The 55831-nt window shown below is 62.3% G+C and carries 55 protein-coding genes and 1 pseudogene (2 of these 56 only partly in view); 30 read left to right on the top strand and 26 right to left on the bottom strand.

Annotation, left to right across the window (positions count from 1 at the left end):
* From PYR71_RS06785 to PYR71_RS06760, 6 genes are all read left to right on the top strand, one after another.
* A protein-coding gene (locus tag PYR71_RS06785; RefSeq protein ID WP_275618732.1) for a GcvT family protein crosses the window boundary here: on the top strand, window positions 1-290 show its final stretch. The gene continues 2272 nt to the left of window position 1, outside the view; the window shows 290 of its 2562 coding nt (coding positions 2273-2562); the start codon falls outside the window, past its left edge; its stop codon occupies window positions 288-290.
* A gap of 537 nt (window positions 291-827) precedes the next feature.
* Entirely contained in the window at window positions 828-1280 is a 453-nt protein-coding gene (locus tag PYR71_RS06780; RefSeq protein WP_275618731.1) for a (2Fe-2S)-binding protein, read from the top strand.
* A gap of 14 nt (window positions 1281-1294) precedes the next feature.
* A complete protein-coding gene (locus tag PYR71_RS06775) occupies window positions 1295-3451 on the top strand; it encodes a xanthine dehydrogenase family protein molybdopterin-binding subunit (protein ID WP_275618730.1) in 2157 nt (718 codons plus the stop codon).
* 6 nt (window positions 3452-3457) lie between these two features.
* Window positions 3458-3832, top strand: coding sequence for a c-type cytochrome (locus PYR71_RS06770; RefSeq protein WP_275618729.1), 375 nt, complete (start codon window positions 3458-3460; stop codon window positions 3830-3832).
* 105 nt (window positions 3833-3937) lie between these two features.
* Window positions 3938-4909 (top strand): XdhC family protein, encoded by a 972-nt coding sequence (locus tag PYR71_RS06765; protein ID WP_275618728.1) that lies wholly within the window; start codon window positions 3938-3940, stop codon window positions 4907-4909.
* Entirely contained in the window at window positions 4906-5559 is a 654-nt protein-coding gene (locus tag PYR71_RS06760; RefSeq protein ID WP_275618727.1) for a nucleotidyltransferase family protein, read from the top strand. The genes PYR71_RS06765 and PYR71_RS06760 overlap by 4 nt, the downstream gene beginning before the upstream one ends.
* Before the next feature lie 59 nt (window positions 5560-5618).
* Here PYR71_RS06760 and PYR71_RS06755 read toward each other — a convergent pair whose 3' ends face one another.
* Both PYR71_RS06755 and PYR71_RS06750 read right to left on the bottom strand, forming a co-directional pair.
* Complete coding sequence (locus tag PYR71_RS06755; protein ID WP_077995004.1) at window positions 5619-6521, bottom strand: LysR family transcriptional regulator; 903 nt, start codon at window positions 6519-6521, stop codon at window positions 5619-5621.
* Window positions 6522-6732: 211 nt separating this feature from the next.
* Window positions 6733-7464, bottom strand: a complete 732-nt coding sequence (locus PYR71_RS06750; RefSeq protein ID WP_275618726.1) for a phosphatase PAP2 family protein — start codon at window positions 7462-7464, stop codon at window positions 6733-6735.
* 190 nt (window positions 7465-7654) lie between these two features.
* Between PYR71_RS06750 and PYR71_RS06745 the strand changes: the two genes are divergently transcribed.
* Window positions 7655-8197, top strand: a complete 543-nt coding sequence (locus PYR71_RS06745; protein ID WP_275618725.1) for a hypothetical protein — start codon at window positions 7655-7657, stop codon at window positions 8195-8197.
* A 10-nt stretch (window positions 8198-8207) separates the two neighbouring features.
* Here the strand turns inward: PYR71_RS06745 and PYR71_RS06740 are convergent, their stop codons facing one another.
* From PYR71_RS06740 to PYR71_RS06720, 5 genes are all read right to left on the bottom strand, one after another.
* Complete coding sequence (locus PYR71_RS06740) at window positions 8208-9698, bottom strand: HAL/PAL/TAL family ammonia-lyase (RefSeq protein WP_275618724.1); 1491 nt, start codon at window positions 9696-9698, stop codon at window positions 8208-8210.
* Window positions 9695-10471, bottom strand: a complete 777-nt coding sequence (locus tag PYR71_RS06735) for an ABC transporter ATP-binding protein (RefSeq protein WP_011427938.1) — start codon at window positions 10469-10471, stop codon at window positions 9695-9697. Before PYR71_RS06735 ends, PYR71_RS06740 begins: the two co-directional genes overlap by 4 nt.
* A 25-nt stretch (window positions 10472-10496) precedes the next feature.
* A complete protein-coding gene (locus PYR71_RS06730) occupies window positions 10497-11201 on the bottom strand; it encodes an ABC transporter permease (RefSeq protein ID WP_275618723.1) in 705 nt (234 codons plus the stop codon).
* Window positions 11202-11211: 10 nt separating this feature from the next.
* Window positions 11212-11937 (bottom strand): ABC transporter permease, encoded by a 726-nt coding sequence (locus PYR71_RS06725; protein WP_183918967.1) that lies wholly within the window; start codon window positions 11935-11937, stop codon window positions 11212-11214.
* Window positions 11938-12042: 105 nt separating this feature from the next.
* Complete coding sequence (locus PYR71_RS06720) at window positions 12043-12885, bottom strand: transporter substrate-binding domain-containing protein (protein ID WP_275618722.1); 843 nt, start codon at window positions 12883-12885, stop codon at window positions 12043-12045.
* A 190-nt stretch (window positions 12886-13075) separates the two neighbouring features.
* On the opposite strand from PYR71_RS06720, the gene hutC (PYR71_RS06715) reads away from it, so the two are divergent.
* The gene (hutC, locus tag PYR71_RS06715) at window positions 13076-13831 is read left to right on the top strand and encodes a histidine utilization transcriptional repressor HutC (protein WP_275618721.1); all 756 of its coding nucleotides are present in this window, start codon (window positions 13076-13078) and stop codon (window positions 13829-13831) included.
* Window positions 13832-13858: 27 nt separating this feature from the next.
* On the opposite strand, the gene hutC (PYR71_RS06710) is transcribed toward hutC (PYR71_RS06715), so the two are convergent.
* Both hutC (PYR71_RS06710) and PYR71_RS06705 read right to left on the bottom strand, forming a co-directional pair.
* Window positions 13859-14581 (bottom strand): histidine utilization transcriptional repressor HutC, encoded by a 723-nt coding sequence (gene hutC / locus PYR71_RS06710; RefSeq protein ID WP_275618720.1) that lies wholly within the window; start codon window positions 14579-14581, stop codon window positions 13859-13861.
* A gap of 61 nt (window positions 14582-14642) precedes the next feature.
* Window positions 14643-15989 (bottom strand): formimidoylglutamate deiminase, encoded by a 1347-nt coding sequence (locus PYR71_RS06705; protein ID WP_275618719.1) that lies wholly within the window; start codon window positions 15987-15989, stop codon window positions 14643-14645.
* Between the two features lie 122 nt (window positions 15990-16111).
* Between PYR71_RS06705 and hutI the strand changes: the two genes are divergently transcribed.
* The 6 genes from hutI (at window position 16112) to PYR71_RS06675 (ending at window position 22977) form a co-directional block, all read left to right on the top strand.
* Window positions 16112-17374 carry an imidazolonepropionase gene (hutI, locus tag PYR71_RS06700; protein ID WP_275618718.1) on the top strand — a complete coding sequence of 421 codons (1263 nt, stop codon included), beginning with the start codon at window positions 16112-16114 and terminating at the stop codon, window positions 17372-17374.
* Window positions 17371-18906, top strand: coding sequence for a histidine ammonia-lyase (hutH, locus tag PYR71_RS06695; RefSeq protein WP_275618717.1), 1536 nt, complete (start codon window positions 17371-17373; stop codon window positions 18904-18906). The genes hutI and hutH overlap by 4 nt, the downstream gene beginning before the upstream one ends.
* Before the next feature lie 183 nt (window positions 18907-19089).
* Complete coding sequence (gene hutG / locus PYR71_RS06690) at window positions 19090-19893, top strand: N-formylglutamate deformylase (RefSeq protein ID WP_275618716.1); 804 nt, start codon at window positions 19090-19092, stop codon at window positions 19891-19893.
* Window positions 19894-19917: 24 nt separating this feature from the next.
* Window positions 19918-21591, top strand: coding sequence for a urocanate hydratase (hutU, locus tag PYR71_RS06685; RefSeq protein WP_275618715.1), 1674 nt, complete (start codon window positions 19918-19920; stop codon window positions 21589-21591).
* A 5-nt stretch (window positions 21592-21596) separates the two neighbouring features.
* A complete protein-coding gene (locus PYR71_RS06680) occupies window positions 21597-22172 on the top strand; it encodes a HutD/Ves family protein (protein ID WP_275618714.1) in 576 nt (191 codons plus the stop codon).
* A gap of 175 nt (window positions 22173-22347) precedes the next feature.
* Window positions 22348-22977, top strand: a complete 630-nt coding sequence (locus PYR71_RS06675; protein ID WP_275618713.1) for a J domain-containing protein — start codon at window positions 22348-22350, stop codon at window positions 22975-22977.
* Between the two features lie 12 nt (window positions 22978-22989).
* On the opposite strand, the gene PYR71_RS06670 is transcribed toward PYR71_RS06675, so the two are convergent.
* Entirely contained in the window at window positions 22990-23691 is a 702-nt protein-coding gene (locus PYR71_RS06670) for a DUF899 family protein (protein WP_275618712.1), read from the bottom strand.
* A gap of 476 nt (window positions 23692-24167) precedes the next feature.
* The gene (locus PYR71_RS06665) at window positions 24168-24350 is read right to left on the bottom strand and encodes a hypothetical protein (RefSeq protein WP_183918980.1); all 183 of its coding nucleotides are present in this window, start codon (window positions 24348-24350) and stop codon (window positions 24168-24170) included.
* 68 nt (window positions 24351-24418) lie between these two features.
* Between PYR71_RS06665 and PYR71_RS06660 the strand changes: the two genes are divergently transcribed.
* Window positions 24419-25057: an alpha/beta hydrolase family protein gene (locus tag PYR71_RS06660; RefSeq protein WP_275618711.1), complete on the top strand. Its 639-nt coding sequence runs from the start codon at window positions 24419-24421 to the stop codon at window positions 25055-25057.
* On the opposite strand, the gene PYR71_RS06655 is transcribed toward PYR71_RS06660, so the two are convergent.
* The 3 genes from PYR71_RS06655 to pcaQ form a co-directional block, all read right to left on the bottom strand.
* Entirely contained in the window at window positions 25054-25752 is a 699-nt protein-coding gene (locus PYR71_RS06655) for an RES family NAD+ phosphorylase (RefSeq protein WP_275618710.1), read from the bottom strand. The two genes, PYR71_RS06660 and PYR71_RS06655, sit on opposite strands and share 4 nt — an antisense overlap.
* The gene (locus tag PYR71_RS06650; RefSeq protein WP_275618709.1) at window positions 25749-26261 is read right to left on the bottom strand and encodes an MbcA/ParS/Xre antitoxin family protein; all 513 of its coding nucleotides are present in this window, start codon (window positions 26259-26261) and stop codon (window positions 25749-25751) included. Before PYR71_RS06650 ends, PYR71_RS06655 begins: the two co-directional genes overlap by 4 nt.
* A 71-nt stretch (window positions 26262-26332) precedes the next feature.
* Window positions 26333-27250, bottom strand: a complete 918-nt coding sequence (gene pcaQ / locus PYR71_RS06645) for a pca operon transcription factor PcaQ (RefSeq protein ID WP_275618708.1) — start codon at window positions 27248-27250, stop codon at window positions 26333-26335.
* A gap of 525 nt (window positions 27251-27775) precedes the next feature.
* Here pcaQ and pcaD point away from each other — a divergent pair.
* From pcaD to PYR71_RS06605, 8 genes are all read left to right on the top strand, one after another.
* Complete coding sequence (gene pcaD / locus PYR71_RS06640; RefSeq protein WP_275618707.1) at window positions 27776-28585, top strand: 3-oxoadipate enol-lactonase; 810 nt, start codon at window positions 27776-27778, stop codon at window positions 28583-28585.
* Complete coding sequence (pcaC, locus tag PYR71_RS06635) at window positions 28582-28980, top strand: 4-carboxymuconolactone decarboxylase (protein ID WP_275618706.1); 399 nt, start codon at window positions 28582-28584, stop codon at window positions 28978-28980. Before pcaD ends, pcaC begins: the two co-directional genes overlap by 4 nt.
* Before the next feature lie 9 nt (window positions 28981-28989).
* Entirely contained in the window at window positions 28990-29739 is a 750-nt protein-coding gene (gene pcaH / locus PYR71_RS06630) for a protocatechuate 3,4-dioxygenase subunit beta (RefSeq protein ID WP_016736534.1), read from the top strand.
* Between the two features lie 2 nt (window positions 29740-29741).
* Window positions 29742-30353: a protocatechuate 3,4-dioxygenase subunit alpha gene (pcaG, locus tag PYR71_RS06625; protein WP_275619057.1), complete on the top strand. Its 612-nt coding sequence runs from the start codon at window positions 29742-29744 to the stop codon at window positions 30351-30353.
* Between the two features lie 193 nt (window positions 30354-30546).
* A complete protein-coding gene (locus PYR71_RS06620; protein WP_275618705.1) occupies window positions 30547-31593 on the top strand; it encodes a 3-carboxy-cis,cis-muconate cycloisomerase in 1047 nt (348 codons plus the stop codon).
* 323 nt (window positions 31594-31916) lie between these two features.
* Window positions 31917-32747, top strand: coding sequence for an MBL fold metallo-hydrolase (locus PYR71_RS06615; RefSeq protein WP_275618704.1), 831 nt, complete (start codon window positions 31917-31919; stop codon window positions 32745-32747).
* 115 nt (window positions 32748-32862) lie between these two features.
* The gene (locus tag PYR71_RS06610; protein WP_183918990.1) at window positions 32863-33237 is read left to right on the top strand and encodes a GFA family protein; all 375 of its coding nucleotides are present in this window, start codon (window positions 32863-32865) and stop codon (window positions 33235-33237) included.
* The gene (locus tag PYR71_RS06605) at window positions 33234-34109 is read left to right on the top strand and encodes an alpha/beta fold hydrolase (RefSeq protein ID WP_275618703.1); all 876 of its coding nucleotides are present in this window, start codon (window positions 33234-33236) and stop codon (window positions 34107-34109) included. The genes PYR71_RS06610 and PYR71_RS06605 overlap by 4 nt, the downstream gene beginning before the upstream one ends.
* A 9-nt stretch (window positions 34110-34118) precedes the next feature.
* Here PYR71_RS06605 and PYR71_RS06600 read toward each other — a convergent pair whose 3' ends face one another.
* Both PYR71_RS06600 and PYR71_RS06595 read right to left on the bottom strand, forming a co-directional pair.
* A complete protein-coding gene (locus PYR71_RS06600; RefSeq protein ID WP_275618702.1) occupies window positions 34119-34871 on the bottom strand; it encodes a polysaccharide deacetylase family protein in 753 nt (250 codons plus the stop codon).
* Window positions 34871-35959 (bottom strand): glycosyltransferase family 4 protein, encoded by a 1089-nt coding sequence (locus PYR71_RS06595; RefSeq protein ID WP_275618701.1) that lies wholly within the window; start codon window positions 35957-35959, stop codon window positions 34871-34873. Before PYR71_RS06595 ends, PYR71_RS06600 begins: the two co-directional genes overlap by 1 nt.
* Before the next feature lie 271 nt (window positions 35960-36230).
* On the opposite strand from PYR71_RS06595, the gene PYR71_RS06590 reads away from it, so the two are divergent.
* Together PYR71_RS06590 and PYR71_RS06585 are read left to right on the top strand one after the other, a co-directional pair.
* Window positions 36231-37943 (top strand): adenylate/guanylate cyclase domain-containing protein, encoded by a 1713-nt coding sequence (locus PYR71_RS06590; protein ID WP_275618700.1) that lies wholly within the window; start codon window positions 36231-36233, stop codon window positions 37941-37943.
* Window positions 37943-38827: an FkbM family methyltransferase gene (locus PYR71_RS06585; RefSeq protein WP_275618699.1), complete on the top strand. Its 885-nt coding sequence runs from the start codon at window positions 37943-37945 to the stop codon at window positions 38825-38827. Before PYR71_RS06590 ends, PYR71_RS06585 begins: the two co-directional genes overlap by 1 nt.
* A 341-nt stretch (window positions 38828-39168) precedes the next feature.
* On the opposite strand, the gene PYR71_RS06580 is transcribed toward PYR71_RS06585, so the two are convergent.
* The 8 genes and pseudogenes from PYR71_RS06580 to PYR71_RS06545 form a co-directional block, all read right to left on the bottom strand.
* Complete coding sequence (locus PYR71_RS06580; protein WP_275619056.1) at window positions 39169-40068, bottom strand: RDD family protein; 900 nt, start codon at window positions 40066-40068, stop codon at window positions 39169-39171.
* Window positions 40065-41141, bottom strand: coding sequence for a stage II sporulation protein M (locus PYR71_RS06575; protein ID WP_275619055.1), 1077 nt, complete (start codon window positions 41139-41141; stop codon window positions 40065-40067). The genes PYR71_RS06580 and PYR71_RS06575 overlap by 4 nt, the downstream gene beginning before the upstream one ends.
* Window positions 41141-42460, bottom strand: coding sequence for a DUF58 domain-containing protein (locus tag PYR71_RS06570; protein ID WP_275618698.1), 1320 nt, complete (start codon window positions 42458-42460; stop codon window positions 41141-41143). The genes PYR71_RS06575 and PYR71_RS06570 overlap by 1 nt, the downstream gene beginning before the upstream one ends.
* Window positions 42460-43416 (bottom strand): AAA family ATPase, encoded by a 957-nt coding sequence (locus PYR71_RS06565; RefSeq protein WP_275618697.1) that lies wholly within the window; start codon window positions 43414-43416, stop codon window positions 42460-42462. The genes PYR71_RS06570 and PYR71_RS06565 overlap by 1 nt, the downstream gene beginning before the upstream one ends.
* Complete coding sequence (locus PYR71_RS06560; RefSeq protein ID WP_275618696.1) at window positions 43403-44677, bottom strand: hypothetical protein; 1275 nt, start codon at window positions 44675-44677, stop codon at window positions 43403-43405. Before PYR71_RS06560 ends, PYR71_RS06565 begins: the two co-directional genes overlap by 14 nt.
* On the bottom strand, window positions 44670-45437 hold the full coding sequence (locus PYR71_RS06555) for a hypothetical protein (protein WP_275618695.1): 768 nt from the start codon (window positions 45435-45437) through the stop codon (window positions 44670-44672). Before PYR71_RS06555 ends, PYR71_RS06560 begins: the two co-directional genes overlap by 8 nt.
* A gap of 3 nt (window positions 45438-45440) precedes the next feature.
* Window positions 45441-45878: a DUF805 domain-containing protein gene (locus tag PYR71_RS06550; protein WP_275618694.1), complete on the bottom strand. Its 438-nt coding sequence runs from the start codon at window positions 45876-45878 to the stop codon at window positions 45441-45443.
* A 284-nt stretch (window positions 45879-46162) separates the two neighbouring features.
* A pseudogene (locus PYR71_RS06545) lies at window positions 46163-47067 on the bottom strand (NAD(P)/FAD-dependent oxidoreductase).
* 130 nt (window positions 47068-47197) lie between these two features.
* Between PYR71_RS06545 and PYR71_RS06540 the strand changes: the two are divergent.
* On the top strand, window positions 47198-47653 hold the full coding sequence (locus tag PYR71_RS06540) for an Rrf2 family transcriptional regulator (protein WP_275618693.1): 456 nt from the start codon (window positions 47198-47200) through the stop codon (window positions 47651-47653).
* Between the two features lie 111 nt (window positions 47654-47764).
* Here PYR71_RS06540 and PYR71_RS06535 read toward each other — a convergent pair whose 3' ends face one another.
* A complete protein-coding gene (locus tag PYR71_RS06535; protein ID WP_183918998.1) occupies window positions 47765-48244 on the bottom strand; it encodes a class I SAM-dependent methyltransferase in 480 nt (159 codons plus the stop codon).
* Between the two features lie 123 nt (window positions 48245-48367).
* On the opposite strand from PYR71_RS06535, the gene PYR71_RS06530 reads away from it, so the two are divergent.
* On the top strand, window positions 48368-49543 hold the full coding sequence (locus tag PYR71_RS06530) for a DUF3095 domain-containing protein (protein WP_275618692.1): 1176 nt from the start codon (window positions 48368-48370) through the stop codon (window positions 49541-49543).
* Here PYR71_RS06530 and PYR71_RS06525 read toward each other — a convergent pair.
* Window positions 49533-50870, bottom strand: coding sequence for a nucleotide sugar dehydrogenase (locus PYR71_RS06525; protein ID WP_275618691.1), 1338 nt, complete (start codon window positions 50868-50870; stop codon window positions 49533-49535). The genes PYR71_RS06530 and PYR71_RS06525 overlap by 11 nt on opposite strands.
* Before the next feature lie 629 nt (window positions 50871-51499).
* Between PYR71_RS06525 and PYR71_RS06520 the strand changes: the two genes are divergently transcribed.
* From PYR71_RS06520 to PYR71_RS06510, 3 genes are all read left to right on the top strand, one after another.
* On the top strand, window positions 51500-52843 hold the full coding sequence (locus tag PYR71_RS06520; protein ID WP_275618690.1) for an adenylate/guanylate cyclase domain-containing protein: 1344 nt from the start codon (window positions 51500-51502) through the stop codon (window positions 52841-52843).
* Window positions 52844-52998: 155 nt separating this feature from the next.
* Window positions 52999-54894, top strand: a complete 1896-nt coding sequence (locus tag PYR71_RS06515) for an ABC transporter ATP-binding protein (RefSeq protein ID WP_275618689.1) — start codon at window positions 52999-53001, stop codon at window positions 54892-54894.
* Window positions 54888-55831: the 5' end (the start) of an ABC transporter substrate-binding protein gene (locus PYR71_RS06510; protein ID WP_275618688.1), read on the top strand. Its footprint extends 964 nt past the window's final position; only the first 944 of its 1908 coding nucleotides appear in the window; its start codon is at window positions 54888-54890; its stop codon lies off the right edge, out of view. The genes PYR71_RS06515 and PYR71_RS06510 overlap by 7 nt, the downstream gene beginning before the upstream one ends.

Here is a 55831-nt window from a genome sequence, read left to right as displayed (position 1 = left end):
ATACCGACAAGTCGGGCGTCAAGCGTTATCCCGTCGGCAACCTGCCGGTCGTCGATCCCGCCACCGGCGAGGTCCTGATCGACGAGCTCGGCCGCCGCTCCTACACGACCTCGATCGCCTACGGCCCGACGGTCGGCAAGAACATTGCACTGGCCTACCTGCCCTGGTCTTATTGCCAGGTCGGACGCAAGCTGAATGTCGAGTACTTTGCCGAGACCTATCCGGTGGAGGTTGTCGGCGTTGGCTACAAGCCGATCTACGACCCGGAAAACCTGAAGCCGCGCACCTAAGCGCTCAAGCACTCAAGCACGTGTGGCGCCGTAGCATGGCGGCGCCACAAACTCAGTTGCCCGAACGCCAGAGCAGGGAATTCGGGATTGTTGTCGTCGGCGCACCTTCGGTCGATCTTTTCTGCGGCAATCGGGCGGAGGCCCGACGCGCCGGATTGAGACCGGCCACACTCCGCGTCGATCGGAAGGCCTCACGTTAAACTGCGGCTCGATTGAGCTCGCTGGTGGCCGGCTCAACTACCTATTTTCGGGTTGCGGCCGATGCTCCGCCCACGAAGCGAAACGGGACTTCCGGCGCGCCACTGCGTCGGGCCGAAGAACCGAGATGTGCCGTGAGCGTCGAATATTGTTGCCTTCAATTGCATTCCGCTGCGTCTCGCACATCGCCCTGCAAGGTGACCGTTCACTCATCGCATGCCTCCAGCTTTCCCAGCTATTGTTCAGCACAGCTATACACCCAGTGCACGGACAACACGTTTATCTTTGCCGATGATCCAGCCATCTTTCGCCAGCAAGAGGTGAAGCCGGAGCACGCGTATGACATTTTCGATCCAAATCAACGGACGCACCCACTCGGTCGATGTGGACGGCGACACCCCACTATTGTGGGTTTTGCGTGATGTGCTCGGCATGACCGGCACCAAGTTTGGGTGCGGCCAAGCACTTTGTGGCGCGTGCACTGTTCACGTCGACGGTGCTCCGACACGTTCATGTATCACTTCGATAGACATGGTGGGAGACAGCCAGGTCACGACGATCGAAGCTTTGGATACGCTTGCCCACGGCAAGGCACTTCAGGAGGCCTGGATTGGGCTTGAGGTTCCACAATGCGGTTACTGTCAGTCAGGGCAGCTGATGTCCGCCGCCGCGCTGCTGGCCGAGAACCCGAGACCGACCGACGAGGACATCAATAACGCCATGTCGGGAAATGTCTGCCGCTGCGGGACCTATAAGCGCATTCGCGCCGCCATTAAACAGGCAAGCGCGTGAGGGGAGAGAAGATCATGTCTAACAGCACTCTCGGCTCTCGATTGGATCGGCGCCAATTCCTCAAGGCCAGTGTTGCAATGAGTGGCGGTCTCGTGGTCAATCTCACTCTCGGTCCTGCTGTTGCCTTGGGTGGGGGCGATTTTGTTCCCAACGCGTTCATTCGTATCAACCGCGAAGGAACGGTCACACTTGTCATGCCGCAAGTGGAAATGGGCCAGGGTATCTACACCGCACAGGCAATGTTGCTCGCCGAAGAACTTGAAGTCGCGCTTGAAGCTGTAAAGCTTGAGCCTGCGCCCGTTAACGAGGCTCTCTACGGCCATCCAATGCTCCGGCGTCAAATGACGGGCGGCTCCACGTCAATACGCGCGTTCTGGACGCCCTTGCGCATGGCCGGAGCTACCGCCCGAGCCTTGCTCATCCAGGCAGCTGCCAAGGAGTGGAATACTGATCCCGCAAACTGCCATGCACAAGATGGCTACGTTATCGACAAGAGCGTAGCGCGAAGACTGGCCTACGGGCACCTCGTCGATATTGCCGCGTCACTTCCTGCGCCTTCATCGGACACCGTAAAACTCAAGGCTCCCCGCGAATTCAGGCTCCTGGGAACCGCTGCAAAGCGGCTGGATACACCTGGCAAGGTCAACGGATCTCTCAAGTACGGGATCGACGCTTTTCCCAATGGCACGAAGATCGCGGCGATTTCCATCTCGCCCGTTCTCGGTGGGGAGCCGAAGTCCCTCGACGAACAGGCTGCGCTCCAGGTCAAGGGCGTGCGACAGGTGGTGCTCACTGACAGCGCGGTCGCGATCTTGGCCGATCATACGGGAGCGGCCAGAAAGGGGCTGGAAGCGGCGGCGATCGAGTGGGACGACGGTCCGAATGCTCAGGTGTCCAGCGCTGACATTATACGAGACCTGGATCAGGAATCCCTCAAACCCGGGGCCGTAGCGCGTAGCGAAGGGGACGTGGCGAAGGGACTGGACAACGCGGTGACGCGGATCGAGGCCGTCTATCAACTGCCCTTTCTTTCCCATGCGGCGATGGAACCGATGAACTGTACCGTACACGTCCGTGAGGACGCTTGCGAAATATGGGTCGGAACTCAGAATCTTTCCGCGGCCAAACAGGCGGCCGCCACGGTTACCGGACTGGCGCCCGAAAAGATCATCATCAACAATCACATTGTCGGCGGCGGGTTCGGCCGTCGCCTCGAAGTCGACGGCATCATCCATGCTGTCAAGGTGGCAATGCAGGTTAAAGGCCCGGTGAAGGTCATCTGGAGTCGCGAGGAAGATATCCAGCACGGCTATTACCGGCCGTACTACTATGATCGAATGTCAGGGGGGATCGATGCCCACGGAAACCCAGTCGCTTGGAAGCATCGCGTTTCCGGATCTTCGATCTTCGCTCGAATTGCGCCAGGCGCAATGCAGAACGGCGTTGATCCCGATGGGGTGGAAGGGGCGGCCCATCCTCCCTACAAGCTCCCTGCGATATTAGTCGAATTCAAGCAGGTTGAACCCCAGGGCGTTCTCACGAGCTGGTGGCGCGGTGTCGGCCCCTCGCACAACGTGTTTGTGGTGGAGAGCTTCATTGACGAGCTTGCCGCCGCCGCCAAGGCCGATCCGGTTGGGTACCGCAAAAAGCTGCTTACCGAAAACCCGCGTGCGCTAACAGTGCTGGAGTTGGCCGCGGAGAAGGCTGAGTGGGGCAAACCAGTGCCGAGCCGGCGGGGCCGTGGGGTTGCCGTGCAATTCGCATTCGGCACTTACCTTGCAATGATTGCCGACGCCACTGTGGGAGTGGACGGCACCGTCCGGGTTTCACGCATCGTCACAGCTGTGGACTGCGGTTTGACCGTGAATCCGGATACGATCGCGGCGCAGATGGAAGGCGGCGCCCTCTATGGTCTGACGGCGGCTCTCTACGGTGCTATCACGCTGAAGGACGGTCGTGTTGAACAGAGCAATTTCGACAACTACCCGCCGCTGCGCATCGAAGAAGCGCCCCACGTCGAAACTCACATCGTTCCAAGCGTCGAGCCCCCGGGCGGAATAGGCGAAGCAGCGACCTCGGCAGTGTTCCCGGCGGTCACCAATGCTATCTTCGCGGCTGTCGGCAAGCGGGTGCGGACACTTCCGGTCAATACCGATGAGTTGAAGGCCTAGATTGTCATGCATGTTCTGAGCATCCTCATTTCAGTGTCGATCATTAATCTCGCCTGCCCTGCTACAGTGCTCGCGGAAGGAGATGCCGCTCGTGGCAAGCAGCTCTTCAGCCGGTGCGCAGCTTGCCATTCGATCGAAGGGCAATACAAATCCGGACCCGCCTTGAATGGCGTCTTCGGCAGAAAAGCCGGCGCTGTGGAAGGCTATCGCTATTCGACAGCCCTCTTGAATTCGGCCGTCGTCTGGAGTGATGAAACGCTCGATGCCTTCTTGTCGGGACCTTCCAAAATGCTGCGGGGCACACGCATGACGACGAGTGTTTTGAGCGAGGCCGATCGTGCGGACATCTTAGCGTATCTCAAGACACTTCCCGCTCGGTGAGGTTTAAACTTCGCTACCGCAAACAAGCTCCCAGCTCGATCTGCTTTCAAGGAAGGATGCAACGTGCACATGGCCGCTACAAGTTGGGCATATCCCGAGTGGCCCATGTTTGGACTTAAGGAAGACGCGTTGCAGTTTGCGCTCTCGAACTTGACCGGCGGGAGAAAAATTGCGCTCGCTACCATCATCCATTCCGATGGAGGAGGGCCACGCCCTGCGGGCACCCAGATGGCTTTTACGGATCACCGGATGACGGGGTTTCTATCCGGCGGATGTATAGAGGCGGATGTCGCCCTTCATGCCAGGGCAGCGCTTCTTAATGGACAGCCGCGGAGGTTGATTTATGGGCGAGGTAGCCCTTTCAGCGACATCCAACTTCAGTGCGGAGCCTCTATCACCATTGCGGTAGAGCGCGTTCTCCCCTCGGATCCCGTCGTTCATACCCTCCTTGACGCGATAGCGAGGCGAGAGGAAGTGATCTGGATTTCCGATGGCAGGTCCAGGACAACTACTCCATGTCAGAGTCCGTCGTTTCAGTTGGTAGGCGTCGAACAAAGGCAGTTGGAGTCGCGGCAAGCAGGTCGGATCGACGCTGAGCGCTATTGGGTGCGATACCGCCCGCAAACAAGACTTATCGTCATAGGATCGGATCCGACCGCCCTCGCAATCGCGCAACTTGCAAAAGAAGCCGAATTCGAGGTCGTTTTCGTGCGGCCGCTAGGACCGAAATCACCACCCCCTATCGCGCCCCATCTCTATCGCACGACGAACCCACAGAAAGTGTTCGAAGAGTTCCGGCTTGATCATCGGACAGCTGTCATTTTTGCCAATCACGACTTCGAGGCCAGCAGAGAAGACGTGGCCAGAGCGCTCAGGTCGAAAGCCGGTTACGTTGGCATGGTGGGGGCCGAGAGGCAGCGCCCTGCGAAAGACAGGTGGTTAAGGGAGTTCGGGCTGAGCGAGGCAGAAATTGCCAAGTTCAGATCGCCCGTTGGGCTGCCCGTCGGCAGATCAAGTCCCTTCGCCATTGCCGTTTCGGTCATTGCGGAAGTTCTCCGCGCGATGAACGACAGTTGAAGGCTGGCCTGCCTTTGGTGGAGGGGTCACAGGGTTCTCAAAACATCGAGGTGTCGATCATTCTGCTCTGCGCCGGCAGATCAACGCGCATGGGTGACAATCATCGGCACAAGCTCTTATCGGAATTCAATGGTGTATCGCTCGTTCGCAGGTCCGCGAGCGTCGCACGCGCGAGCCAAGCCTCGACCGTCTTTGCGGTCACCGGTCACCGCCGTCTCGAGATAGAAGCCGAGCTCGAAGGCGTCGATGTAACCGTGGTATTCAACCCGTATTTCGGATCCGGCATCGCAAGCTCGATCATAGCGGGTTGGCAGGCCGCCCATGCGGGCGGGGCCGACGGATTCCTGATCATGCTCGCGGACATGCCGTTCATCTCGGGCTTGGACCTCGATCGATTGATCGCTGTCTTCAAAGACGCTGGAGGACGTGCGATCGTGCAGGGTGCCGGGCAAGGAAGACCAGGCAATCCGGTGATCCTGCCAAGATCGCTGCACCAGGGGATCTTAGAACTGCAGGGAGACCGCGGCGCCCGCGGGATCATCGGGCATTCCAAACTTGCTCGCATCCAAGTTGATATCGGGCAAGGTGCGCATATTGACGTTGACACTCCCGAGGCCATCGTTGCCGCAGGCGGCATGCTCAACGCCTGACCTCACGACTTCGGCAAACAGCTGCGTCGTTCGAGGTTTTTCGCTGGAGTTCAGGTGAGCTACAAGCGTCTCAGTTCGGAACACGTGTCAATGAATGCACGGAGCTTAGGCTGGTTTTGCTTTGTCTTGGTAAAGTATAGAAACAGCCCGTCACTTCCCGGCGAATAGTCGAGCAAGACCGGTTCAAGCTGCCCGTTCGCGAGCTCTCGTGATGCGTGGAAGGTCGATGAATAGATCAGGCTCAAGCCTTGCGACGCAATTTTCCGCATGAGCTCCCCGTCGTTCACTGTAATGGGTCCGTTCGGCTCTATGCTGACATTTTGTCCATTTTCGATGAACTCCCACCGGTAGACGTCGCCCTTCTCCGGCCGACGAAATCGGACACATTGGTGTTTGATAAGGTCACTGGGTACCGAAGGACGACCATTTTCTCTGAAATAGTCAGGTGACCCGAACACCGCCCATTTAAACGACGGTGAAAGCCTCACCGCTATCATCTCCTTGGCGATATATGATCCGATCAAGATGCCGGCATCATACCCACTGGCAACTATGTCGCCGTGCAAATTGCTTACCGTGATATCGACCTTTACGTTCGGCCACGCTTTGCGAAAAGCGGGCAGGATCGGCTCTATCACATGGGGTAATGCGAGGCGCTCGACGATGAGCTTCAGGGTACCGGACGGTTCGTTGGAAGACTGAACCGCATCCCCCAAACTTGTCTCGATCAGTTGCGCCGCAGGGGCTATTTTTGCGAGCAAAGCTTCCCCCGCCTCCGTCAACGCAATGCGGCGGGTGGTGCGGTAGAAGAGGGGGACTCCGAGACGCCGCTCGAGCTTCTGCAGCGCTTGGCTGATAGCGCCGGGCGTCACTTCAAGCTCGAGCGCAGCTTTCCGAACACTCTGACGCTTTGCGACAGCCAGAAACTCGGACACACCATCGAATGTCTTTTCGCGACCCATGCCGTCCCTTTTGTTGGCGTTTGTTCACGGGCACCCTCAAGGAACAACCAGATTCTCTATTAGTGCTATTAGCCATTAGGATGCAAATCTAAACAATCGCCATTGTGGCTGCATATTTCTCGCAGCACCAGGCATCATTAAAAGGTAAAGGCTCCCCTTTTTGGTTCGTACAATTAATCGGCCGTGGGGCCCACCATTCTGGTAACATGCGCTAGTGGCTGACGCCATTTGAAGTGCCGTCGTCAGGGGCACGGCTCGGGACAAATCTCTTCGAGATCAGCCAGCAGCCAAGCGCCCACAGCGCACCCGCGCACCACCCGGCGAAGACGTCCGTGGGGTAGTGGACGCCGAGATAGATCCGGCTCAAGCCGATGATGACGGCGAGGAAAACGCCTGCGGCCAGGACGAAGATCCGCGTCGAGCGGTAACGCTGCGTGCGGGCCAAAAGTGCGCCGAGCGTCAGGTAGGTGACCGCCGAAACCATCGCATGACCTGAGGGAAAACTGAGGTCGCTCACCTCGACGAGATGCGGCACGACATCCGGACGCGGCCTGGCGATCAGGATTTTCAGCGTCGTGCTCGCCAGCCATCCTGTTAGCACCGAGGAAAAGATGAAGAGCGCGATCGGCCAACGGCGGTCGAGAAGGAGATAGATGGTGATGAGCCCCGTCAACAGCGAGAGAACGGTGACGCCGCCGAGACTGGTGATGTCGTCGACGGCATGCGTCAGCCAGGCGGGACCGATCGGCACGGCGAGATCGTTCGCCCGCCGCAGCGCCAGCAGGATCGTCTCGTCGAAACGAAAGGTTTCGCCTTCGAGCACCTCGCTCGTCAGCCGCTGCAGCACGAACAGCCCGCCGGCGATCGATGCCATGGTAATCAATGTCAGCGGCTCATATGCGCCGAGTCTCGCCCAAAATCCGCGTCGTTGAACCTCGCTCATCCCTGAGTTCGAACTCCCTTCTGATCATGCCGTTCCCCGCCAGATCGGCAAGGTGAGCCGCAAATTCAAGACCTTGCGACATTTGAGGCGTGTTTATAAAGGCATGCGCCGTCCATCCCCGAGGCTCGGTAGCAAAAGCTCAACCTTCTTTTGCTATCGCTGGAGCGATTGACCTGGAGAGGTTTCGGCGATGAAAATTCTGACCGCGATGGTTCTGATGGCAGCCGTCCTGCCCCCAGTCTCAGCCTTCGGCGAGACCGAATGGATGGGCGGCGCGAGACAATGGTCGGTCGGTTTTGCCAGCGAACATCCTGCCTACTGCCGGCTGGTGTGGGACAGCGAACTGGGCAAGACGATGGAATTCCGTCAGAGCGCCACCGAAACCTTCTGGCTGGTCTCGAAGAATACATGGGACATTCCGGCCGGCACCACGACCGAGGTGACGCTGACCGATCGGGCGGCAACCAAAGTGGTCGCCGCCGAATTCTTCGACAAGACCACGCTTCGCCTCTGGCCGATGGGCAGCAAGGGAAGCGCGGGACTGAAGAAGATCATCAAGAATTCCTTTGCCGGAACGCCTGACGTTCAATTGACCTTTGCCGGCGACGAAGGCGACTGGACGCTGCCGCTTTCGCGGGTGGACCAGCTCTATCCGACCTTCGCTCAGTGCCTCAAACGGCTCGAGGCCAGCGGGCCGGCCAAGCAGGAATCGGCAACGAGTAAACCCTTCTGACAGCCCTCGCCTAGATAGCCGCGGGCGCGGTCTCGCGGATCAGGCTGCGCACGGCCTCGATATCACCGTTCAGCGGCCGCTCGTCGTCATAATGGGAGATGCGCTGCCGCACTGCCCGGTAGAGGATATCCGTGCCCGCTGCCCGCGGCGCCGTCGCCGCGAGGAAATCATGCGCCTGGGCCGCGGCCATCAGCTCGATCGCCAGGATATATTCGGCATTGTCGATGACGGCGTGCAGCTTGCCGGCGGCGGCTGTCGGATGGGCGAGGAAATCCTCCTGCAGACCGGAGGTCAGGCCACCGTCCAGGGCTGCCGGCGCGGCGAGCCGGCGGTTTTCGTTGCTGAGCGCGGCGGCGGTATATTGGGCAATCATGAAGCCGGAGTGACTGCCGGCATCGCTTGCCAGGAACGGCGGCAAGCCGCTCACCAGCGGATTGACCAGCCGGTCCATGCGACGTTCGCTGATCGCGCCGATCTGCGCCACCGCAATAGCGAGGCTGTCGGCGGCCTGCCCGAGCGCCGGGGCGACCGCATGCGCCTCGGAGGAGACGACAGGCTGTTCCGGCGTGCCTGACACAGCCGGGTTGTCCGTGACCGAGGCAAGTTCCTGATCGGTGATGCGGGCGGAATTGTCGAAGACATCGCGGGCGGCGCCATGGGCATGCGGCACCGAGCGAAGGCTGAGCGCATCCTGCGTGCGCCGGCCGAAGGCGGCGGCGACGAGGCCGCTGCCGGCAAGGCGTGCGCGGAGCGCGGCGCCGACCTTTTCAATTCCCGTCGACGGGCGCAACGCCAGCACCGCCTCGTCGAAGGCGGCGATCTGGCAGCCTGCCGCTTCCAGCGTCAGCGCCGCGATGGCATCGGCCCAGTCGAGCAGCCGTTCGGCGCGCGAAAGTGCCGTGGCGGTGAGCCCGGTGGCGCAGGCCGTCCCGTTGACGAGGCTCAAGCCCTCCTTGGCGCCGAGCAGCAACGGCTGCAGGCCGATCGCCGCCAGCGCCTCGCGGCCGATCATGCGCCGACCGGCCACAGTGGCGCTGCCTTCGCCGATCAGAATGAGCGCGGTGTGGGCATTGTGGGTGAGATAACCGGCCGAGCCTTTCGACGGCACATCGGGAATGCAATCATGCTCCAGCAAGGCTGTGAGATGCGCAACGATCTCGCGGCGCACGCCGGAATGACCATGGGCAAAATTGGCGATTTGGGCGGCGATGATGGCGCGCACTTCGCGCCCGGCCAGCAGCGGCCCGACGCCGCAGGCATGGCTGAGCACGATGCTGCGCGACAACAGGCTCTGCGAGGCCCGGTCGACGACGGTATCGGCGAGCGCGCCGACGCCGGTATTGACGCCATAGGCGCGCAGGCCGGTCTCGACGATGCGCTCGACGATACGGCTTGCCTGTTCGATGCGCGCCCAGGCGGCCGCCGACAGTGCAAGTGCTTCGCCCGCCCCGACGCGCGCGACGTCGCGCCAGGTCAGCATTTGATCGATGACGACCGTCATTGCCCTGTTCCGAAATGGCCGATGAACTGGCGGAAGGCCGGCGAGGCGCCGCTGCCGAACATCTCGTCCGGCTTGCCGCTGCTTTCGACCAATCCTTCGCGCATGAAGACGACGCGGTTGGAGACATTACGGGCAAAGCTCATCTCGTGGGTGACGACGAGCATGGTCATGCCCTCCTCGGCGAGCGCGCGCATGACGCGCAGCACCTCGCCGACGAGTTCCGGATCGAGCGCCGAGGTCGGCTCGTCGAAGAGCATCACCTTCGGTTTCATCGCCAGAGCGCGGGCGATTGCGGCGCGCTGCTGCTGGCCGCCGGAGAGATGGGCGGGATAGGCATGGCGTTTGTCTGCGATCCCAACTTTTTCGAGCAGCGCCTCGGCCTCGGCGATGCAGTCGGCCCGCGGCCGCTTCAGCACGTGGATCGGCCCTTCGATGACGTTCTGCAGGATCGTCATGTGGGACCAGAGATTGAAGGATTGGAACACCATGCCGAGTTCGGAGCGGATATGGTCGACCTGCTTCTGGCTGGCCGGCCTTGTCTTGCCGTTCTTGTGAACCATCTCGATATGCTCGCCGTCGACCCAGATCTCGCCGTCGCTTGCGGTTTCGAGCAGGTTGATGCAGCGCAGAAAGGTCGATTTGCCGGAGCCGGAGGCGCCGAGCAGCGAAATCACGTCCCCATCCTCGGCATCGAGGGAAATGCCGCGCAGCACTTCGTGCGTGCCGAAGCTCTTGCGGATATTGCGGACCGAAAGTCGGGTTACGCCTGGCATGGTTGCTCCAATCAGGTCAAATCGCTTACGCCTTCAGCGGCTGCGGGGCCGCGCGGCGGTGTCGGGACAGCGAATATTCCAGCAGGGCCATGCCCTGCAGGATGATGAAGTTGAGGACGAGATAGATGATCGCCGCGCAGAGGAAGACTTCCATCGTGCGGTAGGTCTGCGAGATCAGGCGCTGGGCGACGCCGGTAACCTCCCAGACGGTGACGAGGCTGGCGAGCGCCGTCGATTTCATCATCAGCACGATCTCGGTGGAATAGGCCGGCAGCGCATGGCGGAAGGCGATCGGTGCCAGGATGCGCCGCACCATCAGGAAGCCGGACATGCCGATCGAGCGCGCCGCCTCGATCTCCTTCGGCGAAACGGCGCGGATGCCGCCGCGAAAAATTTCCGCCGTGTAGCCGGCGGTGCAGAGCGCCAGCGACAGCACGGCGCAGACCATCGGCTCGCGCAGGAACGGCCAGAGGAAGGAATAGCGGATGACGCCGAACTGGCCGAGGCCGTAAAAGACGAGGAACATCTGGATCAAGAGCGGCGAGCCACGGAAGACGAAGATATAGCCCTTGGCGAAACCCGATAGATAGCGGTTGCCGCTGACCCGCATCGTGACGATGACGAGCGCCAGCGGGCCCCCGAAGAAGATCGACAGTGAAAACAGGATCAGCGTCGTCGGCACGGCTTTCAGCAGCGTCACCATGGTCGAGGCGAGAAAGGTGAAATCCATCATCGCCTCCTTACGCCTGGCCCATGGCGGAGGCCGGCATGCTGCGATTGGCGCGGCGCTCCGCGCCGTTGAAGATACGGTCAGAAAGGCTGGTCAGGATCAGGTAGAGACAGCCGCCGACGATGAAAAACAGGAAATATTGCCGGGTCGAACCCGCCGCGACCTGGCTGGTGCGCATCAGCTCGGCAAGACCGGTGACCGACACCAGCGCCGAATCCTTGAGGCTGAGCTGCCAGACATTGCCGAGGCCGGGAATGGCGAAGCGAAGCACCTGCGGGATGATGATGCGGCGGAAGCGCATGCCGCGGTGCATACCGATCGCCGAAGCGGCTTCGAGCTCACCCTTGGCGATCGCCAGATAAGCGCCGCGGAACACCTCCGCCTGATAGGAGCCGGAGATGATGCCGACGGCAAGCGCCCCGGCGGCGAAGGAGGGCAGGCCGAGGAAACCCTCGTAGCCCATAGCCTTGCCGATCGAGGTGACGGCCGAAGAGCCGCCGAAATAGATGAGATAGATGATCAGCAGTTCCGGCACGCCGCGAAAGACGGTGGTATAGACATTGCCGAAGGCGACGAGAAGAGGATTGCCGGAAAGCTTCGCACCCGCCACGATGGCGCCGAGCACCGCGCCGATTGCAAGCGCCGTCGCGGTGACGGCCAGCGTCATCAAGGCAGCGAGAATGAGCAGCGCGCCCCATCCCGTCGAGCCGAAGCCAAGCAGTTCCAAGCTTGCCATAGCGTCCGTTCCCCGTCCGTGGCAGTGTTTTGTCGATCGAGAATAACACGCGGTCTCCGGCGATAAAGCCGGAGACCGGCGCCTGCGGCCAAACAGCCGAAGCGCTTACTGCTGCGGGCTGACGTCGACCTTGAACCACTTCATCGAAAGGTCCTTGACGGTGCCATCGGCAAGCGCCGACTTGATCGCCACGTTGAACTTGTCGCGCAGGTCGGTATCGGCCTTGCGGATGCCGAGACCCTCGCCCTCGCCCCAGATCGGTCCGATGATCTCAGGGCCGGTGAAGTCGAGCGCGCCGTTGGCGGCCTGGAAGGCATTGGCGAAATAGACGGCGTCATCGAAGCCGAGGTCGATGCGGCCGTTCTGCAGGTCGAGGTCGCGGTCGGCGCCGGTCTTGTACTCGCGGATCTCGGCAATGTCGCCGAAATTGTCATAGACGAATTTGGCATAGACGGTCGCCGCCTGAATGCCGATCGTCTTGCCTTTGAAGGCCTCCTTCAGCGCGTCGATCTCCTTCACGCCGGTCTGGCCGGGGGTCATCTTGATCGTGGCGCCGGTGCCGGCGGCTTTCGCCAGCGGGCTATCCTTGGCGGTGGCGAAGGCGGCAGGCGTCGCGGCATAGGGAACGGTAAAATCGATGACCTGCTTGCGCTCGTCGGTGATCGACAGCGCATCCATGATGACGTCGAACTTGCCGGCGTTGAGAGCCGGGATCATGCCGTCCCAATCGGAGGCAACAAGCGTGCATTCGATCTTGGCGCGTTCGCAAAGCACCTTGGCGAGTTCCGGCTCGAAGCCGCCGAGCGTGCCGTCGGCATTGGTGAGGTTCCACGGCGCATAGGCGCCTTCAAGCGTGATGGTCGCCTTCGTCCAGTCCTTGGCAAAGGCGGGTGCTGCGAAGGCGGAAAGAGCGGCGACGCCGCAAAGCAGGATTGTGCTGAATTTCATTGATGAATTCTCCTCTGAAGTTGAAACAGACCTTGCGCACCGCCGATCTCCGCCGGCTTGCCCTTTCCGTCCTATTTCTGCAAGGAGGACTGATTGGGAGGTTGTATATGGTACCATATGAGAAATTTTGTGATATGCAAGAGGAAAGTCGATTATGTGGCAAATTGCATCCGTGCATAAGGAATAGGCAATGAAGCGTTCCGGCGAGATGAAGCGCGACCTGGTTGGGAATGACAGCACGCCGCTTTATGCAGGCGTCAAGCAGGTCATTCTCGATCGGATCCACAGTGGCGAATGGCCGCCAAAGTACCGCGTGCCGTCGGAAAACGAGCTGGTCGTCGAACTCGGTGTCAGCAAGATGACCGCCAATCGGGCGCTGCGCGAACTCGCCAATGAAGGCGAGCTCGTCCGCATCCAAGGCGTCGGTTCTTTCGTCGCCGAGCGCAAGGGCTATTCGGCGCTGTTCGAGGTGCGCAACATTGCCGAGGAGATTGCCAAACGCGGCCATATCCATGAGGCCTCCGTCGTCATTCTGGCCCAGGAAACCGCCTCTCCCGAGATCGCCGACGCCTTGGAGCTGGCAATCGGCGCTCCCGTTTTCCACTCGCTGATCGTCCACAGCGAAAACGGCGTTCCGGTGCAGATCGAGGACCGGTTCGTCCATCCGGAGGCCGCTCCCGAATATCTCGAGCAGGATTTCACGACGCTGACGCCGAACGCCTATCTGACGGCGGCCGCCCCGCTCAGCGGCTCCGAGCACGTCGTCGAGGCGGCAATGCCGCAGGCCTGGGAATGCAAGCTCCTGACCATCCTGAAGAGCGAGCCCTGCCTGACGATCCGCCGGCGCACCTGGTCGGCAAAACAGGTGGTCTCGACCGCCCGCCTCGTCTATCCCGGCTATCGCTACCGGCTCGAGGCGCGCAGCGGCAAGATGTTCGAAGAGTAAAAACACCTGCCACCTTGTATATGGAACCTATTGTGACGCCGGCGTGAACCGTGCCACCAGCGCGTGGCGATCGCCCGGATAGGTGAAGCGGACATGGGTCACCGGACCGGCGCCGCTCCAGGTGCGGCGCTCGACCACCAGGCAGGCGGCGTTGCGGGCGATGTCGAGGGCCGCCGCCACCTCGGCATTGGCGGAGACGGCGTGGATCCTGTGCTCGGCGGCGCTCCACGGCACCTGGTTGAGTAGCCAGGGCCCCGGCGCCATCGTGAGGAAATCGGCATCGGCCGCCTCCGGGACGGTCGCAAGACTGATCAGCCGCTCTTCCAGGCAGAAAGGACGTGCGCCGGCATTGTGGATGCAGACGACCTCGACGACCGAGGAAGCGACCGGCAGTTCCAACCGGCGGCTGTCTTCCGCCTTGGCCTTGCGGCTCGTCTTCTTCGACACTGCGTAGGAATAGGGCAGGTTCAGCGACTGCACCTCGGCCTTGATGTCGTGGATTTCGAGAACCGCCGATTGCGCCTGCGGCTGGGTGACGAAGCTGCCGGATTTCTTGCGGCGCTCGATCAAGCCGGCCTTGGCGAGCTGGGTCAGCACCTTGTTCACCGTCATGCGCGAGACATCATACTGGGTGGCTAGATCGATCTCGAAGGGAATGCGATGCCCCGGCGGCCATTCGCCCGAGACGATACGGCCCTCGATGTCGCCCAGGATGCGCTGATGCAAGGTAGGATCCCTGCTTTGATTCATCGCCACGTTCCGATTTGGTTTCCCGATCTAGATCGAATGTTCCACCGTGAAAAGTGCTTTTTCAGGCAGCCAGCAACTCACCCATCGCAGCAAGGAAGCGACGGTCGATGGCGTCACGCTTGAAATGGCGACCGCCTTCCACCTGCTTGCGGCCACGCGCCCAGACACAATCGACGGAGACGCCTCCGGCAAACAGCCAGTGATCGAGGATCTGGTCGCCGGAAAGATAAGGAACGGCCGTGACATCGAGCGAAACGAGATCGGCATGATGGCCTTCGGCGAGAACGGCCGGGGCTTTGAGCGCCTCCCCGCCGCCGGCGAGCGCCTGGCTGAACAGCGCAAGCGCCGTCGAACCGCCGGGCGCTGCAACGACGTTGCGGGCGCGCAGCGCCAGACGTTGCGAATATTCGAGCTGGCGCAGTTCCTCCGACAGCGAGATCCGCACGTTGGAATCCGAACCAATGCCGTACCGCCCACCCTCTTCCACGAAAAGCGGCGCGGCAAAAGCGCCGTCGCCGAGATTGGCTTCGGTGATCGGGCAGAGACCGGCGATCGCACCGGTTTTTGCCATCCGCCGCGTCTCATCCTCGGTCATATGCGTCGCATGGATCAGGCACCAGCGCTTATCCACAGGCATATGATCCAGCAGCCATTGCACGGGCCGCGCTCCCGACCAGGCGATGCAGTCCTCGACCTCCTTCACCTGCTCGGCGACATGGATATGGATCGGGCCGTCGCCTGCCATCGGCACAAGCTTCATCAATTCCTCCGGTGTTGCGGCGCGCAGGCTGTGCGGCGCGAGCCCGAGCTCGGCGCCGTCGAGCCGGCCGGTCACGCCGCGGCATCCCTCCATCAGCCTTTCGAAGCTTTCGAGCGAATTGATGAAGCGCCGCTGGCCGTCGATCGGCGCCGCGCCACCGAAACCGGAATGGGCATAGAAGACCGGTAGCAGGGTCAGACCGATTCCGGTCTGCTGGCTCGCCGCACCAATGCGTTCGGCAAGCTCGGCGATATTGGCATAGGCCGCGCCATCCCTGTCGTGGTGGAGATAGTGGAATTCGCCGACACGGGAAAAGCCTGCCTCCAGCATCTCCGCATAAAGCTTGGCCGCAACCGCCTCGACATGCTCCGGCGTCATCGCCAGCGCGAACTTGTACATGACCGTGCGCCAGCTCCAGAAGCTGTCGCTGGCCGGACCGCGCACTTCGGCAAGACCGGCCATCGCCCTTTGGAAGGCATGGCTGTGCAGATTGCCCATGGCCGGAACGATCAGAGCATGGCGCTCATCGCCGGGCGCGGCGGCAACGCCGGCCTCGACTCGCGCAATGCGCCCGGCATCGAGCGTCAGCCGCACGTCCTTCTGCCAGCCTTGCGGCGTCAGGGCCGTGCCTGCGTGAATTGTGGTCATGACCTTTTCTCCCCTTCTGCCGCGCCGCCGATCTTTCTTTTCCAGAAGAGCGCGCAAAATTTCTCTTGTCACCTGCTTATTATGTATATACATGTTTCAGCATAAGGAAAGGCGCAAAGCTGATGACCGGGAACAATTTTTCTGAAGGAACCCCATCCGCTGAGACCAGGCCGGTGCTGTGGCGCAACGCGCGGCTGGCGACGCTCCCCGCCGATCGTCCGGGGCTCGGCATCGTCGAGAAGGGCGCCGTGCTCACCGAAAACGGCCTCATCGCCTTTGCTGGCGCCGAAAGCGAGCTGGCGGCATCAGCCATCGAACATTCCGAAATCGTTGATCTCGAAGGCCGTTGGGTAACGCCCGGCCTCGTCGACTGCCACACCCATATTGTTCACGGCGGCAATCGCGCCCGCGAGTTCGAGATGCGGCTTGAAGGCGCGACCTATGAGGAAATCGCACGAGCGGGCGGCGGCATCGTCTCCTCCGTTCAGGCGACCAATGCGCTGTCGGTCGAGGAACTCGTCGCCGAGGCGCTGCCGAGGCTCGATACGCTGCTTGCCGAAGGCGTGACCACGGTCGAGATCAAATCCGGCTATGGCCTCAACCGGAGCGGCGAAGTGAAGATGCTGCAGAGCGCCCGTCTGCTCGGCCATATCAGGCCGGTCCGTGTCGCCACCAGCTATCTCGGCGCCCATGCAACGCCGGTGGAATATAAGGGCCGCAACGGCGACTATCTCGACGATGTCGTGCTGCCCGGCCTCGACGACATGTATAATCTCGGCCTTGCCGATGCGGTCGACGGCTTTTGCGAGGGCATCGCCTTTTCAACGGCAGAGATCGCTCGGGTCTTCGACAAGGCCAAGGCGCTGGGCCTGCCGGTCAAGCTGCATGCCGAGCAGCTTTCCAATCTCGGCGGCGCCAAACTTGCTGCCAGCTATGGGGCGCTATCGGCCGATCATTTGGAATATCTCGACGCCGAAGGCGTTGCCGCGATGGCTGCCTCTGGCACTGTTGCCGTTCTCCTGCCCGGCGCCTTCTACGCCATCCATGAGAAGCAGAAGCCGCCTGTGGAGGCACTGCGCCAGGCCGGCGTGCCGATCGCCATCGCTACCGACTGCAATCCCGGCACCTCGCCGCTCACCTCGATGCTGCTCACCATGAACATGTCGGCGACGCTGTTCGGCCTCACTGTCGAGGAATGCATCGCCGGCGCCACCCGCGAAGGCGCGCGCGCGCTCGGGCTGCTCAGCGAGACAGGAACGATTGAAGCCGGCAAATCGGCCGATCTTGCCGTATGGAATGTCGAAAGCCTCGCCGAGCTCGTCTACCGCATCGGCTTCAACCCGCTTCATACACGCGTCTTCAAAGGCGAAAGGAACGGTCGATGACTATCACGCTCCACCCGGGCTCCGTCTCTCTCAGGGATCTGGAAACCATCTATTGGACCGGGGAGCCGGCAAGGCTTGCCCCCTCTTTCGACGCCGGCATCGCCAAGGCTGCCGCCCGCATCGCCGAGATCGCCGCCGGCAACGCGCCGGTCTATGGCATCAATACCGGCTTTGGAAAACTCGCCTCGATCAAGATCGACAGCGCCGACGTCGCCACGCTGCAGCGCAATCTCATCCTGTCGCATTGCTGCGGTATCGGCGCGCCGCTGCCGGAGAACATCGTCCGGCTGACCATGGCGCTGAAGCTGGTCTCGCTCGGCCGCGGCGCCTCCGGCGTGCGGCTGGAGCTGGTACGGCTGATCGAAGGCATGCTTGAAAAGGGCGTCATCCCGCTGATCCCGGAAAAGGGCTCGGTCGGCGCCTCCGGCGATCTTGCGCCGCTCGCCCATATGGCGGCCGTGATGATAGGCGAGGCCGAAGCCTTCTTCGCCGGCGAACGTCTTTCGGGCGCCACAGCGCTCGAAAGGGCCGGGCTGAAACCTGTCGTGCTCGCCGCCAAGGAAGGCCTGGCGCTGATCAACGGCACGCAGACGTCGACGGCGCTCGCGCTCGCCGGCCTTTTCCGCGCGCATCGCGCCGCACGGTCGGCGCTCATCACCGGCGCCATGTCGACCGATGCGGCGATGGGCTCCTCCGCGCCTTTCCATTCCGATATCCACACATTGCGCGGCCACAGGGGACAGATCGACACCGCGGCCGCGCTTCGCGCCCTACTCGAAAGCTCCGTCATCCGCCAGAGCCATATCGAGGGCGATGAGCGCGTTCAGGATCCCTATTGCATCCGTTGCCAACCGCAGGTCGACGGCGCCTGCCTCGATCTCTTGCGTTCGGTTGCCCGCACCCTCGAAATCGAAGCCAACGCCGTCACGGATAATCCGCTGGTTCTGTCGGACAATTCCGTCGTCTCGGGCGGCAATTTCCACGCCGAACCCGTCGCCTTCGCCGCCGATCAGATCGCCCTTGCCGTCTGCGAGATCGGCGCCATCTCGCAGCGCCGCATCGCATTGCTGGTCGATCCCACGCTTTCCTACGGTCTGCCGGCCTTCCTCGCCAAGAAGCCGGGCCTGAATTCCGGCCTGATGATCGCCGAAGTGACCTCGGCAGCGCTGATGTCCGAGAACAAGCAGATGTCGCACCCGGCCTCGGTCGATTCGACCCCGACCTCGGCCAACCAGGAAGACCATGTCTCGATGGCCTGCCACGGCGCCCGGCGCCTTCTGCAGATGACCGAAAACCTGTTCGGCATCATCGGCATCGAGGCGCTGACCGCCGCGCAAGGCGTTGAACAGCGCGCACCGCTGTCGACGAGTCCGGAACTTTTGAAGGCGATCGCCGCTATCCGCAGCCAAGTGCCGAGCCTCGAGAGCGACCGTTACATGGCGGGCGACCTCGCCGCCGCCGCTGAACTGGTGGCAACAGGGGCGCTGAACGCCTCGGTTTCATCCGGCATCTTGCCGGTTCTGGAGGGCTGAAATGATAGTGAAGAAGAAAGTCCCCTCCGCAACCCCTCCCCACAAGGGAGAGGGGCTTAACCTGCGGCCCTCGCCGTATTCACTCTTGAGCGTAGCATATGCAGCCGGCTTGTTGTTTTGCGAGCCGGTGCCACAGCTTAGCCCCTCCCCCTTGTGGGGAGGGGTTGGGGAGGGGTTTTTGCCATGACCACACCATACGAAATTCATCGGGGCACCTCCGCCGTCATCCTCGCTTTCCCCCATACCGGCACCGAGGTCCCGCCCGCGATCTACGATCGTCTCAACGACAATGGCCGGATCCTCGCCGATACCGACTGGCACGTCCACCGGCTCTATGACGGGCTGCTCGATGACGCCACGACCGTGCGCGCCACCTTCCACCGCTATGTGATCGACGCCAACCGCGATCCCGCCGGCGTCAGCCTCTACCCCGGCCAGAACACCACCGGCCTCGTTCCGGAAACGGATTTCGACGGCAAGCCGATCTGGAAGGATGGGCAGGCGCCTGACGAAGCCGATATCGCGGCGCGGCTGAGTGATTTTCATGCGCCCTATCATGCCGCCCTTGCCGCCGAGATCGAGCGTGTCAGATCAATCCATGGTGTGGCGATCCTCTATGATTGCCACTCGATCCGCTCGCATATTCCCTTCCTCTTCGAAGGCAAGCTGCCGGATTTCAATATCGGCACCGATATGAGCCGGACATGCGACGGCGCCATAGAGCAGGCAACGCTCACCGTTGTCGAAGCCGCAGAAGGCTATGACAGCGTGCTCAACGGCCGCTTCAAGGGCGGCTGGACGACCCGCCATTATGGCCGGCCCGAAACCGGCGTGCATGCGATTCAGATGGAGCTCGCGCAGTCGACTCATCTTGAGACCGAGGCACCACCCTTTGCCTACGACACCGCGAAGGCGGACAGGCTTCGCGTCCATCTCAGAGACATTCTGGTGCGCATCGAGCAGATCGCACCGGGCCTGAAACGATAACGATCACTCGACAGGGGAACCGCCATGAGCAATCCACGCCACAATATCCGTGAAATCCGCGCGCCCCGCGGCAACGAGCTCAATGCCAAGAGCTGGATGACCGAAGCGCCACTGCGCATGCTGATGAACAATCTCGATCCCGATGTCGCGGAAAATCCGAACGAGCTCGTCGTCTATGGCGGCATCGGCCGCGCCGCCCGCACCTGGGAGGATTTCGACCGCATCGTCGCGACGCTGAAGACGTTGACGGAAGAAGAAACGCTGCTCGTGCAGTCCGGCAAGCCGGTCGGCGTGTTCCGCACCCACAAGGATGCGCCGCGCGTGCTGATCGCCAACTCCAACCTCGTGCCGCACTGGGCGACCTGGGATCATTTCAACGAGCTGGACAAAAAGGGCCTTGCCATGTACGGCCAGATGACGGCCGGTTCGTGGATCTATATCGGCACGCAGGGCATCGTGCAGGGCACCTACGAGACCTTCGTCGAGGCCGGCCGCCAGCATTACGGCGGCAATCTCAAGGGCAAGTGGATCCTGACCGGCGGTCTCGGCGGCATGGGCGGCGCACAGCCGCTCGCCGCCGTCATGGCCGGCGCCTGCTGCCTCGCCGTCGAATGCAATCCCGATTCGATCGATTTCCGCCTGCGCACCCGCTATCTCGACGCCAAGGCCGAAACGCTCGATGAAGCGCTTGCGATGATCGATGCCTGGACCAAATCAGGGGAAGCCAAGTCCGTCGGCCTGCTCGGCAATGCCGCCGAAATCCTGCCGGAGATGGTTCGCCGTGGCATCCGACCCGATATCGTCACGGACCAGACCTCGGCGCACGATCCGATCAACGGCTACCTGCCGAAGGGCTGGACGATGGCCGAGTGGAAGGCCAAGCGCGAAAGCGATCCGAAGGCGGTGGAAAAGGCGGCGCGCGCCTCGATGCGCGAGCATGTCGAGGCGATGATCGCCTTCTGGAATGCCGGCATTCCGACGCTCGACTACGGCAACAACATCCGCCAGGTCGCCAAGGACGAAGGCCTGGAAAACGCCTTCGCCTTCCCGGGCTTCGTGCCGGCCTATATCCGGCCGCTGTTCTGCCGCGGCATCGGCCCGTTCCGCTGGGCGGCCCTGTCGGGCAATCCCGAGGATATCTACAAGACCGACGCCAAGGTGAAGGAACTGCTGCCCGACAACAAGCACCTGCACAACTGGCTCGACATGGCGAGAGAACGCATCGCCTTCCAGGGCCTGCCGGCGCGCATCTGCTGGGTCGGCCTCGGCGACCGCCACCGCCTGGCACTGGCCTTCAATGAGATGGTTAGAACCGGCGAGCTTTCCGCGCCGATCGTCATCGGCCGCGATCATCTGGACTCCGGCTCCGTCGCCTCGCCGAACCGCGAAACCGAGGCGATGAAGGACGGCTCGGATGCGGTCTCTGACTGGCCACTGCTGAACGCCCTGCTCAACACCGCGTCGGGCGCCACGTGGGTGTCGCTGCATCATGGCGGCGGCGTCGGCATGGGCTTCTCCCAGCATTCCGGCGTCGTCATCTGCGCCGACGGCACCGATGATGCGGCCAAGCGTCTCGAGCGGGTGCTTTGGAACGATCCGGCGACCGGCGTCATGCGCCACGCCGATGCCGGTTACGACATCGCCCTCGACTGCGCCCGGGAAAAGGGCCTGCGCCTGCCCGGCATTCTCGGGAACTGAGCCCGGTGAGGATCCTGCGCGCTGCCGATCACAAGCGCATGCCGTGGAAAAACGGCGGCGGCGAAACGGTGGAGATCGCCGTTTCGCCGGAACAGGCTGGCCTTGCCGGCTTCGACTGGCGCGTCAGCATGGCGACCGTCGCAGTCGACGGGCCGTTCTCGATCTTTCCCGGCATAGACCGCACGCTGGCGATTCTCGACGGCAACGGCATGGAGCTCGACATCGAAGGCGGCACGCCGGTGCTGCTGACGACGGCGAGCGATCCGCTGGCCTTCCCGGCCGATATCCCGGTCACGGCCAAACTCCAGGACGGCGCGATCACCGATCTCAACGTCATGACCCACCGCGACGGCATTACCCACAGGCTGGCCCGCATTGAACTCGCTGGCGGCAAGGCCTTGCAGCTGACGTCGCCGACATGCCTGTTGCTCTGCCACCGCGGCACCCTGTCATTCCGCCACGGCGACGAGACCGGCGCGCTCGCGGCCGGCGATGCGCTGCTGATCGAGAATCAAGCGCAAAGCGCGCTTGAAATCGACGGCGAAGCCGAATGTTATCTCGTCTCGATCGCCACACGCTGATCCCGACGCAACGGACTGGAAAGATTTGATAATCGTGGAATAGTCCCGGCGTTCGCAGCGGCTATTTCCATGTCGGGCCATGGACGTCATTCGCACTTTCGGTCTAAACTTCGCCTTTCTGATGCAGAAGAAGGCCTAGACTGCCCGCGAGACCAGGGGCAGCAGGGGAGCAGGCGTGACGGATCCATACGATATTCTCGGCGTTGAACGCGATGCGGACGAAGCGCAATTGAAGGCAGCCTATCGCAAGCTCGCGAAGGTCGCCCACCCGGATTCGGGAGGCGATTCGCAAGCCTTCGATAATCTGCAGAAGGCCTATGCACTGCTCCTCGATCCGGTCCGCCGCAAGGTTTACGACGATACCGGCTACGACGTCGAATTCGCCGACGCCGCCGAGTTGCAGGCGCTTGTCATGATCGAGAAGCTCGTTACCGATGCAGTGCTGGACGAGCGTGCGCCGGGAAGCTTCGACCCTGTCGCCGTCATGCAGGACAGCCTTTCCGAGGAGCTACGGAAAGCCCGGTTCAGCAAGAGCGAGCTGGAGCGCCATGCCTCGCGAATCGGGCTCCATCTGGAGCGGCTCGCCAAGGATTCGGGCCGGGATGTGCTTGCGCACATGTTCCGCGCCCGCATCGAGGCGATCGGCAAGGCGGTGGCCGAAACCGAAGCCAAGATCAAGGCGACGGAACGCGCCGCTGACATGCTGAGCGGCTATGTCTATGATATCGACCCGACACCGCTGCCGGAGGCCGCGGTCACCAACATCGAATGGGCCGAGGCACCGAGAAACCGTTCCATCGGCTGATGGCCTGCAGCCTCAATAGGAGAGCTTCGGATACCAGTCCGGTGCCCGGCCTTCGGGGGTGCAATCGAGCACGGTCCAGAGCGGCATCAGATCGGGCGCGCCACGCGGATCCTCACCCGGATCGGCGGTCACCTCGCCCATCTCCCCGCTCCAGAAATGGCGGATGGTGCCATCGCGCCGGGTAAAGACGTTGAAGGCCGCGTCATCGCCGCCGCCCCTGCCGATGGCGTGATAGTCGCGGCTGTAATCGCCGGTCGGATCGGAATAGAGCGGCAGGTGGTGCCAGCCGCGCTCCTTCTTGAAGGCGAGCAGCCTGCCGATCGGCGAAAGCGCGACGACCGCAAGTGCCACGCGCTGCTGGATATCGGGCACCTCGCCATCCCAGGCCGACAGCAGCGAGGTGCACATCGGGCAGGGGCGCTCGCGCTCCGGACCGAACATGTAGCTGTAGACGACCAGCGTTTCCTTGTCGGCGAAGAGCTCGCTGAAGCTTATCGGTCCGTCGACGCCTTCGAAGCGGTAGTCTTTTGCCACCGCGCCGCCCGGCGGCAGCGCCCGGCGCTGTACCGCCACGCGTTCGATGTGGCGGCGCAATTCGATCTCTTCGGCGAGCAGCGCATCACGGGCGATGCGATATTCCTCGCTCTCGTTGGGGAACCGAACGCCGTTCTTTGCCGCAAGCACGGCGGCGGGTACGAGATTCTGATTGTTCATATTCATATCTCCTACAATTGCCTGAGAACATGCTGACCTGCAGCACATCGTTAAGATGACGATCGGCTGATGTTAAAATCGACAGCACGGCGTAAAAAGAACGCCAAGAAAATATCCCACTTCGGAATCCCGAAATTCGCCCGCTTCGGGATTCCGAAATGCGTGGGCTTTTTTGCCCCGCTGCACCGAAAAAATATGTAATGATTTCAGTCCCGCAGCCAATTTCGGGATTCCGAAGTGCTATATAGATTTTGGTGGGAGTTCCTCAAGATCGCCCAGCTTCGAAAGCGAAGTCTCGAGAATGTCCGAAAGCAAAAAGGGCGCTCGACCCTTGCGGGGAGCGCCCTTATCCTGTCGGACAGCAAAGGGTTCGACGACGTCGATACCCCGGGCATCCATTTTTCAGGCAGGGCTGGTATATGCGCCCTTTGCGTCGCCGTTTCAAGGGCCGATCTGCATGATAATTTTGCGATCCCCTAAAAGGCGACGCCGGTCACGGGGTTGACCACCGGCCGTTCGCTTTTGTCCCCTTCCCCGGCCGGCTGCACGGCCGGCGGCGCGATCGATTCCGCGTCAGCAGGCTCAGGTTTCTCGGGAATGGCGGCGACATCTTTGGGACGGCGCTGCTCCGGCTTTACGTTTTCGTCGTTCGTTGACATTGTCTGTCTCCTTTCAGGAACAAGTCACGGCCGTCGACATGGTTCCGATGGCGAATGGAGGATTGCCGATGCTGGACGGGTTTCTGCTGCAAGGCCCCGAGGATGCGCGCTTCACCATCCTGCTTGCGCATGGCGCCGGGGCGCCGATGGATTCGGCGTCGATGACGGCAGCGGCGAAAGCGCTTGCCGACGCCGGTTTCCGCGTCGCTCGTTTTGAGTTCGCCTATATGGCCGCCCGCCGCAGCGGAATCCGCAAGCCGCCGCCGCGCGCCGAAACGCTCAATCCCGAATATGAGGCGGCGATTGCCGCGCTCGGCGCAGAGAGCCCCCTCATCATCGGCGGCAAGTCGATGGGCGGCCGGGTCGCCAGCATGGTCGCCGACGATCTCCATGACAAGGGGAAGATCGCCGGCCTCCTCTGCCTCGGTTATCCCTTCCATCCGCCCGGCCAGCCGGACAAGCTGCGCACGGGCCATCTCAAGCAGCTGGCGACACCCGCGCTGATCTGCCAGGGTACGCGCGACGAATTCGGCACGCGCGACGAGGTGCCGGGCTACGATCTCTCCGACCGGATCGAAATCCTCTGGCTCGAGGACGGCGACCACGACCTCAAGCCGCGCAAGAAAATCTCCGGCTTCTCCGCTGCCGATCACCTTGCCACTCTAGCCAAGGCGGCCAGGGCCTGGGCCGAACGGTTGCCAGTTTAAGCACCGGCTTTCGGCCGTCGTCGTCGGGTTGCAAGCTTCCTGACGTCGATGCGCCGATCGGCCGCGAAAACGGTGATTTCGAAATGGTCGGCCTGCACCACGTCGCGAATGTTGCGCGGCCGGTGCGCTGCTATGTTGACGCCGCTTCTCAGCCGGACACTGTCATAGAGAATGCCGGCGCCGCCGCTCGAACGCACCTGTTCTCCGAGCACCTGCGAGGCCGCATAACTCGCGCCGTCATAGACATCGGGCCGCAATCTCTGCTCGCCGCGAATATCGAGATAGTCGCCGATCAGAGCGGCCGCATAGCTTCGGTAAGTGCGCGCCATCGTCGCCACCCCGCGGGCGACAGTCTCGCGCCGGAGGTGATGGCCGACCTCGGCGGCGGCTGTCTTTAGATTGTCGGCGGCATACCAGGCGCCGAGATCGGGGCCGTTGAAACGCATGCCGCCCGGCGCGACATGCAGGAACGCCGCCATCACGATGCTGGCATTCGGACTGCCGTAGACCCACTCGTTTTCGGGAAGCCGCCGGATGCGGTCGGCGACGAGACGGTCATTGGTCCAACCGACAAGCTCCATCACCGCTTCGAGATCGGCAGCCCTCGCCACCGTATCAAAGAGACCGATCGACGGAAATTGCGACGGGATCAGCCGGTAGGACGGCCGCGGCGCCTCGGAAAAACGGTCGCTCACCGGACGACGATGTCCGTATCTTCGTAAGGCGTAAAGGCCTCGTCCAGACTATTGGGCGGCATGTAAAGACCGCCGCGCGCACCGTCGAGAAAGCGGCGCACGGTCATCAGCCCGTCCTGGGTTCCGCTCGTGACGATGTCAAGCGGCGGCTGGCCGCCGAAAACCGGCGCCTGATGCGGTGTGCGCAGCCAAGCGACGCCAGACCGTTCGTCGGCAAACAGCACGCCGAGCGCCTGATGGATGCCGAGCACGGCTGAGATCCGGGTCAGCGTATCGACATCGAGCGTGAAGGCCCCGTGCTCGCGCGCCTGCTTGGCCCAGCTGTGATAGGTCGAACGGGAGGGGTAGCCGAGCACGAGCAGACGCTGCTCTTCGCTCAACCCCCAGAGATCGGCGATCGCCAGAAAGGTGCGCAAAGCCGGCGGGCTCAGCCGCCGTCGGTTTGCCGGTGCAAACCGCTCCGTTTCCAGCCGCTCAGGCTCCTGCTCTCTGCGTCGCGCCTGCTGCATTGTGTTCTCCTGTCCTGAACTAGAGTTAGTCCAAATCTGGGCATTCAGCAAGCGAATTTGAAAAGGTAAGGTCAGGAAAGCTCCCTCGCCGCCTCGCGGATCGTCTGCATCAGGATAGCTTGCGACGCCGACGGCACGGCATCGGTGCGCATCGTCAGCCCCACCGGCCCCTTGGTTTCGACGGTGTCGATCGGCAGAAGCGCGAGCCGCCCATCCGCGACCTCGCCGGCAACCACGCCATTGGAAATGATCCAAATCGCGTCGCTGGACCGAAGGAAGGCGCGGCCGAAGGAGTCTGAAACCGTCTCGATCTGGTCCGGCAGGTTGGAAACGCCGTTGGCGATGAGGAAATTTTCGACGACCGGCCGGATGATCGAGCCGCGCGTCGGCATCAACACCGTGTAATTGCCGAGGCCTGAAAACAGCGATTGCCGGCCGTTCAGCAGCGGATGGCCGACGCGCACGGCAAACACCACCTGTTCGGAATAGAGATGTTCGAACGAGAAGCCCGCCATTTTTTCGGCGCCTGCCAGGCGCCCGACCACCAGATCGAGGTCGCCGACGCGCAACTCTTCCAGCAGCACGGCGTTCTCGCCGGTGACGATCTTGACCCGGCTCCACGTCTTCTCCCTGAGGAAGAGCTCCATCGCCCGCGGCATGATCCGCGACGAGACCGTCGGCAGGGCGCCGATCCGGATCGGCGGCGCATCGGCGAACTGCTCCTGCGAGACTGAATCGAGACCCTGGCGCAGTGCCGTCAGCGCCGCACCGGCGTGGCGCAGGAAGACTTCACCGTAGCGGGTGATCTTAATGCCGCGGCCGTCCCGTTCGAAGACATCGACGCCCAGCACCTCTTCCAGTTCCCGGATCGTCTTCGTCACCGCCGGTTGGCTGACATGCAGCAATTCGGCCGCCTTCATCACGCTCTTCTGCCGCGCGACCTCGACAAAGGTCTGCAGATGACGGAACTTCACACGGCTGTCGATCATCGTCCACATAACTCCTGGGTTATCGAAAAGCCAGAAAATATCATTTTACTTAACCGGATCAACCGGTCAGTTTTATTATTAGGAGTGGCCTTGAGCCGAGGATCCATGCCGTGGCTGCTGGTGGATGCCGCGTGGATGGTCAAGCCCGAGCATGACGGACGATGGGTAGGCGAACGGAGCCATTCGCCGCGTCGAGGTTGAGGGGCAAGGTGCGGAATATCCCCCTGCGCCCGGACTGCGGGGTCCGAACGAGGGTTCGAGACGCGTGGCTCGATTCCGACAGGGCAGATAAGGGGCGGCCAACCCCACTCCTCCGTCATCCTCGGGCTTGACCCGAGGATCCATGGCGCGGCTGTTGGTGAATGCCGTGTGGATGCTCGGCACAAGGCCGAGCATGACGGAGGGTGAAGAGACGGACGGAGCCATTCTCGGCGTGGGTATTCGTGTCGAAAACGCTTCGCCAGCGGAACCAAACGGTGCCTGCCCTTCCCGGCTGAGCTGACTTGATGAATTAAGGAGATTGAAGTGCAGTTCGCCCGCATAAACGACGTGACGATCCATTATCAGGTCATCGGCGCGCCCGCCGATCGGCCGGTGATCGTCTTCATCAATTCGCTCGGAACGGATTTCCGCATTTGGCGCGATGTCGTGGTGCGGCTTGCAGGCGACTTCGCCATTCTGCTTTACGACAAGCGCGGCCACGGCCTTTCCGATGTCGGCCAGCTCCCCGCGTCGATCGAGGACCATGCGACTGATCTCGCCGGCCTGCTCGATTTGCTCTCGGTGAAGGACGCTGTCATTTGCGGCCTCTCCGTGGGCGGTCTCATTGCCCAGTCGCTCTATCCGCGGCGGCCGGATCTCGTGCGCGCCCTCATCCTCAGCGACACCGCCCCTAAGATCGGTACAGCGGAAAGCTGGAATGCCCGCATCGCCGCGGTTGAGAAAAACGGCATCGGCAGCATCGTCGACACCATCATGGAGCGCTGGTTCACGCCTGCCTTCCGCCGGCCCGAAAACACCGCTTATGCCGGCTATTGCAACATGCTGACGCGCCAGCCGGTCGAAGGTTATATCGCCACCTGCGAAGCGATCCGGGATGCCGATTTCACCGAAGCGGCCAAGAGGATCGCGGTTCCGACCATCTGCATCGTCGGCGACCAGGACGGCTCGACGCCGCCGGATCTCGTGCTTGCGACCGCCAGGCTGATCCCGGGTGCCCGTTACGAGGTCATCCCAGACTGTGCCCATATCCCCTGCGTCGAGCAGCCGGAAGCGCTGACGGCGATCATCCGCGCCTTCCTCACATCGATTTCGCCTGGAGAAAGCAGCCCATGAACGAGACCCCCTCCGAACGCTACCGGCAGGGCATGGCGACCCGCCGCGCCGTGCTCGGCGATGCCCATGTCGACCGTGCCGCCGCGACCGCCACGGAGTTCGACCGTCCCTTTCAGGAGCTGATCACCGAAGCGGCGTGGGGCCATGTCTGGTCGCGGCCTGTCCTGACCAAGCGCGAGCGCTCGATCGTCACCATCGCGCTGCTGGCGGCGCTCGGCCAAGACGATGAGGTCGCCATGCATGTGCGAGCCACCGCCAATACCGGGGCGACCCGCGAGGATATCTGCGAGGCGCTCCTGCATGTGGCGATCTATGCCGGCGTTCCCGCCGCCAACCATGCGATCAAGATCGCCAAGCAGACCTTTGCACAAATGGACGCCGAAACGGCGGCCTGAAGGGGAAACATGTCCGAATTGGTCAATCGCAAGCCGGAGACCGGCGCCTTCTTCGCCCGCGACCGCGCCTGGCACGCGCCGGCGCTGACGCCCGGCTACAAGACCTCGGTGCTGCGCGCGCCGCAGCGCGCGCTGCTGTCGCTCGACGGCACGATCTCCGAAACCACAGGTCCGGTCTTCGGCCATTCGATGATCGGCGAGCTCGACAACGACCTGATCCTGAATTACGCGCGGCCCGGCGAAAGCGCCATCGGCGAACGCATTATCGTCCATGGGCGCGTGCTCGACGAGCGGGCAAAGCCGGTTGCCGGCGCCTTGGTCGAGTTCTGGCAGGCTAATGCCGGCGGGCGCTATCGCCACAAGAAGGAAAGCTATCTGGCGGCGATCGACCCGAACTTCGGCGGCTGCGGCCGCGCCATCACCGACGAGGAAGGCCGCTATCATTTCCGCACAGTGCGGCCCGGCGCCTATCCCTGGCCGAACGGCGTCAACGACTGGCGCCCCGCCCATATCCATTTCTCGATCTTCGGCCACGGCTTTGCCCAGCGGCTGATCACCCAGATGTATTTCGAGGGCGATCCGATGATCTGGAAATGTCCGATCGTCGGCACGATCCCGGATAAGGCGGCGATCGAGCAGCTGATCGCGCCGCTGGACTGGGGAAACACCATTCCGATGGATTCACGCGCCTATAAATTCGATATCGTGCTGCGCGGCCGCCGCTCGACGATGTTCGAAAACAGGCTGGAGGGCAATTGACCATGCAGCAGCTCGGCTATCTCAAGGAAACCCCGTCGCAAACGGCCGGCCCCTATGTCCATATCGGCCTGACACCGAATTTCTGTGACATAACAGGCGTCTACGACAGCGATCTCGGCGTGGCGATGGTCAACGACAAGACGCTCGGCGAACGCATTACCGTCACCGGCCGCATCTTCGACGGCGCCGGCGCCCTGGTGCGCGACGCCGTTGTCGAGATCTGGCAGGCCGACAGCGCCGGCCTCTACAACAGCCCCTCGGAAATGCGCGGCGCCGCCGACCCAAATTTCACCGGCTGGGGCCGCTGCCCGACCCGCGCCGAGGACGGCGCGTACAGTTTCGAGACCATCAAGCCCGGTCGAGTCCCGTTCAAGGACGGCCGCAGACAAGCCCCGCACATCACCGTCTGGATCGTCGCCCGCGGCATCAATATTGGCCTGCAGACGCGCATGTATTTCCCTGAGGAGACGGAAGCCAACGCCGCCGATCCGCTGTTATCGCGCATCGAACATCGCGAACGCGTCGCGACGATGGTCGCCACCCGCGACGGCGCCATCTGCCATTTCGACATCCATTTGCAGGGTCCTGACGAAACGGTGTTTTTGGATATTTGAGGGCTTGGCAAATGGCTTATCCATGAGGTTCAGTGCAAGTAGCCCCCTCACCCTGCCCTCTCCCGTGGGGGAGAGGGGATGTGCCATACGAGATGACATGCCTAGGCGCTGGCGCTGCCTCACACCCCTTCTGCCCCTGGGGAGAAGGTGGCGGCAGCCGGATGAGGGGGCCGCAGCCACAAACGAGCAGATCATGACCGCATCCCCCTTCGACCACCCTTTCCTATCCGGCCTCGTCGGCGACGATGAAATCGCGCCTTATTTTTCCGCCGAAGCCGATCTCCGCGCCATGGCCGCCTTCGAGGCCGCGCTTGCCAGGGCCGAAGCCGATCACGCCGTCATTCCCGAAGAAGCGGCAAGAAAGATCGCGGAAGCCTGCGCCGGCTTTTCCCCCGATCTCGCCAGTCTTCGCGCGGCAACGGCGCGCGACGGCGTAGTCGTTCCCGACCTCGTCAAGCAGCTGCGCGCCGCGGTCGGGGAGGAAGCGGCCAAAAGCCTGCATCTCGGCGCCACCAGCCAGGATGTCATCGACACCAGCCTGATGATCCGTTTGAAGGCGATCGCCTTTCTGTTTGCCGGACGGCTTTCCGCCATCGTCTCCCGACTCGATGCGCTCGACCGCCGGTTCGGCGGCAATCGGCTGATGGGCCATACCCGCATGCAGGCGGCGATCCCGATCACCGTCGCCGACCGTCTCGCTGCCTGGCGCGCGCCGCTGACGATCTATCGCGACCGCCTGACCGAGCAAAATTTCCCCGTTCAGTTCGGGGGCGCGGCCGGCACCCTCGACAGGCTCGGGTCGCGGGCCGCAGCCATCCGTGCCTCGCTCGCCCAGGAACTAGGCCTCACCGACATCGCGCAATGGCAGAGCGCCCGCCTTGTAATCGCCGATATATCCGGCCTGTTTGCCTCGATCTCCGGCAGCCTCGGCAAGATCGGCCAGGATATCGCGCTGCTCGCGCAGGCTGGTGATGAAATCGAAATGGCAGGCGGGGGCACTTCTTCGGCTATGGCGCACAAGCAGAATCCCGTCGCCGCCGAAGTTCTGGTCTCGCTTGCCCGCTTCAACGCCACGGCGCTCTCCGGCATCCACCAGTCCCTCGTCCATGAACAGGAACGCTCCGGAGCGGCCTGGACGCTCGAATGGCTGCTGCTGCCGCAAATGACGATGGGATCCGCTGCGAGCTTGCGGCTTGCCCGAGAACTGACCGGAAATATCAAGCGGCTTGGTACGGGCTGAAGCCGCAGCTGAAGGCCGGCCCGCCAGCAAAGGAATGCGGCGGGATGGCCACAAGCAAGCGATTTGCTTTTTCAATCGTGCGCAACCATCTAATAGGCATGACTTGCGGAAAACGCCCCGCCCGAGCAGCCCATTTACCGAAAACCAACCATACTGGGTTGCTTTCCGAAGCGAAAGCCGATTGCTTAGGAGAATATACTTCTTCTTCCGCTAGCGGTTAGGAGAATGAAAGGGGGCGCAGGCAAACCCGTGGAATTCTGCTGCTTCGCATCGGGATAAACTATGATTACGATGGCGATGCGGGAAGGCCGGTTTGAAAAACGATGACGACAGAACTGTTTCAGATAAAATTTTGGGGCGTCCGCGGCAGTATTCCCGTATCAGGCCCCGAGTTCGATCGCTACGGCGGTAACACTTCCTGCATCGAGATTCGCTGCGGAAAACATCGGCTGCTTTTCGACGCAGGTTCCGGCCTGCGCGAGGCAGGACTGTCGCTGCTTGCCGACGGCGTCAGCGACGTCGATCTGTTCTTCAGCCACTGCCACTACGACCACATCATCGGCCTACCCTTCTTCAAGGCGATCTACTATCCCTCGATCAACGTCAACATCTGGTCCGGTCATCTCGACGGCAAGATGAGCACGCGGGAAATGGTCGAGCAGTTCATCAGCCCGCCCTGGTTCCCGGTGAAGACCGACATCTGCCAGGCGACGATGAATTTCCGCGATTTCCACGCCGGTCAGGTTCTGACCCCGCATGAGGGCATCGAGATCAAGACTTTCACGCTGAACCATCCGGGCGGCGCCATCGGCTACCGCATCGAATGGCAGGGCCGTTCGATCGCTCTCATCTACGATATCGAGCATATCCCCGGCAGCTATGATCCGGTCTCACTGGAGATGATGCAGGGGGCCGACCTCGTCGTCTACGATTGCACCTACAATGAAGACGAGATGCAGCGCTTCAAGGGCTTCGGCCATTCGACCTGGGAGCACGGCACCGAGCTGGCCAAAATGGCAGGCGCCAAGCGCTTCGCCCTGTTCCACCACGCCCCTTCCCGCACGGACGAACAGCTGGCCGATATGGAAGCGCAGGCTGAGGCGGCTTTTCCCGGCGCCTTCGCCGCTCGCGACAATCAGACCGTGGTGATCTAGAACACCGGCCTCCGCGCCGCGCAAGACGCCGGCCGTTCGCGCCTTGCTGACGGAACAGATGCCGGGTCCGACCGTTTCCTCGGCAGCGCAAGATCGATGAAACGGGGTATCAGCCATGACCGTGCTTACCGGACAATGCCTTTGCGGGCAGGTGAAACTTTCTGTTCGTGGCGAACCACTGCGCGTCGGCATTTGTCACTGCACCGACTGCCGAAAGGAAAGCGGTTCGGCCTTTACCTTTTACGGCGTCTGGCCCGCCGGCCAATTTGAACATTCCGGCGAAACAGGTGAATTCCATGGCCGACGCTTCTGCACCGGCTGCGGTTCGCGTCTGTTTTCCGCCGATGAACAGGAGGCGGAGATCAAGCTCGGCATCCTCAAGGAGGCGCCGACGCCGCTCACGCCGCGCTACGAACTCTGGATCAAACGCCGCGAGGCATGGCTGCGGCCCGTGGAGGGCGCCGAGCAGTATCAGGAGGACCGAACGTGAATCTCGCCACGCTCGTCCGACATCACATCACCACCGTTGCAGGTATCGAGATTTTTTACCGTGAGGCGGGTCCGAAGGAGGCGCCGGTCCTGCTGCTGCCGCACGGCTATCCCTGCTCGTCTTACGAATTTCGCAATCTCATGCCGCGCCTTGCCGACCACTGGCGCTTGATCGCCCCGGATTTCCCCGGCGCGGGCTACAGCGGCACGCCCGACGATTTCGACTACAGCTTCGATGGCTATGCCGCTTGGCTGGAGGCTTTTATCGGCGTGCTCGATGTCGACCGCTTCGCCCTCTACCTCCACGATTTCGGCTCGCCGATCGGAGCGCGGCTGGCGATCAGACACCCCAGCCGCATCGTGGCGCCGATCATCCAGAATGGCGATATTCCCTATGAGGATGCGCTCGGGCCGAAATATGCCGATATCGAAGTGACGTGGGCGCTCCCGCGCGCGGAGATGAGGAAGGCGCTGGCGCAAGCAATCAGCGAGGAGACGTTCCGGGAGGAATTCCTCAACGACCTGCCGCCGCCTCTGGCCGACACGATCCCGCCGGATCTCTGGAGGCTGCACTGGTCAATGATCACGCCGCAGCGCAAGGAAATCGCCATCGACCTGATCGCCGGATTGAGGGAGAACCGCGCCTGGTTTCCCGAGCACCGGAAATATCTCAGGCAATACCGGCCGCCGACCCTGATCGTCTGGGGGCCGAACGACCACTATATGCCGGAACAATCGGCGCGGGCCTATCTCCGTGATCTGCCGGATGCCGAACTGCATCTTCTCGACGGCGGGCACTGGCTGCTCGAGACGCATCTGGACGAGGTCGCAGCACTGATGCGGGACTTCCTCGGGCGCGTTCATGCCGTATAATCGCCAAGCTTAAAGTTTGAGGAGTGTGGCCGCCGACGACCAAGAGACGGCAGGGTGATCGGCCGTCACCGCAAACAAGTCCGCCAGGAAATCCCAGGCTGCATCATCGTGCACCAGATGATGGGTGAGCACGCCGATCGGCTCATCATTGCCGGCAAACCGGTCGTGGAGTTCGGCGACCAATTCGGCCACCAGCTCCTCCTTGCTGCGGCCGCCTCGCGTGCCGTGCCAGTCGATAATGTCGACATGGGTGTTGAGAAGCGGGATCGGCCCGCCCTCTCTTGCCCGCCCGTAAACTGAAAGAGCCGCAAAGGCGAGTTGGGGCAACGCCGGGATGAGCGCGGCGTCGATCCGGTTCCACGGCGGCACCAGCGCCGGCAGGAAACGGGCGGGGTGCAGCCGCTTCAGGAGCTGCCATCCTGCACGCAGCTCACCCAGCACCACCTCGGCCGGCCGTTCGCCGCCGAGTTCCTGTTTCTTGCGTTCCGGCCCGGCATGGTTGGTGTGCGACCAGCCATGCACGGCAACGGCGACGCCTTCTTCCGCCGCCAGCCGCGCCGCCAACGCCTCGCCGGTCAGGGCAGGAATAACGGCAAGGGTCAGCGGAATCCCGTTCTCGCCGGCCAGCGCTAACAGCCGCTCCAGATCAGGCGTCGGCTCGACGGCATCGTCGTCGCGCAGCCAGAGCCGCGCCACGCGGTCGGCGGCTCGCCAGCGGTCGAGCTCGCGGCGCAGCGGTTCCCAGCTCATCCCTTCGCTCATCACCTCACTCCTGTTCGTGCGCTGTTGCGCAAAATCTCATCCAGGGCGCGGGCAGCCGTCGCGAGCGAGCGCTCCTCGAGCACGAAACGCCGCGCCGCCTGCCCCATCGCGTCTCGCTTCTGCTGGTCGCCGAGGAGGGCCGCGATGGCCCCGGCATAGGCGACGACATCGCCCTCCGGCGTCAGCAGGCCGGTGACGCCGGCCTCGACCACGGCGGGCACACCCGCCGTTTGCTGCGCCACGACGGGCAGGCCGGCTGCCTGAGCCTCCAGATAGGCAAGGCCATAGGCCTCGCCGCAGCCGGGCCAGACATAGATGCCGCCGCGCGCGAGCAGGCCGGCGATCTCAGGCTCACCTTGCTCGCCCAGCCATTCGATGCGGCCGGGAAAGCGGCCAAACAGTGCCTCCACCTCCCGGCGCATCGGCCCATCGCCGATGATCGCAAGGGTCCATGGCCTGTTTTCAAGCAGCCGCAATGCTTTTGCGAGCATCGCGTAGCTTTCCATCTTGTCGCCGGCCCTCATCATCGCGACCGTCATCAGCCGACTGGGATCGGGTGCCGGCGCCACCACCTCGAACAGCGCCGGATCGATGAAGGGTTTGAACGCCGCAAGCCGCGCCTGCGGAAAGGCGGCGGAAAGCCCGGCCCGGTCCCGTTCGGTGAAACCGATATTGACGGCCGCCTGCATGATCGCCTCGCCCACCCGCTTCTGCCGGGCCGCCCAACCGGTCCGGTCGCGTTTTGCCGCATAGGAGGCCTCCGCGGTGACATAGGGAATGGCGAATGCGGCCGAGATCACCGGCCCGAAAGGATCGGGCGATTTGTAATAGGGGTGGTAGCAGAACCAGAGATCCGGCCGTGGTAGACCTTGCCATTTCGCCCGCAGCCGCGCCAATTCGGCTGAGATAGCGGGTTCGAGCGCCGCGGCTGCCTCCGGCGTCGCGGCATGGGTGCGGAATTCGGAGACGACCTCGACCTGATGACCGGCAAGCTCCAATGCGCGGATCAACAGCCGCGCCATCAGCCGGTCGCCCGAGGGCACCGGATGGTTCGGCGATTTCATCGGCGCATAGAAGGCGACCCGCATCCCTGCATTCCTCATAGACACACTGTTTCCAAATGGTGTTTGCGGGTGATAGAGTTTTATCAGAACACGTAGCTGAATCAAAGCGATAGAGCATGATGGCGGGCGGAAAGTTGCATGCTTTGCGGCCTCATGCTCGCGCCTAAAAAATTCCCTTATTGCCGCCTTCCTAAAAAGTTGCGCATACACATATGGAATGTGATCGCGGTCGAAGCAATTCCGCCTCTTTCCCAATCTCTATGGGCCTCGGATTTATCGACAAGAACGGGAATGAATGACGACGGCCTCAGCCACAGGGATTTTTTCGGAACGCGCGATCAGACGGGCAAGGCTTGGTTCCGGCCTCGTCATTTTCATTTTCGTCCTGCTGCATTTGTCCAACCATGCGCTCGGACTGATTTCGCTCGCCGCCGCCGACAAGGCCCGTCACCTCTTCCTCGCCATCTGGCGCAATCCCGTCGGCACGGCGGTGTTCTATTCATCAGTCGTGATCCACATGACGCTGGTGCTGCGCGCCATCTACATGCGCCGAAGCCTAGTCATCCCGAAGGGCGAAACTGCGCAGATCGTGCTCGGCCTGCTGATCCCGCTGCTTCTGATCGATCATGTCATCGGCACGCGCATCGCCCATGACCTCTATGGCTACATCGACGACTACGAGACGGTCGTCGAGCAGCTGTGGATTAAGAACCCCGCGAATAGTGCCCGCCAGGTGCTCGGCGTCGTCGCCGTCTGGTTTCACGGCTGCATCGGGATCCATTTTTGGTTGCGTTACCGCCCGTGGTATACAAGCGCCGCGCCGTTGCTGCTGGCGCTCGCGATCCTCGTGCCGGTGCTCTCGGTTCTCGGCTTCGTCCAGATGGGCCGCACGCTTGCCGATCCCTCCTATCAGCTGGCGACCAATCCGTACGAGGTGAACCTCAACGCTCACTATCTCCACGACCCTGAGGTCCGCGCCAGGACCGCCGCGGTTCGCGCCGGACTCTACGCCGCTTTCTCGGCCTCGCTGCTCCTCGTCGTCGTCGCCCGCGCCCGGCGTCGGCTGAAGGAACGGCTCGATCAGGTGGCGGTGCATTATCCAGGCGGCGAAGTGATCCGGGTGCCGCGTGGCTTCACGGTGCTGGAAGCAAGCCGGCTCGGTGGCCTGCCGCATTATTCCGTCTGCGGCGGCAAGGGCCAGTGCTCTACCTGCCGCGTGCAGATCCTCGGCGATTACGAAAGCCTGCCCGCGCCGGACAAGATGGAGCAGACGACGCTCAAGCGCATCAATGCCGGCCCCGACGTTCGCCTTGCCTGCCAGCTGCGCCCGGACCGCGACGTTGCGGTCGCACCGCTTCTGGTGCCGGCGGTCGAAACCGCCCTGCCCGCAAACAGCCAGGAGACGAGCCCAGGCCGCGAGCGCGAGATCGCGGTGCTGTTCGTCGATATCCGCCATTTCACCACGCTGACGGAAACGCGCCTGCCCTTCGACGTCGTCTTCCTGCTGAACCGCTATTTCGCCATCATCGGCAAGGCGGTGGAGCAGGCGGGCGGGCGGCTCGACAAGTTCATCGGCGACGGCGCCATGGCGCTCTTCGGCCTCAACACAGCGCCGGAGGAGGCCTGCCACCAGGCGCTCAAGGCGGCTGCGGCGATCGTCACGGAAATCGAGAAACTCGCCGCCGAACTCGCCGACGAGCTGGCGCTGCCGCTGCGCATCGCGATCGGCATCCACACCGGCCCGGCCGTCGTCGGAACGATGGGCTACGGCCGGGTGCGCAGCATGACGGCGATCGGCGATACCGTGAACGTCGCAAGCCGGCTGGAAAGTGCCGCCAAGGAATTCGAAGCGGCGATCGTCATCTCCGAACCAGTGGCGGCCCGTTCCGGCGCCGACCTTTCCGGCATCGAAAGCCGTGAAATCAGCGTGCGCGGGCGGGCGCTACCCTTGAAAGTCTATGTCATTCCGAGAGAGAAAGCCGCAGAACCGCTCGAAGGAAAAGACTGATGCCTGGCAAGCCCTGGCTCACCGCCAAATATTGGAGCCGCCGCCTGCGCAAGGCGCGCAATGCCGCCGCCTCGCGCCTCTTCGACACCCGCTTCGGCCGCCGGCTGCTGATCGAAAATATCGGCCCGCGCGTCGTCTCGATGACAGTCGATGCCGGCGATCATCTGATGACCTTTTCGCCGGCTGACTATATCGGCCGCAAGGTCTTCCGGAAGAGTCATTTCGAGCGCGACGCCGTCGACCGGCTGATCGTCATATTGCGCGAGCGCGGCCTGCTCAGGAAGGATGCGACGCTGCTCGAGATCGGCGGCAATATCGGCACTCAGACCGTCTATTTCGCCCTGAGCGGCACCTACGCCTGCATCGTCAGTATCGAACCCGACCCGCGCAATTTCCCGCTACTTGAGCTGAACATCCGCCAGAACCGGCTGGAGGAGAAGGTCCGCCTCGTCAATTGCGCCGCTGGCGAACACGCGGGCGAGATCGACTTTTTCCTCAACGTCAATAATCACGGCAAGAGCAGCGCCATCCGCCAGAGCCCGACCGACCGGAAGATCAGCGTGCCGGTGAAGCCGGTTTCCGACATCCTCGCCGACCTCACGATCGACCCGGCCGCAATCGGCCTTGTGTGGATGGATATCGAAGGCTACGAGCCGGTCGCCTGCCGGTCGATGCTGCCACTGCTTTCACGCCGAGTGCCGCTTTATATGGAATTCACGCCGCTGTTCTACGGCCCGGAGGGAACGAAGGCCTTCATCGCGATGCTGTCAGGATTTTACGAGTATTGTCTCGTGCTGTTCGAGGACCGCGAGGTGGAGATGAAGGTGCGGGATCTGCCGGATGAGTTCGATCAGTACAATGTGCTGTTTTTGCCGCAGGCCTGATCGTCGTTTGCACCCGTGGGGGCCTCATCCGCCCTACGGGCACCTTCTACCCGAGGGAGAAGAGGGAGAATGCGGCTTCGGCCATCGACTCCTGCTGGATGGGGTGCCGTTAAATATATGGGTTGGCTTGTTTCTGGCGTCATCTTGAAACCGCATGTCGATTTCGTCACATCACGAAAGAACATGGCTGCGGCCGTGCGATCCTCGGCTTGAGCGTGCCCGGCAGCAGCAAGAACAAGCGCAAAAAGGCCTAAAATACGTAGCTTTATTACACTATCATTGAAGTACATCATCCATCAGCACTATACTAATTGGCGAATTTCCGAAGTCAATTCGTCGCCTCACACAAGCCTCTTCGACTCCGTCCGCGTATGCTCATGATACTTGTTCTCACGCAGCGTCCCAAAGAGCTTCAGGCTCTCCAGATGCTCGCGCTGCGCGCGGTAGAAGTCATTGAGGAAAAGCAGCTCCTGGCCGGGCTTCACGGTGTCTTCATACCGGATTCGTCTGGTAATGGTTCGCACGATCTGTGCGATCTCTTTGTGGTCTGATGCCTTCATCGAATCGCGAAGCACGTCCTCCAGCGTCTGCAGCTCGTATTTGCCGTAGATATCGAGATGTTGCGGCTGGAAATCGAAGGCTGGCTGCGATGCTGCGGCGGCGGGTGCGGACAAAGCGAGGTCGGCGAGCAGCACCGAACGTGGCGTGTCCACGACCAGCGTCCCGGCAATGATATCGCCGAGCCGTTGCCGGCGTCGGTTGGCCAGCGGAACGACCACCACCACCAGCAGCCAAAGGCCCGCCAGGCCGTTCTCCCAAGCCCCGCGAGTTTCCATGCCCGCCAAGAGGCCCATGGGACCGAAAATCTCGATCTCCTTCATGAGGTTGCGTGCGGTCACCTGATGCGGGGTGAGCCGCCGTCCGTCCATGTTGACGACGCGGATGCCGGTAATTCTTTTTCCGAGCGTCCGGCCGTTCCAGATGAGCTCGGAGAGGATGTAATAAGGGGTCCGCAAGAGAAAGCCGAGCAAGGCGCCGAGCATCAGATCGGCGCTCACCGGCAGAAGCCCCGTGAAAATGACAACGGCCGTGCAGATGAAGATGATGAGCGCCGTAAAGAGGATATCGAGGAATTGTGCGCCGAAGCGAGTGCCGAGCGAGGCGATCGCGAAATTGATCGGCACGCCTTCCGGTGGGATGAACTGTTCCACGCGTCTGCCGTTGGCCACTGACTGAATCATCGCCTGGCCCCCCGCGAAACTTCGCCTTCGCGACCGCTGAACAGCAGCCAGATCACCCAGCAGACACCCAACCCCCAGCCGATGCTGAGGCGCCATATCGGATCCTGGATCGTCTGGCGAAGAACCCCTTCGATGAAGGCTGCCACGATAAGCATCAAAGCCGCGAGGATCGCGAGTTTGACGGCATCATGCGCCTGGTGGCGCAAGGCTTCCCTGCGCGTGCGCATACCCGGAACGAGAACGGCAAGACCGAGCCTTGCTCCGCCCGCACAGGCAATGGCGATTGCTGCAAGCTCGGTCACGCCGTGAATCGAAAGCCAGGCGAAGATGTCGTAACCCAGCCCCTTGCGAGAAAACATCGCAAAAAACGCGCCCAGCATGAGGCCATTGTAAAAGGTGAGGATGAAGCTCGGCACCGACATGAAAACGCCGAGCGCAAAGATGAAGACGACGATGGTGGTGTTGTGGGAAAAGAGAAATGCGGAAAATGCCGCGAGCCTGTCGCTCGCATGCCGTTCGTCGCCGTAAAGCGTGGAGCGGAGATAATCGACCGATGCCGCCGGAGTGCGCTGATCGGCCATGTCGGGCGGCACGAAGGTATAGAACCAGCTCGGATCGTGGGTGAAGAGCCTGTATCCGGCGGCCGCCCCGAGAATGAGAGCCAGGAAACCGATGAACAGGGGCAATGCCGATCGGCGCACCGCCTGTGGAATGCCCTGGACCAGCAGGCGGGTGATCAGCCCCCCGAGACTTTCCTGCGGCGCATAGACGACCAAATAGGCCCGGGCGCAGAGGCTCTCCAGATAGGCGATGAGGGCGCGATCGAGGGAAATGTCACGCGCGACGCTCAGCGAGTTCATCGCCTGCCTGTATCCGGCGGCGAGGTTGCGGACATCGTCATAGCCGAGCGTCGCTGCGCCGCCCTTCTCCGCCCGCGTCACAAGCTCGTCCAGCTGACGCCAGTGCGCCTCGCGCTCCATGCGAAAGCGCGCCGAGCGCAGCAAATCGGTCTGGATGGCGCCGACGTCTACTGACGCGCCCGTCTCTGTCCTGCCGTCGATACCAAGATCCATCATATCATCTCGCGGGATTTGATTTCGATGTAGCGCGCAATGAGATCCGAGGTTAGCGCCTCCGGCGTGCTGTCGAGGCAGAGTACGCCGAGACGCGCCAGCTTTTCCATGACAGTGCGCCTCTCCTGAACGATCTGACGCGCTGCCACGGAGCGGGCGACCGCGCCCAAGCTCATTTCCTCCGGTTCCGTCAGCTTTGCCAGCATCGGATCGCGCAAGGCGACATAGACGATGAAATGATGCCGGGCGAGGACCTGGATGTTCTCGATCATCAGCTCCGCCGTGATGCTGTCGACGAAATCGGAAAATATCACAATCAACGAACGTCGCTTCAGGCGTCCCGACAAATGCGTCAGTCCGAGCGTGTGGTTGCTCTCCTGGGTTTCATAGCGCAGCTCGGCGCACATCGTCTGAAGCCGCGGAAAGGCCGCTCTCCCGGGCAAGGCGGGCACGAACAGGCGCGGACGGCTATCAAAGCTGTAGAAGCCCACGAGATCGCCGGCAAGCCCCGCCCCCCAGCACATCGCCAAGGCGGCATTGATGGCGCGATCGAGCTTGGTGAAACCGCCAAGCTGTTCGGCCATCAGCCGTCCGGAATCGATGCACAAGATGATCTGATGGTTTCGTTCGGCCCGCATCTCGCGCACGACGAGATTGCGCATCCGGGCGGACCGCTTCCAGTCGATGCTGCGGGGGTCCATGCCGCTGGCAAACTCGCGCAGCTGATGGAATTCCGATCCTTCGCCGCGCAGCCGCAAATCCTTCTGGCCGGCTTCCAGCGGCAGGATCTGAGTCCTTATCGCTCCTGACAGGACCGGCGATATGTCAGGCAGGACGGCGATCTCCTTTTCCACCGGCGTCTGCGCGATAATGTCGAGCAGCCTCAGCCGCGATGGCCATTTCAGCCACAACGCATGGATCGCATACCGCCCCCGTCGCGTCAGACGAAGATTCACGGCGGCCCTGAAATAGCTTTCTCCGGCGACGGACGCAGCACGCGCCAATCTGCCTTCGCCGATGGCAAGCTCGGGAGCACAATCGATCCGAATCTCGACATTCTCGGGCACCGCGTCCTTCTGCGGCCGGATCGCCACCGCAAATACGGCGGTGTGACCGACAAAACCATGCGGCGGCAGATCGAATTCTACCGTCATCCGGCCTGATGAGGCGGAAATCGCCAGATCGGCTGCCGTCAATGCCGCAAGCGCGACCCACAGCATCAGCAGCGGATAACCCATATCGCGCCACCATACGCTGACGAAGACCGTCACCGCGGCCAAAATCAGAACGAGCGCGATCAGGTAACGGGATGGGCGCATTAACGAGGCGCATCCACGCGGTTCATGATGCTGCGCAGCACCTCGTCGGGGGTGCGGCCATCGATTTCGGCCGAAGGCGAAAGGACGATGCGATGGCGAAGCGCGGGCACCAGCAACGCCTGAATATCGTCCGGCAAGCCGTAATCCCGGCCTTCGAAGGCGGCCCGCACTCTGACCGCCGAGGCAAGGGCGTCGGCAGCGCGCGTGGATGCGCCGTAAAGAATATCGGGATCGGAGCGGGTGGCACGCACCAGGTCGACGACATAGGTCAGGGTCGTCACATCCAGATGGATGGCGTCGATCAGCGCCCGCCCCTCGGCAAGCGCCGCGCTGGTGACAAGCGGACGGATGCCGGCATTGCGCATATCCGATTTCAGCGCCTGCTTGGCGTGTTTGGAGAGGATGGCGATTTCGGTGTCGCGGTCGGGGAAATCGACGACGAGCTTGAACAGGAAGCGGTCGAGCTGTGCTTCGGGCAAGGGATACGTGCCCTGCTGCTCGATCGGATTCTGCGTGGCAAGCACGAAGAAATCCGACCCCAGCAAATAATCGGTCCCATCGATCGTCACCATCCGCTCGTTCATCGCCTGCAGCAGGGCAGACTGCGTCTTCGGCGGAGCGCGATTGATCTCGTCGGCCAGAAGGATGTCGGTAAAGACGGGCCCCTTGGTCAGGTGGAATTGATTAGTCTGGAAGTTGAAGAGGTTAACGCCGAGCACATCGCCCGGCATCAGGTCGGGCGTGAACTGGATGCGGCGATAATCCAGCGCCATGGCCGCGGAAACCGACCGGGCCAGCAAGGTTTTGGCCGTGCCGGGAGGCCCTTCGACAAGGCAGTGCCCGCCGGCAAAAATCGAAATCAGAACGAGATCGATAATGGCGTCCTGTCCTTGCACCACCTTGCCGATTTCACCACGAACCATTGCGATAAGATCGCGAAACTCAACTAGATCCAAACTCAAAGCTCCCTAGCAATTTTCTGAATGTCTCGAGATTGCGATGCAGATCCGAGCGCGTCATGATATGTCCGCGTTCTATCAGCCCCTCGGCTGCGGCGTGCAAGGCCTGCGCGGCTGCCTTGTCTTGATGCGCCAGGCGCTGGAACAATCGCGCGATGCCTGCCTGATTTCCGGCGCCGGAGCCGAAGAGCAACTGCGCCTTATCGGCGAGCAGATGCAGCACGAACTGTCCCGTCATCCGGCCGTCATTGCCGGAAAGCCGCAAGAGCCGCGCCGTGGCTTCGATCGCGGCGGTCTTCGACAATTCGATATTTCCGGAGACCTCACGCAAAGGCGGCCCGAAGCGATAGGCGCCTCGCCAGAAGCAGATCGCCGCCACAAGCAGCACAGTTCCCCAGATGGCCGATAAGGGATAGGCGAAAAAGCGCTTCAGATCGGTGGTGGAGCGCTCATAGGATTGCCCTTCGTCGACCGCTGTCTCGCTATCGAGAGGTTCGCCCGATGTATCCAGATAGATCGGCCGCGTCTCGGCGGCGCCGCGGAGAGACTGGACCAATGAGACGGCAAAGGCGGCGTTATCGGCCAAGGCCAGTCCATGGTTGTTCAATAGGTCGGGATCCGACAGCAGATAGGCGTGATGATAGTTCTCGCAATGGATGAGCAGCGCACCGGTCAGCGTGCCCGCAAGCTCCCTGCAGGAGGACGGCAGGCGCGCCAGATCGAAGGTTTGTGCGCGATACAAGGCGATGCTGATTGGCTGGTCTTGCTTCAAGCGCGGGTGTGCCTCTTCAAATCCCTTCCCGCTGCGATTGAGACCCAAATCTGAATAACCGATCCTGTCCAGTTCGCCGCGGATGTCGGCGAGATCAACCAGTCCCGCTGCGCTGGCAACACCATCGGTCGACACGCTGCCGCGCCATTTCGGCAAAACGATCAGCGTCGGCAGGGCGTATTGGTCTGCCTCCACAACAGGGTTTTCCGGGTCCAGACCTTCCGTTTCATCGTCTGATCGAGGTGTGACAGCCTCGCCTTGGCGTATCGACAGGGGAATGATGCGCAGCGAGATTTTGGAACGCGCCTGGACAAGATGAGGGTCGGAACGGACGACCGGGATACCCTTGGTCTGCAGCCACAATTCCAGCCCCTTGTTGCCAAGAGGAGAACGGTCGTAATCGCTGCCCCGCGACACCGCAAAGACTGCCAGTGCAGCCAGCGCAAGCACCAGCCCCAGGATTAAAGCGGGGGCGGATTTACGCATGGGCCACTCTGCCCGCTGCAAGCAGATCGCGCCCGGTCGCAAGAAGAACGCCGAAATGGTTCTCCGCAACGGTGCGGCCACCGTAATGAACGAGTTCCACCGCCGTCAGGAAGCTGGCAAGCCGCTCGCGGTCGGGCATGGTTTTCGGCAAGCGCGCGAAGACGGCACGTTCCGTGTCGGCGCGGGAAAGCCGTGTGCCCGTAATGTCGGCGGCGTGGAGCAGACAATGCCTGAGCAGCAGGACAAGCGCCTGCCTTCGATCCGCCATGGCCGCAATCCGCTGCAGGAAATCGCTCGGCTTTTCCTCAACCTCGCCGGCTCCGGTGCGCCAGTTTTGCGGCGCCTCCTGACGCCGCTTGATGTCGCGCGGTGCAGACGACAGCAGGACTCCGCCGTTTCCGAAACGCATCCACAGGCCGATTGCCGCTGCCAAGCCGACGAACACGACGGCAATGGCCAGAGGGCCGCCGCTAATGACAGGCCCCCGCTGGAAAGATGGCGGCGCGCGTTGCAACGGCGGCTTGTCGTGAGACGACGTCGTACCCGACGCCGCTTTGGCCTGATCGGACGCATCGCCGTAGACGAGCGTGCAGCGCAGGCCATTCAACCGGCATTGCGAGGCATATTCCGTGCCGACGGCGCTGACGGGCTGATGATTATCGGCGGGCTGGCTGCCGCTGTCCTGCGCCCAGACGGGCGGAAATGAAGCCGAGGCGGCCAGGAACAGAGCCGCCAGCAGGCCGAGATTGCGGACGATCATGCTCTAGGCAAAGACCTCTGCTCTTGCTTCGGGACGCAGCGGATCCGGCCCGAACTTGTTTGGACCTTCCGTGCCCCTCAGCACAGAAATAATGGTGATCGAGAGGCTTGTAACGGGACCGATATAGGGAACCATCCCCAGGATGATCAGCGCGAGATACCACCAACCGGAAATGTTGCGATCATGAAATCGGCGAACCTGAAGGGATAGGATTGGCAAAACGAGGGCAAGTGCCAACAATCCGCCCATGACCATAACAAGGATGACAACTTCCCCCTGTTGCCTGGAAAAGGAGCCGACCACGAAGGCTAAAACTGCAATTGCGATAGCCAACAACATGTAGAACAGAAAAAACCACCAATATTCCGAGCGGGATGCCCTACCGGAAAATGTTGCATATTTCTGCGTCAAAACAGTCCGAACAGCTTCAGTAAACCCCATTTAAAATGCCCCCATTTCTGCTTACTGGCGGGATGACCCACAGTCTTGTCTCGTCTTGCGTGATAGTAATTTCGAACGAAAAACAGCTACAATTCAAACGCAGAAATTGCAATAAGTCGGCTGAGCCGGAGGGCGATTAAACAACGCTCGTCGTCAGCTGAGACTTTTCTCGCCGTGCCCGCCATCCAGATGAGTGCGCTATCTGCCGCAAGATAACTTGGCGCCAGATCACCAGACTTGGTAGCAAGGACTCACTTCGTAGATCAGGGTGCGCCGCCAAGCACCTATCTGGCGGGAGCCATCACCAGCGACTGATGGCAATGCACGCCAGCGAGCACACCCGAGGCGGAGGCGAGCGTGCCGCTGTGCATGGAGCTCGCGGCATCGCCGGCGGCGAAGACGCCTTTGACGCTGGTCTCCTTGTTTTCGCCGGTGCGGATGACAGGCCCGAAGGCACCGTCGTCGAAGGCGCAGCCGAGCTGTTCGGCAATGGGGCTCGCCATCGCTGTCTTCGGCGCAACGAATATGGCGTCGAGCGGCACGGTACGGCCATCGGCGAGGCGGACCGCCTGGAGTTTCGAGCTGTCGCCCAACAGCTCCACGATCGGGCTGCGTTCGATGCGTACCCCACGGGCCGTCAGCCGTGCGAGCTGCACTTCATCGGGCTCGAACAGTGCCTGGGTGAAGAAGGGGGTCGTGCCCCAGTCCGGGATCATCATGGCGGAATGGGCCGAATGCGGATGGTTTGCTAGCACGCCGAGCTCGCGCCGCTGACCTCATAGCCGTGGCAATAGGGGCAGTGCAGCACCGAGCGGCCCCAGCTGTCGCCAAGGCCAGGGATGTCGGGCAGCGTGTCGCTGACGCCGGTTGCGAGAATGAGGCGGGCAGCGCCTTCTTCGCCGCCGCCTTCGATGGTGACGACGAATTCGTCACCCTCCTGTTGCGCGTGGGCGACCTTGCCGTCGCGTAGCGTTATGTTCGGATAAAGCGAAAGCTGCCTCTTCCCCTCACCCATGATCGCCGCCGGCGCCTGACCGTCCTGGCCGAGGAAACCGTGCGAGACCAGCGAAAACCGGTTTCGCGGCGCGCCCGCATCGACGAGCATAACCCGCCGCCGCGCCCGGGTGAGCTGCATGGCTGCCGACAGGCCGGCAAAATTGCCGCCGATGACGATGACTTCGTAGGACATGCGGTGACTCCTTCAATATCGATTCATGAATCTTGATAAGTTACATGAAACGAGGCCGTCAAGACTCATGTCACTTGTCTTGTTACAAACTGGCTGCGATAATGGCGCGCTCGATCGACAGGATAGAACCATGCGCAACGACAGCCGCCTTTCCCGCATGCTGCACGTGCTGATCCACCTGGATCGGCATCAACATGCGGCGACCTCCGAGATGATCGCAAAGATGCTGAACACCAATCCCGTCGTCGTCCGTCGCACGATGGCCGGCCTGCGCGAACAGGGCTATGTCAGCTCCGAAAAGGGCCATGGCGGCGGCTGGACCTTGCTGCGGCCGCTGGCCGAGATCACCCTGCTCGACGTCTACAATGCCCTTGGCGAGCCTCATCTCTTCGCCATCGGCCCTGCCGACGATCAGCCGCAATGTCTGGTCGAGCAGGCGGTGAACGGCGCGCTCGCAGATGCGATGCAGGAAGCCGAGGCGCTGTTGCTGAGGCGGCTGGGCAACGTGAGGCTCAAGGAGATCGCGGACGAGTTCGAGGCCAAATTGGAAGCGCGCGGGGCTGCGGCTTATTCCTGCTCCTCGTGAGGGCTTAACTCCCACAAAAGAGGAGATAACTGCCTTTCCTGGCGGCGTTAACAGTTTTCGGTCAAACAGTGGTGTTCAGGCTAAGGGACTCCAGCCGCTGCTCAACATCGCTTACGTCCGCCGATACAGAAAATACCGCCCTTCCTTGATCCCCTCCGGCAGCGGCAGCGCCACCAACTCCGGATGCTCAAGCGGCAGGCCGCTGACGGCGATGCCGTTATGAGCGAGCACGCCGGCGATCAGCTGCGGCAGCCAGGTCAGCGTCACGGCGTCGATCTCGTCGTGGCCGGTGCCGATATCGGCATGGGCGAGCGCCGCGCCGATGCCGAGGAAGGCCTGGCCGGAGTCGCGGATATTGCCGGTCACCATGTCTTGCGGCTCCGGCGTCGAGGCCGAATAGGAGCGGACCTCCCAATCGAAGGCGATGATGCGGCGGCCGGGGAAATGCTCGCGCAGATGGTCATAGGTGCGGCCGTTGCCGAGGCCGAATTCCAGCACCGGCCCCTCGATTTCGGCGACCAGATCGGTGATCGCGTTCAAAATATCGCGTTGGGCCGTCAACCGGCGAATGAAGCTGTCGAGGCGGCTCATCTAAATCCGTATCCGTGATGAAAATCGTGAGCGCGTGCTATCACTGAAACCTTGCCAAGTCGATTGCCGTAAATGGGAATTGGCGTTGCAGCACCAACGCGGGTCTGTGCTAGGATCAATGACATGGAAACCGTGAACGACGAAGAATTCTTTGCCGCCGTGCCGCTCTTCAGCGCCTTCGAGGGCGTGACGGATCCCGCCAACTACCGGCCGCTGCCCGACGGATGGGTGCTGGCGCTTGCCGATATCGTCGGCTCGACGCAGGCGATCGCCGGCGGCCGTTACAAGGACGTCAACATGGCGGGCGCCAGCGTCATTTCGGCGGTGTTGAACGCCGTCGGCAAGGGCGACTATCCCTTCGTCTTCGGCGGCGACGGCGCGCTGATCGCGCTGCCGGGCGCGCTCGAGCAAACAGCCCGCGAAGCGCTTGCCGCCGTGCAGATCTGGGTCGAGGAGGATCTCGGCCTGATGCTGCGCGTCGCCATCGTTCCGGTCGCCGACACCCGCGCCGAGGGGCTCGACGTACGCGTCGCGCGTTACTCGGCAAGCCCCTATGTCACCTATGCGATGTTCTGGGGCGGCGGCACCAGCTGGGCGGAACGGCAGATGAAGCAGGGCCGTTACGGGGTCGAGCGCGCTGCGCCCGGTACTCGGCCGGATCTCACCGGCCTCTCCTGCCGCTGGAGCCCGATCGACGCGCAGAACGGCGAGATCGTCTCGATCATCGCGGTTCCCGGCGAAGGCCGGCCGGGCGAGGAATTCCGCGACCTCGTCAACGGTATCGTCGCCATCACCGGCGAACAGAACCGCGGCAGCCATCCGGTGCCAGCCGGCGGCCCGGACTTCGCCTTCTCGCTGTACGGCATCAATCGCGAGGCCAAGGCCACAGCGCCGGCCGGCCGGCGCCTGCGGCAAAAGCTCTTCATCTTGCTGCAGCTCGCCATCGTCGTCGTCTGCTACAAGCTAGGCATTCCGCTCGGCAGGTTCGATGCCCGCCGCTACAAGCGCGACGTCGCCGGCAATTCCGATTTCCGTAAGTTCGACGACGGGCTGAAGATGACGGTCGATGTCGATGCCGAGCACCTGAAACGCATCGAGACGCTGCTGGAGGCAGCGCGGGCAAAGGGCATCGCCCGCTATGGCCTGCATCGGCAGGCCTCGGCGCTGATGACCTGCTTCGTGCCGACGCCGATTTCGCGCGACCATATGCATTTCATCGACGGCGCATCGGGCGGTTATGCGGTGGCCGCGAGCCAGATGACCGGCAAGGCGCTTTCCGGCGTTGCCGTCACGCCTTGATGACGTGATCGGCCGAAAGGCCGAGCCGGTTGAAGACGTTGCGGGTGTCGATGATCAGCGCCGCACTTTTCGCGATCGCCGCATAATCCACGCTGTCATGGTCGGTTGCTACCAGCACCGCATCGTATTCGGAAATGGCGTCCGGCGTCAGCGCCACTGACCGGCGGCCCTTCAGCGCCTGGTGTTCGCGCGTTGGCGGGATCTCGGCGACGAAGGGATCGTGATAGTCGGCCCGTCCGCCGCGTTCCTCGATGATTTCGATCAGCCGCAGCGACGGGCTCTCTCTGATATCGGCGACGTTCTTCTTGTAGGCGAGCCCGAGCACCAACACGCGGCTGCGGCTCAGGGCCTTGCCGGCACGGGTGTCGAGCGATTCGGCGAGCTTTCCGATGACATAACGCGGCATCGCCGAATTGATCTCGCCGGCAAGCTCGATGAAGCGGGTCGGCAGCTCGTATTCGCGCGATTTCCAGGTGAGGTAGAAAGGATCAATCGGGATGCAGTGGCCGCCGAGGCCGGGGCCGGGATAGAAGGGCATGTAGCCGAAGGGCTTGGTCTTGGCCGCCTCGATTACCTCCCAGACATCGATGCCCATCGCCGCATAGACGGTCTTCAACTCGTTGACGAGGGCGATGTTGACCGAACGGAAGATGTTTTCGGTGAGCTTCACCGCCTCGGCCGTCGCATTCGAGGAAACAGGCACGACCGTCGATACCGCCGCACCATAAAACGCCTTCATCAGCGACAGCGCCTCCGGCCCGTCGCCGGCGACGACCTTCGGAATGGTGGCGGTGTGATAATGCTGGTTGCCGGGATCCTCGCGCTCCGGCGAAAAGCCGACGTAGAAATCCGCGCCGGCTCTCAACCCGGTGCCTTCGAGAATGACCTTGACGATATCGTCGGTGGTGCCGGGATAGGTGGTCGATTCCAGCACGACGAGCTGACCGGGGCGGAGATGCTGGGCGATCGAGCGCGACGTCGCCTCGACGAACGACAGGTCGGGATCACGATGTTTGGTGAGCGGCGTCGGCACGCAGATGATGATGACGTCGCAGGCGGCCAGCCCGGCGAAATCGGCAGTCGCCTCGAAACGGCCCGCATCGATCTCGGCGGCAAGGGCTGCGTCGCTGACGGCGTCGATATAGGAGCGGCGGGCCTCGAGCGCCACCATCTTGGAAGGGTCGATGTCGAAGCCGGTGACCGCAAAACCGCTGCGCGCCACGGCAATCGCCAACGGCAGGCCGACATAGCCGAGCCCGATGACGCCGGCGCGCGCCGCGCGGGTTTCGATTTTCTGCAACAGCGTATCGAAGGTGGAGGTGGCCAAGGCGGGATCTTTCAAAGGGGAATTCAGGAAGCTGATCTAATGCATGATCGCGGCGAATTAAACCCGGGAGCGGGTGCTCCTCTTCTCGTGGGCGGCATTGCTGTCCGATTCGAACCCAAAGGTTGCGCCTCACCCTAGCCCTCTCCCCGTTCTGACCGGGAGAGGGAACGTGCCCTGCGAAAGGTCTATGGGGACGGAAATCTCGCCGCTTGCCCCTTCGCCCCGCCTGCGGGGAGAAAGTGCCGGTAGTCGGATGAGGGGCCGGCTCATCGACATATGTCGATTATGGGATGAACATTGATGCCCAAAACTACTTAACCAGGTGTGGCCGAAATGTCCCGGCCGGGTCACCCGATGCAACTTTGGAGCACAAAAGAATCTCGCTCCCATTGTTTCGCATATGCAGCATCCCTATTTGGACTTTTGATAATGAACCACCGTGAAAGGACCACCCGTCCGGCCCCCCGTTAGGGGAGCTGAGGCGCGCCGCTGCCGGGCTTTTAGGCAGATCGTTGACACAATAATACCGCTCGTACATCCTGATTTCCCTGCGACCTGCTCATGAAATGTGCCGGCCGAGGGATTTTTGCCTCTTGGGGATGGCGTGCCTTATGAGGATCATACCGAGAATGAGCACGATCGAATCCAGCGTGTCCTCCATCCTGTTGGACCGGGTCGCCGAATGGCTGACGAATTCCTCGCTGGCAGGCGATGACCTCGAAAACATCGTGCGCGGCTTCTGCGAAAGGCTTGCCTCCGCCGGCCTGCCGATCGCCCGCGTGCACCTGACGTTCTCGATGCTGCATCCGCTCTACGATGCGCTGAGCTTCACCTGGCGGCGCGCCAGCGGCGTGACCATCGAAGGCTTCCGCATGCCGGCCGGGCAGAAGCCGGACCGCTTCCTGCAGAGCCCCTATTATTACCTGCTCGACAACAACCTGCAGCACATCCGCCGCCGGCTGTCGCAGGAAGGGCCGGCCGAATTCCCGATCTTCGAGGATCTGCGCAAGGACAAGATCACCGACTACCTTGCCTTCGTGCAGCCCTTCGGCGACGGCTCCGTGCAGGGCATGATGGGCTCGTGGTCGACCGACCACAATAACGGCTTTTCCGACGACATGATCGATGCGCTGCTGCGAATGCAGAACCATCTGGCGGTCGCCGCCAAGATGGCCGTGCTCGGCAAGCTCGCCAACAATATGCTGACCACCTATCTCGGCGGCGACGCCGGCAAGCGGGTGCTGAACGGCCAGATCCGCCGCGGCGACGGCGAGACGATTCGTGCGGCCCTCGTCATGGGCGACATGCGCGAATCCACCATATATGCCGAAAAGGAGGGCCGCCAGGCCTATATCGACACGCTGAACCAGTTCTTCGACGCGATCGCCGCCCCCTTCAACCGTAATGGCGGCGAAATATTGAGCTTCCTCGGCGACGGTTTCCTCGCCGTCTATCCCTGCGGGCGCCACAAGGACCCGTCGAAAATTGCCTGCGAGGCAGCACTTTCGGCCGTCCACCAGGCACAGGCGCGGGTCGCCGAACTCAATAGCGATCGCCAGCAGAAGGGTCTCAGCAAGATCGGCTACGGCATCGGCCTGCATGTCGGCAACGTCATGTTCGGCAATGTCGGCCTGAAAGACCGCCTGACCTTCTCCGCCTTCGGATCGGCGGTCAACGAGGTGCAGCGTCTGCAGATCCTGACCAAGAAATACGGTCGCGAGGTTGTCGCCAGCCAAGCCTTCGCCGGTTATTGCGGCGGCGAGTGGACGCGGCTCGGCGAAGAGAAGCTGCGCGGCATCCGCCAGAAGGTGACGGTGCTGCAGCCGCGCGCGCCGGCCCCGGAGATCCTTGTCGACGAACATTTCCGCGAGGCCGTGCAGAACGGACTTTCCGAAGCCGAGCAGGTCATTCTGCTGCACCGGGACGCCAAAAAACAGGTCAAGCGCACCAGCATGGAGAAGTTCATCCAGTAAAACGCCAGGCCGGCACCGATAAAACTGCGTGTTTCGTCCGGACGACCACGGCGAAAGGCGGCGATATCCCCTTGATTGTCATCAGCTAGACACCCCGTTTGCGGTACGATAGTGTGCCTTAAAGGGAACATAGAAGACTGGGGAATTTCATTGGTATGGCGTCCGCTGCCGATTTGTTGCGTATTGAGAATCTCGACGTCTCCTTCTCCGTTTTCGGCGACCGCCTGCGTGTCGTAAAGGAAGCCAATCTCCGCATCCTTCCGGGCAAGGTCACCGCTCTCGTCGGTGAATCCGGCTCGGGCAAATCGGTGATCAGCCAGGCGATCATGGGCATCCTGCCCAATCCGGCCAAGGCATCGGGCAGCATCCTCTTCACCGATCCGCTCGACGGCAGCACGACCGATATCCTCTCCTTGTCGCGCGACAGCGAGGAAATGCGCGACCTGCGCGGCCGGCGCATGGCGACGATCTTCCAGGAGCCGATGACCTCGCTCTCGCCGCTGCACACGGTCGGCAACCAGATCAGCGAAGCGCTTTTGATCCATACCGAAGCCGACAAGCAGGAGGCGCGTGAGAAGACCGAGGAAATGCTCGGCCTCGTCGGCTTCTCCAATCCGCACCGCACCTACGACATGTATCCGTTCGAATTGTCCGGCGGCATGCGCCAGCGCGCGATGATCGCCATGGCGCTGATCTGCAAGCCGGCGCTGCTGATCGCCGACGAGCCGACGACGGCCCTCGACGTGACGATCCAGGCGCAGATCCTGGAATTGCTGCGCGAGCTGCAGGCCAAGCTCGGCATGGCGATGCTGCTCATCACCCACGATCTCGGCATCGTCGCCAACATGGCCGACGAGGTGGTCGTCATCTATCACGGCGAGATCATGGAAGCCGGGCCGGTTGAGGCGATCTTCCGCAATCCGCAGCACCCGTATCTCAAGGCGCTGATGGCCGCCGTTCCGCATTTCGACATGAAACCCGGCGAGCGGCTGAAGGCGCTGCGCGATGTGCCGGTCAATCTCGAGACTCTGGTCGGCAAGAAGAAGCCGCTGCAGGCGGAGACGCCCGGCACGCTGCTGTCCGTCACCAATCTGTCGAAGACCTACAAGACGCGCAGGCGCAGCTTTCTCGGCAAGCACGAGGCCACCGTGCTGCGCGCCGTCGACGATGTCAGCTTCGATATCCGCCGCGGCGAATGTCTTGGCCTGGTCGGCGAATCCGGCTGCGGCAAGACGACGCTCAGCAAGATACTGATGCGCGCCATCACGCCGGACAGCGGCGCGGTGGTGTTCAACGACGGCAAAGATGTGATCGACGTGCTTTCCGTGCGCGGCGAGGCACTGCAGGATATGCGCACCAAGATCCAGATGGTGTTCCAGGATCCGGTCTCCTCGCTGTCGCCGCGCATGACGGTGCGCAACATTCTGAGTGAACCGCTGGAGATCCACGACCGCGGCGACGGCGATGAACGCAAACGCAAGGTCGAAGGTCTGATGGCAGCGATCGGTCTCGACAAGCGCTACCTCAGCCGTTACCCGCACAGCTTCTCCGGCGGCCAGCGCCAGCGCATCGGCATTGCCCGCGCGCTTGCCCTCGGGCCGAAACTCGTCATCCTCGACGAGCCGGTCTCGGCGCTTGACGTCTCCGTCCAGGCGCAGATCCTCAACCTCCTGAAGGATCTGCAGAAAGAGCTGGGGCTCACCTATCTCTTCATCTCGCACAACCTCGCCGTCGTCGATTACATGGCCGATCGCATCGCGGTGATGTGCAAGGGGCGCATCGTCGAGATCGCGCCGCGCGAAATCATCCTGCGCGATCCGGTGCATCCCTATACGAAATCGCTGCTCGCCGCCGTCCCCTTTCCCGATCTCGACCGGCCGCTCGATTTCAAGGCGCTCAGGGAAAACGGCGCCGCCGACAAGCAGAATTGGGGCGTGACCTTCACCGCAGAGCATGACGACGCTTCCGAGCTTGCCTATGCCGATCTCGGCGACGGTCATCTGGTGCGCGCCCGCAAGGGCGCCGATGCCAAGGAGTTGCGCGGATGGTGACGCGTCGCACCTTTCTCGGCGGCCTTGTCGGTGCTGCGATCGCACCGACGGTGCTTCGCGCCGAGCAGGCAGTCGAGCCGGAATTCCTCAAGGAGCGGCTGGCCGCAGGCAGCCTGCCTGCCATGGCTGAGCGCATTCCCGCCCGTCCGCGCATCGTCAATCTGAAGGAGATGGGACTCGAACCCGGCGCCTATGGCGGCACGGTGCGCACCATCATCGGCAGCCAGCGCGACATCCGCTTCATGACGATCTACGGCTATTCCCGCCTGATCGGCTACAACAAGCACCTGCAGTTCCAGCCGGACATCCTCGCCGATTTCTACGCCGAGGACGAGAAGGTCTTCACCTTCATGCTGCGCGAAGGCCATAAATGGTCCGACGGAGAGCCGTTCACCGCCGACGATTTCCGCTATTGGTGGGAAGACGTCATCCTGAACGACAAGCTGACACCGGGCGGCGGCGCGCTCGAGCTTCGCCCGCACGGCAGCCTGCCGCGCTTCGAGATGCTCGATCCGCTGACGGTGCGCTATACGTGGGAAAAACCCAATCCGATGTTCCTGCCGAGCTTGGCAGGTCCCCAGCCGCTCGTCATCTTCGGGCCGGCGCATTACCTCAAGCAGTTCCATAAGAAGTTCCAGCCCGATGAGGGGAAGATGGAACAGATGATGAAGACGAGCCGCGTCAAGAAGTGGCAGGATCTGCACATCAAGATGGCGCGTTCCTACCGGCCGGAAAATCCAAACCTGCCGACGCTCGACCCCTGGCGCAACACGACGGCGCTGCCGGCCGACCAGTTCGTCTTCGAGCGCAACCCGTTCTTTCACCGGGTCGACGAGACCGGCCGGCAGCTGCCCTATCTCGACCGTTTCGTCCTCAACGTCTCCTCCTCGTCGATCATCGCCGCCAAGGCGGGCGCGGGCGAAGCCGATCTGCAGGC

It is taken from the genome of Rhizobium mulingense (assembly GCF_029194105.1).
In the GTDB taxonomy this organism is placed as follows: domain Bacteria; phylum Pseudomonadota; class Alphaproteobacteria; order Rhizobiales; family Rhizobiaceae; genus Rhizobium; species Rhizobium mulingense.
Note: the sequence above shows the minus strand (reverse complement) of the source record. Positions and strands in the feature narration are given on the sequence as shown.

What these genes read in the sequence shown, in the direction of transcription:
- PYR71_RS06550 (WP_275618694.1), bottom strand. Translation starts at nt 45,878, where the DNA reads ATGGGGTTTACTGAAGCTGTTCGGACTGTTTTGACGCAGAAATATGCA.
- PYR71_RS06650 (WP_275618709.1), bottom strand. Translation starts at nt 26,261, where the DNA reads ATGCAGCAGGCGCGACGCAGAGAGCAGGAGCCTGAGCGGCTGGAAACG.
- PYR71_RS06560 (WP_275618696.1), bottom strand. Translation starts at nt 44,677, where the DNA reads ATGCGTAAATCCGCCCCCGCTTTAATCCTGGGGCTGGTGCTTGCGCTG.
- PYR71_RS06575 (WP_275619055.1), bottom strand. Translation starts at nt 41,141, where the DNA reads ATGGATCTTGGTATCGACGGCAGGACAGAGACGGGCGCGTCAGTAGAC.
- hutI (WP_275618718.1), top strand. Translation starts at nt 16,112, where the DNA reads ATGACCGGGAACAATTTTTCTGAAGGAACCCCATCCGCTGAGACCAGG.
- PYR71_RS06720 (WP_275618722.1), bottom strand. Translation starts at nt 12,885, where the DNA reads ATGAAATTCAGCACAATCCTGCTTTGCGGCGTCGCCGCTCTTTCCGCC.
- PYR71_RS06765 (WP_275618728.1), top strand. Translation starts at nt 3,938, where the DNA reads ATGTTTGGACTTAAGGAAGACGCGTTGCAGTTTGCGCTCTCGAACTTG.
- PYR71_RS06570 (WP_275618698.1), bottom strand. Translation starts at nt 42,460, where the DNA reads ATGCGCCCATCCCGTTACCTGATCGCGCTCGTTCTGATTTTGGCCGCG.
- PYR71_RS06530 (WP_275618692.1), top strand. Translation starts at nt 48,368, where the DNA reads ATGGAAACCGTGAACGACGAAGAATTCTTTGCCGCCGTGCCGCTCTTC.
- pcaC (WP_275618706.1), top strand. Translation starts at nt 28,582, where the DNA reads ATGAACGAGACCCCCTCCGAACGCTACCGGCAGGGCATGGCGACCCGC.
- PYR71_RS06540 (WP_275618693.1), top strand. Translation starts at nt 47,198, where the DNA reads ATGCGCAACGACAGCCGCCTTTCCCGCATGCTGCACGTGCTGATCCAC.
- PYR71_RS06745 (WP_275618725.1), top strand. Translation starts at nt 7,655, where the DNA reads ATGAAAATTCTGACCGCGATGGTTCTGATGGCAGCCGTCCTGCCCCCA.
- PYR71_RS06730 (WP_275618723.1), bottom strand. Translation starts at nt 11,201, where the DNA reads ATGGATTTCACCTTTCTCGCCTCGACCATGGTGACGCTGCTGAAAGCC.
- PYR71_RS06725 (WP_183918967.1), bottom strand. Translation starts at nt 11,937, where the DNA reads ATGGCAAGCTTGGAACTGCTTGGCTTCGGCTCGACGGGATGGGGCGCG.
- PYR71_RS06585 (WP_275618699.1), top strand. Translation starts at nt 37,943, where the DNA reads ATGCCTGGCAAGCCCTGGCTCACCGCCAAATATTGGAGCCGCCGCCTG.
- hutC (WP_275618721.1), top strand. Translation starts at nt 13,076, where the DNA reads ATGAAGCGTTCCGGCGAGATGAAGCGCGACCTGGTTGGGAATGACAGC.
- PYR71_RS06755 (WP_077995004.1), bottom strand. Translation starts at nt 6,521, where the DNA reads ATGGGTCGCGAAAAGACATTCGATGGTGTGTCCGAGTTTCTGGCTGTC.
- PYR71_RS06770 (WP_275618729.1), top strand. Translation starts at nt 3,458, where the DNA reads ATGCATGTTCTGAGCATCCTCATTTCAGTGTCGATCATTAATCTCGCC.
- PYR71_RS06590 (WP_275618700.1), top strand. Translation starts at nt 36,231, where the DNA reads ATGACGACGGCCTCAGCCACAGGGATTTTTTCGGAACGCGCGATCAGA.
- pcaH (WP_016736534.1), top strand. Translation starts at nt 28,990, where the DNA reads ATGTCCGAATTGGTCAATCGCAAGCCGGAGACCGGCGCCTTCTTCGCC.
- PYR71_RS06610 (WP_183918990.1), top strand. Translation starts at nt 32,863, where the DNA reads ATGACCGTGCTTACCGGACAATGCCTTTGCGGGCAGGTGAAACTTTCT.
- PYR71_RS06735 (WP_011427938.1), bottom strand. Translation starts at nt 10,471, where the DNA reads ATGCCAGGCGTAACCCGACTTTCGGTCCGCAATATCCGCAAGAGCTTC.
- hutC (WP_275618720.1), bottom strand. Translation starts at nt 14,581, where the DNA reads ATGAATCAAAGCAGGGATCCTACCTTGCATCAGCGCATCCTGGGCGAC.
- PYR71_RS06520 (WP_275618690.1), top strand. Translation starts at nt 51,500, where the DNA reads ATGAGCACGATCGAATCCAGCGTGTCCTCCATCCTGTTGGACCGGGTC.
- PYR71_RS06670 (WP_275618712.1), bottom strand. Translation starts at nt 23,691, where the DNA reads ATGAACAATCAGAATCTCGTACCCGCCGCCGTGCTTGCGGCAAAGAAC.
- hutH (WP_275618717.1), top strand. Translation starts at nt 17,371, where the DNA reads ATGACTATCACGCTCCACCCGGGCTCCGTCTCTCTCAGGGATCTGGAA.
- PYR71_RS06665 (WP_183918980.1), bottom strand. Translation starts at nt 24,350, where the DNA reads ATGTCAACGAACGACGAAAACGTAAAGCCGGAGCAGCGCCGTCCCAAA.
- PYR71_RS06600 (WP_275618702.1), bottom strand. Translation starts at nt 34,871, where the DNA reads ATGAGCGAAGGGATGAGCTGGGAACCGCTGCGCCGCGAGCTCGACCGC.
- pcaG (WP_275619057.1), top strand. Translation starts at nt 29,742, where the DNA reads ATGCAGCAGCTCGGCTATCTCAAGGAAACCCCGTCGCAAACGGCCGGC.
- PYR71_RS06515 (WP_275618689.1), top strand. Translation starts at nt 52,999, where the DNA reads ATGGCGTCCGCTGCCGATTTGTTGCGTATTGAGAATCTCGACGTCTCC.
- pcaQ (WP_275618708.1), bottom strand. Translation starts at nt 27,250, where the DNA reads ATGATCGACAGCCGTGTGAAGTTCCGTCATCTGCAGACCTTTGTCGAG.
- PYR71_RS06780 (WP_275618731.1), top strand. Translation starts at nt 828, where the DNA reads ATGACATTTTCGATCCAAATCAACGGACGCACCCACTCGGTCGATGTG.
- PYR71_RS06775 (WP_275618730.1), top strand. Translation starts at nt 1,295, where the DNA reads ATGTCTAACAGCACTCTCGGCTCTCGATTGGATCGGCGCCAATTCCTC.
- PYR71_RS06620 (WP_275618705.1), top strand. Translation starts at nt 30,547, where the DNA reads ATGACCGCATCCCCCTTCGACCACCCTTTCCTATCCGGCCTCGTCGGC.
- hutG (WP_275618716.1), top strand. Translation starts at nt 19,090, where the DNA reads ATGACCACACCATACGAAATTCATCGGGGCACCTCCGCCGTCATCCTC.
- hutU (WP_275618715.1), top strand. Translation starts at nt 19,918, where the DNA reads ATGAGCAATCCACGCCACAATATCCGTGAAATCCGCGCGCCCCGCGGC.
- PYR71_RS06580 (WP_275619056.1), bottom strand. Translation starts at nt 40,068, where the DNA reads ATGATTCAGTCAGTGGCCAACGGCAGACGCGTGGAACAGTTCATCCCA.
- PYR71_RS06535 (WP_183918998.1), bottom strand. Translation starts at nt 48,244, where the DNA reads ATGAGCCGCCTCGACAGCTTCATTCGCCGGTTGACGGCCCAACGCGAT.
- PYR71_RS06615 (WP_275618704.1), top strand. Translation starts at nt 31,917, where the DNA reads ATGACGACAGAACTGTTTCAGATAAAATTTTGGGGCGTCCGCGGCAGT.
- PYR71_RS06555 (WP_275618695.1), bottom strand. Translation starts at nt 45,437, where the DNA reads ATGATCGTCCGCAATCTCGGCCTGCTGGCGGCTCTGTTCCTGGCCGCC.
- PYR71_RS06660 (WP_275618711.1), top strand. Translation starts at nt 24,419, where the DNA reads ATGCTGGACGGGTTTCTGCTGCAAGGCCCCGAGGATGCGCGCTTCACC.
- PYR71_RS06750 (WP_275618726.1), bottom strand. Translation starts at nt 7,464, where the DNA reads ATGAGCGAGGTTCAACGACGCGGATTTTGGGCGAGACTCGGCGCATAT.
- PYR71_RS06740 (WP_275618724.1), bottom strand. Translation starts at nt 9,698, where the DNA reads ATGACGGTCGTCATCGATCAAATGCTGACCTGGCGCGACGTCGCGCGC.
- PYR71_RS06705 (WP_275618719.1), bottom strand. Translation starts at nt 15,989, where the DNA reads ATGACCACAATTCACGCAGGCACGGCCCTGACGCCGCAAGGCTGGCAG.
- PYR71_RS06595 (WP_275618701.1), bottom strand. Translation starts at nt 35,959, where the DNA reads ATGCGGGTCGCCTTCTATGCGCCGATGAAATCGCCGAACCATCCGGTG.